Below are 51,453 nucleotides of genomic sequence, written 5' to 3'. Positions count from 1 at the left end.
ACTGGGATCACGGGGCGTCGAGGCGGAACCATTGCACGAACCGGCCCCCTGGGACCGCGTCGTCTGTCGGCAGCACCAGCCGGGTGCGGTCCCCGTCCAGGACGTAGGGGGCGTGGCAGTTGAGCCGCAGGTCCGGGTCGTCCTTGGCCACGATCGCCGAGCCCTCGATGACGAAGCGGCCGGTGACCGGGCGGAGCGAGTCGGGAAGCTCTAGGAGTTTGCCCGGGAGCCTTTCGGTGAGCCACTTGGTGGCCGAGGCGTCGATGGTGCTGCTCTGGGTGGGGCGCCATTGGATGGTCTGGTCCGAGACGCCGGTGGCGAAGGGGGCGGGCGGCAGGACGACGGTGCTGAGCTGGACGTACTTCATGGTGGGGTTGCCGGGGAGCACCGTCCACGGGAACTCGTTGAGCAGCGGGCCCGGCAGGTCGAGGGCGACATGGCACACCGGCTTGGGGCGCCGGTCGGTGGCGGAGTTCATGATGCTGCGCAGGTCGATGGACCGGTCCAGCACGGCCGAGATCCCGCCGGCCAGCGTGGCGGTGGTGACGGTGTCGTCGTTGTGGAACTCCTGCCCGACTCCTGGCCCGGGCGACAGCCACTTGACCGCCGTGATGTGGACGCCCGGCCGCGGCGCCAGGGTGACGGTGACCACGGCGCCGTCGCCGTCCTTCAGCCGGAGCCCGAGGGTGTCCCCGGCCGCGCCGGGCACCGGCTGCCACCAGAACGCCACTGTCCCGTCCTGACCCGTCGTGCTCTCTCCCGTGCCGGCCCAGGCCGAGGAGGCGGGGGCCGGCGGCGTACCGCCGGTCGCCTTGGCGACCAGGCCCCCGGAATTGGCCCTGGCGACCACCGTGGCGCCCCGGACCGGTCCGCAGGCGCTGTCCACGAGGACCCGCACCGGCTGCGGCAGCACCCGGTCGCTCACCCGCGGATACTGGCCGTCGCCACTCACCAGGCGCAATTCGCGCCGTTCGGCGAGCCATACCAGGGCCGCCTGGACGGTCCTCTCCGATGGAGGGCTCGGGCACTGGTCGGGGGGCGTCCAGGTGACGTCCTCCGCCAGGGCGAGCTCCCGGAACTTCTGCGCCGTGACGGCGAGCGGCGCGTCCGGGCCGTCGGGCCGGCGGAGACGAAGAACGTCGGAGGCGACCGTCGGATCGGGCTGCCACCAGAACGCCACCGTGCCGTCCGGGCCCGTCTCGGAATCCTTGGTGACGCCCCACAGCGCGGACCCCGGTGCGGGTGGCTCGGTGTCGGAGGGGCGGACCACGGCGACCAGCCCCTGGTCGCTCGCCGCGGCGGTCACCGTGGCGCCCTGGACCGGTCCGCAGGCGCTGTCCACGACGGCCCGCACCGGCTGCGGCAGCACTTGGTCACGCGGACCGAGATGCTGGCCGTCACCACCGAGCAGCCGCAGTTGACGCAGGGTCGCCAGCCGCTCCAACGCGTTTTGGACGGTCGGGGGCTCCGCGAACGCCGCCGCCTCGGCCGGGCGCTGCCAGGCGATCTGGGCGGCGATCGCGAGGCGGCCGGTCACCGTGAGCGCGGGTGGGATCCCCGACTCCGCCCCGGGGCGTTCCAGCAGCGTGGCCGTCAGCCGCTGGGCCGGTCCGCCCTCAGGGTCGAGGGTCCAGGCGACCGCGGCCACTCCATCGGGCCCGGTCTCCTCGGTGACCCTCTGTCCGGTCCCCCCGCCGCCGAGCCCGGTGAGCAGGCCGCCCTCCACCGTGAAGAGCACCGGGGCGCCGGGAAGCGGCAGTCCGCCGTTGCGGGCCGCCACGCGGACAGGCTGGGGCAGCGGTGATCCCGGCGGCATCTGCTGTCCGTCGCCGCCGACGAGGTCGAGGGTGACCAGCTCGGTCTGGGCCGGGAACAGGCGCCGGCAGTCGCGTTCCACGGTCCAGCCCGTTTCGTCCCGGGTGAGCAGGGCCACAGGCGCGCTGTGGACCACCGGCCCCACGGGAGCCATGGGCTCACCCTGCTCGTCGGCACCGGGGGGCCATTCGATGGTCCCGACCTGCGAGGTCTGGCCGTGGAGCAGCCGGCTGGTGCGGGCGGGGATCAGCCAGTAGTCGCCGCTGCCGGGCGTTCCGCCGGAGGGGAACCGCACACGGATGCCGTTCTCCAGGTCCTGGTGGTCCCCGGTCACCGGCAGCAGCCCCTCCCAGCGCCGCACCAAGGGCGTTCTGCCCAGCTGGGCGAGCGTGGGAACCGGGCCGGACCAGCGGACGGACAGCTGCAGCCCCCGTGCCGAGCTCACGGCGGCCAGGAAGCCCGGCTGCCGGCGGATCTGCAGATCGGTGCTGGTCACCTCGACGAGATCGTCCTTCCGGATGGACAGCTCCTCGTCGCGGCCCTCCCGGTCCAGCGTCAGCTGCGAGACGGGCTCGGTCTCCGAGGCGGGGGCGATGTGGGTGATGCCCGCGACCACACTGCCGTTCTCGCGCGACCACAGGAAGGTCGGTTCGGGGTCGGGGTGGTGGATCTGCACCCGGTACAGCTGGTTCTCCAGGCCCAGGTAGCCCTCGGAGGGGGCCACGGCGCACGGATCGAGCTCCGCACGCGGCGTCCCGAGTGAGGCCGCCATTGATCTGGGCGTCCTGGGCGCCTCCTCCGACGCGACGCGCACCTGCCATACCGTCTGGGCACGACTGCTGGTGTCCGGACCGCCCAGCGCCGTCTCGCGCAGGGCGGGGCGCTCGTCCGCGGTCACAAGGTGGGTCCACACGTCGAGAAAGGCGGTGTAGCGGCCGGGCGGCGGCTCTGGCAGCGCCGGCAAGCCGTCGACCTCCCGCAGATGGGGCTGATCACGCAGGGGCCACCCGGCCCGCTTCCCGTCCGCCGAGGGCGGTGGGGCAGGAGCCTCGACCAGTATCCCGGCCACGTAGTAGCGCCCGGGTGTGACCGCGAGGTCCTCCCACCGGGCCGCCCTGGCGGGCGCGCCGTCCGCCCCCACGATCGCGAAGCCCGCACCGGTGAGCGGGCCGCCGGCCCGCCCGGCCAGGTCGAGGGTGCGCGTCTCGTCGTGGTGGGCGGTGAGCGCGGCCTGCTCGTTCCAGTCGGCGTCCAGCACCACCCGTCCCTGCTGGAGCAGAACCGAGCGGTAGGCCTCCTTCGGCGTGAAGGTCCAGCGGGTGAAGTCTCCGTGCATGGCTCAACTCCAAATGATCCCGGCTTCCAGCTCCGCGGGCACGTACGACGCCAGGTGCCGTCGGACCGCGGCGAGACGCAACGGCCTGCGCAGGTGGTGGTACGCACCCATCTCCGTGCCACCCTCACCGCCTTCGCGGATGGCGTCCGGGCAGGTCCTCGCCAGCGCGAGGTAGAGCGGCGAGCCCGGTTCCTCCGATGCATACACCGGTGCGACCGGCGCGTGCTCCCGACTCGCCGGTGCGCAGCGGAAGCGGCGCGGTGTAAGGGATCCGGGGGAGACGTAGCAGTGACTCAGACCACCCTCCTGCCGGTCCTCGACCAGGAGGAGGCCGTCGAAGACCGTGTCGGCGGCGTCCAGCGTGCGGACTCGCAGCGTGCCGCGCACGGTGCTCGCCCGTACCGTCAGACGCGCGCCCGGCGCCGTGACCGCCGGCCCGCCGGGTCCCGCGTCGACGATGCAGTCGCTGATCGCGATGTCCTGCACGCCCTCGGGCCAGTCCACGGCCCGCACCACGCTGCGGATCAGCTCCAGCCGACGAGTCCCGACGGCCGCCGGTGGCGCGTCCGCCGCCCTCGTGACGCGGCCGGTGACCGTGCACTGGGAGAGCACCAGCCGGGCGAGCGACCCGGCCCGCACCGTCACGTCCCCCTCGACGACGATCCCGTCCAGGACCAGGCTGCTGTCCTGGCCCCCGGTGACCACGACGGAGCCGCGCAGATGGGGACGGAGCCCCGCGGGGACGCACGCGGCGTCCGCGGGCCGCCCACGCGAGCCCGCCTCGGGCTCCCGCCGCGGCGGGGAGGCCGCGACCAGGACCAGACGGACCCCCGCCGGCACGCTGAGGGAGAGGTCCTCCGAGCGGGAGGCGTTGTCCCCGACCGCGACGACCACCGTGGCGCCCGGCGGCAGTCCGGCGAGCGCCTCCCGCGCCCGGACGACGCCCGCGGCCGTCGACGGCGCCCCGCCCGGGCCGACGTCGATCCGCCGCTCGATCCCCTCGCCGCCGTAGCCGTCCGCCTCGAGGGCCTTGTGGAACCCCTCGGACCGGTCGTACGTCCCGGCGCCGACCTCGGCGAGCACGCCGTAGTGGTACCGCACGAACACCTCGGCCGTTCCCAGCGGGGCGCCGCCGCGGAACAGCAGCAGCCGGCCGGTCGCGGGGTCCACACACGCCTGGTCCTCGTCCCCCGGCGCCAAGGGCTCCAGGCCGCACACCCGCAACCGGCCGGGCGGCAGCGGCGGCGCGTCCCGGCCGATCCGGACGGCCAGCGGCAACTCCCTTGCGTCCAGTCCACCGTGACGCGCGGCCTCCAGCAGGGCGTGCAGTCTCCGCGCCCGCAGGGGGACGGGCAGGTCGGGTTCACCGACGGCCTGCTCCCGCGTCGCCTCCGTCCGCGGCACGGCGGCGAACAGGGGCGCGGGCCTGCCCAGCGCGTCGAAGGTCCAGCGGCCCGGTCCGTCGGGCCGGGCCTGGGGCCACAGCCCGGGCGCGTCGGCGTCCCCCATCGGGTGACTGCGCAGGGTGAAGAGGAAGACGCCCAGTCGGGAGATGCCGTAGCGGCCGCGCCCCGAGGCGATCCCGCGTGCCTCGGCGGTCCGCGTCAGGGGATCGAGGGCGCCCCGCTCGAAGTCGTGCGGTGCGACGGGCCGGCCGGTGTACAGGTGGGGACCGCCGGTGTGGTCCAGCCGGTTCGCCCCGCGCAGCGACGCCACCGCCGGCCTGTCCAGGCGTACGTGGTTGATGTGCGCCGTGGTGGCCAGCAGCCTGAAGTACTCGACGGCGCGCGCCTGCCAGCCGGTGACCTCCCTGGCGACCTGCTCGAGCACCGCGACGGTGCCCTTGCGGCGGCGGTAGGACACCGTGTGGGCGACGGCGGTCCGCCAGCCGTGTCCCTCGCCCAGGTCCGGCAGAGCCTCGGTCAACCCGATCAGCTCCGCCAGATGCGACAGCGGTTCCTCGCCGCAGGTCTCCACGAACCAGCCGTCATAGAGACCGGCGAGCTCCCTCTCCAGGACGTCCAGCTCCCCGGCGACCACGGACAGCAGGGCGCGCAGTGCTCCGCCCGACTGCTCGTCCCGGGCGCGCATATGGGCCGGGAGCAGCGACAACAGCCGTTCCGGGTCACCCTGGACGCCCGCCCCGTCCACCGTGCCGCTCACGCCGGCATCACCCCGACCTCCACCGCGCCCGGCGCCAGGCCCACCAGCCGCGCCGGGCGGATGCCCTCGGCGCTCTGGCGGGCGGGGGAGGACGTCAGCACCCGCACCGCCTCCGTGTCCTGCGGCAGCGGAACCCCCGCCTCGGCGTCGGGCAGTTGCAGCAGCCGGGGCAGGTCGCAGGCCGTGACACCCGGCACCGCCCGCACCGCCGTCGTCACGGCCGCCGCGGTCACCGGGGTCCCGAACCGCTGACGGTCGGGGGCGAAGCGCCGCTCGAGCGCCGCGGCGACGGCACGGGTCACCGCGGGCCGCTCCCACGCGGGGTCGACGAGCACCCCCACCCGTACCCCGAACCACAGGATCTCGGCCGACAGTACCCGCACCCAGGCGCCCGGAGGGCAGACGTCCCGGAACGCCGCGGCCAGATCGGTCAGCAGCCCCTCACCGACGCGCTTGTTCAGCTCACCGATCACCGAGACCACGGTGGTCCTCCGGCTGCCGTCCAGGACCAGGTCCGCGCGCACCGTGCTGATGCCTGCGAAACCCAGCGCGAAGTCCTCGTAGTCGCCGACCGAGACCACCCGGTCCAGCGTGCGGGCCCGGCGGGGCGCCGCGCCGCGTGCGTCCTCCAGCGTCTCCGCAGGCGCCCAGTCGTGCGAGGCCGCCGGGTTGTCCACGGCCGCGATGCCCAGGGGGCGGCGCGGAAGCAGGCTCAGCTGACCGGGGCCGACGGCGCCGTCGGCCCCGATGCCCACCCGGTAGGTCGCCGTCACGTTCTCCGTGCCCGTCGGCAGGCGGGCGCCGCGCACACCGTCGCCGAAGACCGCGGTCGCCGTGCCGTCCTCCGTGTTGCGCACCACGTACGCCCGGTCGTTCGGTCCGGCCTCCCGCAACGTCGGCACCTCCGTCCACAGTTCGCCGTTCACCCGCACCTCCAGCGTGCTCCTGGCGCCCGCCAGGGCGGCCGTGCGGACGTAGGTGAGCGGTCCGCGCCAGATCGGCAGCGCGGTGAACCGCTGCTCGCCGTTGCCGCTGCCGAGCACCTGGCTCACCGTCTCCCCGTGGGTGGCCGTCACCACGTTGCCGCGCACGACGAGCGTGTCCGGCGCGTACACGCCCTCCAGGTCCCGGTTCAGGGTGACCGTCATGACGGCGCCCGCGGGGTCGACGGCGCAGTCGACGACCTCGGCCTGTTCGGCGGTCACGGCGCCGGTCCTCACGTCCCGGCCCTGGACGACGACCACGCGTCCCGCCGGCAGCTCGGGATCGGTCACCGCCAGCTCCAGCCGCCGTCCGACGACCGGTTCCGTCCGCGGCATCCGGCTCGTGGGCAACTCCACCGACCGGCAGTGCACGAGCGTGCTCCGCGGATCGAGATCCCGGTCGGCGCCGTCGGTGCGCACCACCGTGGTCCGTGTACCGAAGCCGTGGTGCGCCTTGGCCGAGGGGGAGGCGGAGACCGCCCGGTACAGCCGGCGCTCCCCGCCGGCTCCCCGGGCGGCCGTCGCGTGGCCGTCGGCCGGCCGCACGCACTCCACGACCAGCCAGGAGCCGGGCAGGATCCGCAGATCGTCGCCGTCCAGTTCCAGCACCAGCTTCCCGTCTCCTCGCGGCCCGGGCGCCGCCGGTCCGTCCGCGGCGGTGGGGTCGCCGTCCGGCAGGTTCCAGCCGGACAGGGCGGCTCGCTGGGTGAAGCGGTGGACGCGGTCTCCCTTGACGAGCAGGAGGGTGTCGCTGGACAGGTCGGTGCCGGGCGCCGCGGACACCGACAGCAGGGTCCAGCCGGGATGCCCGGGCGGCTGCGCCGCCACGTCGGTGACCACCACGCAGGCCCAGACCGATGACGGTGCACCGGTGGCGGAGCGGGTGACGACCAGCAGCGTGTCACCCGCCTGGACCCCGGACGCCGCCGCCTCGACCCAGATTCGGGCGGGGCGGGATCCCAGCGCCTGGGGGACGGTGGCGACGGCCGGGACGGCGTTCCACGCGGCCCTGCACTCGAGGTCGGCGCCCGTCTCGAAGATCTGCGGGGTCTGACCGGGGCTCGGGACGCTCTGGACCGGCGTGCCCCGCGGCACGGTGACGGTCTGCGGCGCCCCCGGTGCCTCCTCGACGGTGAACGCCAGCTCGGCCTGGGCCGCCACCCCGGGCCGCAGCTCGTGCCCCAGGCCACGGGTGAGTTCCCGCACCGACTCCCGTTCGGTCGCGGTGCTCAGGAAGCCTTCCTGCGCCACCCGCCCGGTGTAGAAGGCCACGACGTCGGCGACGACCGCCCACGCGTCCAGCAGGGCGATGGCCGGCTCGTCGGGCGGCCTCCGGGCGAGGGCGCGCACCCCCACGGGCTGGCTGGGCGCGGCCAGGGCGGCGCGCATCCTCGCCATGGACCGGCCGTGGGCCGTGACGTGGACGCGGGCGGGCAACTGCTCCGGCTGACCGGTGGCCGCGGGACCGTCGCCGTGCCGGGGGAGCGGGTCGGTCATGCGCCACCTCTGACGATCAGATCGACGAAGCCGGTCTCCGGGCTGTCCGGATCGCTCCGGCAGCACAGGATCTCGCGGTGCGAGGCGTCCAGGCGGCCGCGGGCGAGGGCGGCGCGGTTGGCGGCGTCGTCGGCGCCCGCCCGGCAGAAGCGTTCGGCATGGACCTGGACCACTCCGGGCACGGACATGGCCTGCGCGATCAGGTCGCTGAGGTACAGCGACGAACCGAAACCCAGGTTGTCGGGGTGGAAGAGCCCGCGGCGTCCGTCCGGCAGCACCGACGCGGACAGGGCCTCACGCAGGCGGTGCTCGGCCTCGACGCGCAGGGTCCCCGGGCCCAGGCAGCAGACGACGCCGATCTCCACCGGGACCAGGGCCGCTTTGGCGAACTCGACGTCCACCCCCGCGGTCCGTCTCACGTCCAGCAGGCCGGCCAGCCGGTCGAAGAGCCGCTGGTCCGCCGTCCCGCCTGGGTCCACGACCACCTGCTGGGCGTACCAGGAGCCCGTCCACCGGGAGGAGGCCACGGCCTGCCGCACCGCGCCGTCCGCACCGGCGATCGCGGCGTAGTCGTCGGAGGTGACCGCCTGGAGGCGGGTGCGGAACGCCCGGGGCGCCAGTTCCCGCACCTCCGCCATCGGCTGGGGGTCGAGGCCGCCCGCGGCCGGTAGGGGGTTGGTGACCGAGACGCCCTCGAGCGTGCTGCCGCCCGGACCGCCGAGGAGCTCCGTGAGGGTGTCGACGCCGACGTTGCCCCAGGAGCCGCCGCCGAGCCGGTACCGCAGTGTCATGGTCGTCCCCGGTGTGGGGCGGCGTCCCGTGACACCGTCGCCGAACCGGAGCCTGATGGTCCTGTCGTCCTCCGCCTCGACCACCACATGGGCGGCGGTCCGGTCACTGTCCAGCAGGTCGGGACGCGGCAGCCAGCGGCGCGCGCCGTCGTCGAGCTCCAGCTGGGCGACGGCGCGCCGCGGGTCGGGGCGCAGAGCCGCACTCGCGCTTTCCCAGCCCTGGCCGGGGGGCACCCCGTTCAATGGTCCAGGAACCGCCGGGGCGGCCCAGGCCACTCCCGCCCTGCGGAGGAACGGCCGGTAGGTGCCCTCCCACGGCACCTGGGCGGGGACCGGGGCGTCGTCGTGGACCGAGGCCCCGTGGTCCGCCAGGACGATGTTGGCCAGAGCGACCGCGGAGCCCACGGCCTGGTCGCCGACCGGCCGGGAGACCCGCAGCGGGAAGGGCAGGGCGTCGTCACGGTGCCAGTGGATCTCCAGCACCCGCTGGGGGGCGGCCCCGCCGCCGTGGCAGGCCAGCGCGTCGACGTGCTCGACCGGTTCCCGGTCCAGGCGGACGGCGTACCGGTGGGTCGGGTCGCCGTCGGCGAGGGTGCCCGAGGGGCCCAGCTCGGCCAGCACCAGCACGTCACCGGCGCGCAGCGCGGGATCCTTGTCGGAGGTCACCGCCAGGAACGCGGAGCGGGCGCCGACGGGCAGCACGTGGTCCGCCTGTGCCCAGGCGTGCAGGCGAAGCCTGTTCCTGGCGGGGGTGAGCACCACCGGGGCGCAGGTCTCGAAGACCGCCGCGGCGGCCTGCGCCCCATCGCGCGCGGCGGCCTGCCGCAGGCCGGACGGCCCCGCTCCTTCGCCCACGGCCGTGCCGGCCCGCAGAAGGACCTCGGCACTCGTGGTGAAGGCCAGCCAGGTGCGCGCGGAACAGCCCTCGTGGACGTGGTAGTCGAGCAGCCGCGCGTGCCGGCGCACCGAGACCCTGCGGCGGGCGGTGCTCAGCGCCGCCTCCTGGGCGACCGCGTCCTGCCGGTAGGACAGGCGGTCGCCGAGATAGGCGAAGAGCTCGATCAGCGTGACGCCGATGTCGGCCGGCGACCGGTCGGTCCAGTCGGGCAGCAGGACCGCCATCCGGTCCAGCAGCCTGGTGCGCAGCGCCTCGTAGTCGCGGGCGAGGTAGTCGAGCACCGGCGAGGCGGCGGTGACGGGCGGCACCGGCTCCGGCCGGCTACGGACGGTGTCCGCCGGGCAGTCCACGGCGAAGGTGAACGGCACCTGCGCCAACGGCACGTCGAAGCCCGGTGGAGCGGCCGCTCCGCCCGGCCCGAGCAGGCGCAGGACGTACGTCGACCGGTCACCGGGCGACGACGTCCTGACGATCAGCACCCTCGCCCGCACCTCCTCGGGCACGCACGCCGCCACCAGCGCACGGTCGGCCTCCGTGACCGGCGCCGGCACCCCGGCCGCGGAGGTCAGATCGGTGGCGGGGAGCGCCCATTCGACCCCGACCGGGTTGAGACGGGAATCGGCGCGGATCCCGCCGAGCACGATGACGGCGCCACCGTCCGGGCCGGTCACCAGGTCCGCGGGCACGGGACCGCGCAGCAGATGCACGGCGAGGGTGCGCTGCCGCGGGGCCCCCGGCACGTACGACGGGCTGTCGGGCCGGTTGGAGAGGACCTCGACGTGGTCGATCCCGTCGAGTGCGGGGTCCTCAGTGGCCGCGACCAGCGCGCGCCTGCGGTCCCGGTCGATGCCGAACACAGTCGCCTCGGTGGCGGCCACCATGCCCGGGCCGGTCACGGCGTCCCCCGGCCGGTGAGCCGCAGGACCCGCGGTTCGGCGGCCTCCTGGCCAAGAGGCGTGTAGCGGATCGTCACGTCCAGCACCGCGTCGCGGGCCTCGACCCGGACCTCGTGCACGCGCAGCAGGTCGCTGAGCCACTGCTGCACCGCCGCCTGCACCAGCGACTGCGTCGCCCCCGCCAACTCGTCGCCGCTGGGCGCGAAGACCAGCCGGTCCACCCCGCTGCCGAAGTCCGGGCGGTTGACCCGCTCTCCCGGCCGGGTGAAGAGCACCGCCTCGACGAGGCCGCGCAGGTACTCCTCGTCGTCCACGGTGGCGAGCCGGCCGCGGGCGTCCAGGCGCAGGGGGAAGCCGAAACGCATCAGATCCCCCGCACCCGCGGCTGGACGGCGACCACCGCCAGCGGCCCGCCGGACGGCGCGCACACGGCGGCCCCTCCCTGGATCACCAGCGGCACACCGGCCGACCTGACCCTCGTCGTACCGGTGACCCACTGGGCGGTCACACAGGGCGGAGGGCTGAGCGGCGCGCAGGTGACCAGCCACGGGACGGTGAGCAGCGCGGTCGGCCGACCCCCGACCTTGACCCTGGGGTTCGCGACGGCCGGGCGGGCCTGCCCCGCGTGCGCGCACAGCGTGACGGCCCCGTCGTGGGCGAGAAGTCCAGACATTACGTGACCTCCAGGGCACCCTTGTTCACCGACACCGTGGTGGGGCTCAGCGTGACGCTTGAGGCACCCAGGGACAGCTCGATGCCGTCGGACGTGCACGCGATCCTCATCGGCAGGACGGAGACCGGCGGACCGACGGCGATGGTGAGGCCGCCGTCTCCGGGAAGGTCGCTGCACGTGATCGACACGGCGTCCGTCTTCCACACCTTGACCTGGGGCACGGCCGGAGACGCGGGAGCCTCGCCGGTGCCCCAGAAACAACCCCCCACAATGGGGTAGTCGGGATTGCCCGCCTCGAACTCGACCCAGACGTCGGCTCCCTCGGGCGGCACGGCGAAGAACCCCACACCGCGGCCCGCGTACGGCACACAGGGCTCGGCCCAGGACAGCCGTCCCTTGCCGAGCACGGCAGGAACACTGACCTGCACCCTCCCCCGCATCAGCGGATCGACGTTGCAGGTGACCTTGCCGCGGTACTTGCCGTAGAACCTCTTCACTCCACGCTCTCCTGACCTTGTGGCTTCGGCGCCGAGGAGTCACGGTCGCACGACGGGAACGGTCGGGCCGTGACCGTCGCGCGTCAGGGTGAACCGCTGGACGTAGGAGCCCGGCGCCAGTTCGTGCTCGACGCGGCGCACGTACCAGTGGCCGTCGTGCGACCAGCCGGCACCTCGCACGCCGACCAGCGCCCGGGGACGCAGGACGTCGCCGTAGCGCCCTCCGTCGGCCTCGCCCTCCGCGACCACGGCGTCGACGCCGGAGTCCACCAGGGACTGGGCCCGGGCGAAGGTGCCGATCGCGCCCGTCCCGCTGTCCCGCACCAGGCGCCGCCTGCGGACGTCCCCCGCGTGCGCGGCCCACAGGGGCCGCGACGACAGCGGTGGGCGGAGACTGCCCCTCGTGTCCACCGTCATCTGCGTCCCGGTGCGCGGATCCTGCAGTTCACCCTCGACGAGCACCGGCGTGAGAGCGTCGGTGCGGAACCGCACGGAACGGACGTTGGTCTCGGGCCCGAGATCCACCGAGAGAGCCGGCTGCGGCACTCCGGACCGCACCGGCGGCCCCCAGTAGAAGGTGCTGGCGCCGGTCTGCGGGCCCGGGATCACGTAGCAGACGTACCCGTGACGGCCGGCCAGTTCGCGCAGGTGCGCCAGATCGGTGCCGTGCTGGGTGGGGATCCGCTCGATCGGAAGAGGAGGGTCCGCGACCCGCGGGGGGATCACCATGGGTAGGATGCGATGCGCCGCGTAGCGCGTGAGGATCTGGTTGACCTGCACGAAGTCGTCCATGGCGGGATGCTCGGCGTCCACCTCCCGGCGGTCGAGCAAGTAGGACACGTCCTCCCCGGTGGCCGTCAGGGTCGCCCCGCCCGGCCCGTCACCGGGGGTCAGTTCGAGATGGGTGATGATGCCGTCGAACAGGACCCGGGGCAGCGCCGCGAAGGTGAGGACGAGGGTGACCCGGGCGAACGGCACGAGCGGCGGACGCAGGACCGGCGTGTCCAGCGCGGCGATCGGCCCGGACCGCCCGGCGTCGAAGGTGAGGGTGAACACCGAGCGGGCGCCGTCGTCCTCCTGGACGCGCACCGACAGGAGGCGCGCGGTCAGGTCAGGAGGGAGCGGCGTGGGAATGGTCGCGCCGGCGAGCACGGTGAGCCGCAGGCCGGAGGACAGCATCTGCCTCATCGTCATCCCCCCGGCGCGGGGATCACCAGGACGGCGCCCACGGTGCGGAAGTCGGTCAGGTCGTCGGGATCCAGGGCGGCGTTGGCGTCGGCGACGAGCCAGTAGGCCAGCGGGTCGCCCAGGTAGCGCTGGGCGACGAGGTCCAGACGGTCTCCCTCGGCCACCGTGTGCAGCGCCAGCGGCCGTCCGGCCGTGAGGCCGGGCACGTGCCGCCGCACCCGCAGGTGACGTACCTGCCGCAGGCCCTCGACCGGGTCCTCGACGGTGGTGGTCGCCGTACCGACTCCGTCGTACCGGCTGGCTCCGAGCGCTCTGTCAGACACCGGCCGCACCTCCCGCCACCGCGGTCGCGGCCGTGGCGCCGGCCACGAGGGCCATCGTCTCCTTCATCACGTGGTGCACCAGGAAGAGCGCGTGGCCGGCGTCGTTCACGGACAGGTCGTTGTAGGAGAGGACCTGGGCCGACATCTGCACGGAGGCCCGGGTGGGGAACAGCTCGGGCGAGAAGGACTCCTCGGTGATCGTGAGACTCTCGATGCGGACCGGAACCACCCGCCCCGGACCCCAGATCAGCAGGGTGAGCGGGCTCTCCATGGGGAGGATCTCAATGGTGCCGGCCAGCAGCATCGCCGTGTTCTCCACCACCGTGGCGATGCCCGGATAGAGCAGCATCTCCAGCACGGCGAGCTGGGGCGCGACGCCGGTCAGCGCGGCCACCGGATCGCCGCGTTCCAACTGGTCGGTGGCGTCGACGCTGACCGTGAGGGAGACCGTCTCCACGGGTGCCCCCCACAGCCGGTGGGCGTCCGCGGCGCCGGAGGGCTGCGAGGAGGCGGGACCGCGCGGACGCAGCGTGCGGACGACCTGGTCGGGGTTGTACTGGAAGACCACCAGCCGTGACAGCGGCCCGCTGCTGTCGACCGCCACCACGGCGCCCCGCAGGGTACGGGGACTGCCCGGAAAACCGCTCATGGACGAGTCCTGCCCCGGTCGACGTCACTGTGGCGTCACCAGAACGTAGCGAGCGGTACTGCGATCACTCGCACGAGTGATCGCAGGCGGAGCGGGTTCCCGCCGGGCCGTCGGAGCACATACATCAGCTGTTCAGTTCGTCATCTGTTCACTTCGTAACGACCGGATACAGCAGTGGGACCGGGCGGGCAGACCGGACACCCGTGGGAGGGATCATGCCGGGAAGTGTTTTCGTCCCCAGCAGCACCGCTGATCCCGAAAGCGGAACAGGTGTCTCGCGCGGTTGCCCAGCCTCTGCGGCGCCGCAGACCCGGTTGTTCCTCAGCTTGCTCGGGCCGTTCCGGCTGGAAGCCGGCGGCCGGGAAATCCGGCTCCCCATTGGAGCCCAGCGCGTTCTGGCACTGCTGGCGCTGCAGGGAAGGATGAGCCGCAGCCGGCTGGCAGGCACGCTCTGGCCGGACTCCACGGAGGACCGGGCCCGGGCCTGCCTGCGCACGTCTCTATGGCGTGCAAACCAGGCTGTGCCCGGGGTCGTGGCCGTCACCGCGGCCACGGCGGACCTCTCCGCCCTGCTGGCGGTGGACGTGCAGCGCCTAGTGCGGGAGGCCCGGGACGCCTGGCAGCACGGTCCGACTCCCTCCGTCCAACTGCGGTGCCTGCCCGGTGAGGTCAGGGAACTGCTGCCGGACTGGGACGACGAATGGCTCAACGCCGACCGGGAACGCGTGCGCCAGCTCCAGATGCACCTCCAGGAGGCTCTCGCCGAGCAACTGACGTCCGAGGGCCGCTACGGGCTCGCGCTCGAAGTCGCTCTGGCCACGCTTCGTTTGGACGTGACCCGGGAGAGTGCCCACCGCGCGGTGATCCGCATCCACCTCGCGGAGGGAAACATCAGCGAAGCGCGACGTGCCTATGCAACCTGCAAGCGTGTACTGCGGGACGAACTCGGCGTCGCTCCGACCCGGCTGACGGCGCAGATGCTCGAGTGATGCCCATGGGCGGGATGACGGCACCTTCGACCATGGGCCGCCGCGTCGAACCGTCAAAGGCACAGGTCGCTGGGCGCGTGCAGGACGGTCACCCCGAAGCCCCAGCGGTCCCGCAGCAGAGCCGCCAGCTCCTTGTCCGACACCATGTACCGGTACTGGAGCCCGCACTCCCGGGCCACCCGCTGATGCCGCAGCATCTGCTCGTCCACCTTGTCCCGCTGCCAACGAGCCCACCAGGCGGCACTGCCGTAGTTGCGTACGTAGGAGGCATACCCGCACTTGCACTCGTAGGCGGTGTTCCCTGCCAGCGCGTCGAAGACCACGCCCTCCGGGTCACCAGGCGGCATTACCCGAACCTCGTGGTCGGTGCGGGTGACTTCCTGGCAGTAGAACGTGGCCACCGGGTCGCGGCCCCATGCCCCGCTCATCGCCCGAAAGGTGCACCCGTTCCGCTCGTATTCTGCGCCGATCACCCTTCTGGGCGCGGACACGCCCTTCCTCCTTACCGCTTCGTGGAAGGTCTTGCGCCGCTTCTCGCCGCCCGGGTCGAGGGTCGGCGCGATCCTGATGCGCCGTACGTCCAGACGGCCCTTGGGCTGCGCGAGCGGCCGGGGCGCCTTGCCGATCAGCTGGCGCACCGTCGGGATGTAGGTGGCCGCGACGGACTCCAGGTCCTCCTCGGTGGTGGCCTGCGCCACGTCGTGCTCGATCGCGTCGAGGATGTGGAAGAAATACACAGCATGCCGGACCGTCCCGGACTCCGTGGCGATCGCTCCGCGGCCGGCGATGGTGAGGAAATCCGGTGGTCGGCCGCCCCGGTCGAGGGTCGCCTGAGGAACCTCCGCCCCCGCGACCGCTGCTTCCGACTCTCCTTGTGCCTCCAGCATGTCAAGGAGTTCCCCCAGCGCAGGGTCACGGAGCGCGTAGCGCTGACCGGTCCGTGGCTCGACGTCCGGCCGCCGCACCGTACCCGGGGCCGGACGCCCCGGCAGGGGGATGTGCCCGGTGAACGGGGCCTGGTACTGCTGCGGCGGTGCCGTTCTGGGCAACGTCATCGTCTGGCGCTGGACGAGCACCGGCGATTCGTCCTCCTCACAAGGGCAACCGGGGTGGGTGGTGCCGCCACAGCGCGCCAGTTTCGGTGGGGTGGCGGAGTGTGTCACCCGGAACGTGCGGCCCGACGCCACTGCCCGGCCGGCGGCGCGCGCCTCCTGTTCTGCCGCGTCCGTGGGCTCGCTGAGCACGAGTGCCCGGTGCGGTCCGCCGACCGGGCGGGCCGCACCTGTGCCGTTCTGGGCGACGTGCGCCAATTCGTGGGCGAGAAGTTCCTGGCCTGCAGCGTCCCCGGGAGCGAAGGCCCCGCGGGCAAAGGCCACGTCCTTACCCACGGTGTATGCAGTGGCGTGCAGCGACTCCGCCGCCTCCTGCGCTCTCTGCCCGGTGTGGATGCGAACTGTGGAGAAATCTGCTCCGAGGCGGGCCTCCATCACTGCGCGCACACGAGGCTCCAGAGGAGCGCCCTCTTGGCGGGACAGCAGTCGCGTGACGCGCGTGCGCGGCCGTCGCCGCACGGACTGCTTCCCACGGTCCACTCGTCGGTCCTGGGGATGTTCGAGCACCATCGCTGCCTCCAGGCTTTCGCCTTGGGCACAATCAGTGCAATTCTTCCACCTGGACCCGCCCCGAACAATTGCCCTGTGGTTTGATCGCTGCAAATATTGAACCCGGAACCGGATAGCCTCCTCCAGTTCTCCTTTCGGCTGTTTACTCTTTGCACGCGGTACCCTGCGGTCGGTCTCTTGTGCTCCTCAGCCGGCGTCTCTACTTCGATAGCGGGTGCAGTCATGGGCGAGGTACGAGTCACTCTCCTGCGGACTTCCGGGATCCACGTATCGGCGGGCGACGAGGTCGTGGTGCAGCTTCCCGAGAACGCCACCACGGGCTATCTCTGGTCGATCCAGCGCGTCGACGGCGTTCTCGACGTGATTGGTGACGACCATCAGTTCTTCGGGCAGCCGTTGCCCGGATCCGGTGGGCAGCGGATCGTGCGGGTCCGAGCCCCTGCGGCCGGCGAAGGCATGCTGCAGCTCGTGTTGAAACGGCCCTGGGAGAGCGCAGTGCAAGACCGGCGCGAGGTCCGGATTCTGGTCAGCGGTTAGGTGGCAAGGGCCGGGCAGCGGCTGGAACGAACGGTCAGGGCCGCCCCCGACCGGGGGCGGCCCTGGCGAAGGCGGCGCGCCTGCTCACCACAGATAGATCTCGTGGACCATCCCGTCCGGCTCCTCCCGGAAGGTGATCGGCCGCCCCGTCTGACGGGCCTGGGCCGCCAGCGTGGTGAGAACCGTGAACGCGGCGTCCGAGCCGTTGTAGACCTTCTTCCACGTGCCGCCCTTGACGTGCAGGTACGCGTTGCGGGTCTGGCCCATCGACCACATCCCGTCCACCAGGACGTTCTGGACCCAGCCCCCGTGGCGGATCCGCCGGCCTCGATCGTCTGGAGGGCCAACTCCGTTGTCCTGCTGTCCGGGTGCACCACCGGTCGGGCCTCACCGACCGCCTCCTCGAACCGGACCGCCCTGGCGTCGGGCCTCGGCCGTCCGGACTCGGTGAGCGGGATGGCCGACAGACCCACGTCCACGCCCGGTGGCAGCGTGACCGGTCTGCCCGCACCGCCGTCCGGGGCATGTGCGGCGCTGTATCCGGTGGGCGCCTTCGTGGGCGCCTCCAGCGTGCTCGTCATCTGCGGGCTCATCCTCTACTACTCCTGATCTCGGGTGCCATGTCGTTGCTCACGGGTCTCACCAGGCGTAGACCTGCTGGACCCTGCCACTGTCCTCGAACAGCCCCACCTTCGCGCCGGCCGACTTCGAGGCGGCGAGTGCGGTCAGCATCGCCGCGTCGGTCGAAGAGACGTTGCTGCCGAGGCTCAGCCAGCCGCGGAGTTCTCCGTAGGCCCACACGTTGGCGTCGACCTCGTTGCTCCACAGCCCGAGGATGCGCTGGTCGGCGAGCCAGGCCCGCAGACTGACACCCTGGACGCCACAGGTGTGCCAGCTCTCGATGCCGCACTCGCCGTAGCCGATGCGGAAGAAGCCGTGCTCGCCCCAGTCGGTTCCCCAACTGTTCTTGGCGATCCAGCAGGACGGTGCGTCGTCGTAGCCGACCAGGCTGACGCAGTGACCGCCGGCGAGGGTGTCGGTCTGCCGACGGTAGACCCCGCCCCCGTAGCTGAAGAAGTTCTGGTAGACGTAGAAGCAGGCGACGACGGACCCGTAGGTGGCGATGTCACGCTTGATCGCGGCCGGATCGTTGGTGTTGTTCGTCCAGTTGACGACCTTGGCGTGGCGGTTGGGCCAGTCCGGGTTCAGCCTGCTGCTGTCCTGGTCCCGGTCCGTGTAGGGGAAGTAGTCCTCGAAGGTGATGCCCGAGTCCCGGGCCTTCTCGAGCAGCGGTTCCGGGAGCCAGCCGGTTGAGCACGTGGCACCCGCCTCCCGGCCGTAGCCGTAGAAGGCGTGCGCCTCGGAGAAGTCGGCAGGGAGGAACGGCGCCCGGTCGATGTACCGGACCACGTGCTCCATGGTCGCCACGGTGCCGAACGCGACGCATGACCCGCAGCTCTTCTGGTCCTTCACGGGTGTCGTGTAGTCCAGGCCTCCGATGTCGCGGAGGTCGAACGACGAGGGGAACTCCGCCCCGGCCGTGGCTTCCCGTGCGACCGCGGTCTGTTGCTCCTGCGCGGACATGATCTCGGCGTGCTCGGCTTCGTCGACCGGCACGCCCAGCCGGGTGACGCGCTGTTCCTCGGTCAGCCGTGTCATCGAGTTGCTGACCGCTCGCCAGGGATTGCCGGCGCGCTCCAGGGTCGCCCGGAGTTCTACGAGGTCGATGGGGTCGTTCACAGGCATGGCAACGCCTCCCACATGTATTTCGGGGGAAGGCCGAGCCGAACCACTTGAGGAGCCAGGGCAAGGCTCGCCTGCCCGGTGGGGGCGGCCCTCGACGATGTGCCTGGTGGCAATTCAGTGCACACCGGCGCGGCGCGGTTCGCCACTCGAAGCACACGGGCCCGCACCCTGCGTCATGCCCCGGGCCGATGTGACTGTCTGGCTGTTGCGGGTGTCCGTGGTTCCGGTGAGGGCCAACTCCGTGGTGTGAGGCCCCGCTTATCCTCGGCGCGGGCGGTGGTCCACCGGGCCCGACCGGGTGACCGCGGGTCGCCTGAGACCACGGCCGGCTGCCCGAGCCGGAAGGACGGAGTGCTTGCCTCCCCGAGAACCGCGGCCAGGTGAGGTTGCGGCCACGGGGCCAGGTCAGACACTGAAAGCAGAGGCATGTCGATGAAGGTGGACGTTCGGCGTCCGCACGGAAGAGGAATGCGACGTGACCACCGGAGCGGACAAGGACCACCCGCACGCGGTACGGCTGATCTTCGAGTACGAGGGGACGGACATCCGCCTCGTATCCCGGCAGCGGGTGGAGATGATTCCGCCGCCCAGCGACCGGTTGGCCGACCAGCGGTCGGCCCAGGGCATCTGGGCCGAGGTCCGGGACGCCGGGCACAACGCGCTCTACCGATGCGTCCTGCACGATCCGGTGCGGCACGACGTCGAGGTCTTCTCCGAGGATTCCGATCGGTCCATCGCCAGGGTCCCGGTGGAGACCCCCCGGGGAACCTTCGCGATCCTTGTCCCCGACATCGAGGCCGCGGACCATGTCGCGCTCGTCGGCAGCCCGATCGGCCGCACACCGGGGCTCGCCCCTCCGGCCGAGCTCGCCCGCTTCGACTTGCGTCCGGGCCCGGACGATGCCCCGGACGCCGGAGACGGGGGCCGGTGACATGACCACCGCCGACGGAACCGTGCTCGGTACCACCAAGATCGCCGACAGCGGGCCCGCTGCCCGGCGCTGGAACCTGGTGATCACGGGTGACGGCTACACCGGCGCGCAGATGGGCCGGTTCGCCGACGACGCCCGGTCGTTCGCGGACACGCTGCTCGCGACCCCGCCCTTCGACTCCCTGCGCGACGCCGTCAACGTGTACCGCGTGGACGTCCGCTCGACCGACAGCGGCGCCGCCGACCCCGCGGAGTGCGGTGGCTCCGCGGCGGCGCCCCGGACGTACTTCGACGCGTCCTTCTGCACCAACGGAGCCCGTCGGCTGCTGGCCGTCGACGACACCACCGTGCTCACGCTCGCAGGCGATCAGGTGCCCCAGTGGAACATGGTGATCGTCGCCGTGAACTCCACGGTGTACGGCGGTTCCGGCGGCTCGGTGGCGGTCTACTCCCTCGCACCGGGCGCCAACGAGATCGCCCTGCACGAGATCGGCCACACCGCCTTCCGCCTGGCGGACGAGTACGACTACTACCGCGGCTGCGGCGTGGACACCGACCGCGACCGCCATCCCTTCTTCGAACCCGCACAGCCCAACGTCACCGTCGACGCCGACCGGGCGACGAACAAGTGGCGGGACCTCGTCCTGCCGGCCACCCCGATGCCGACGACGTCCAACCCCGACTGCTCGCAGTGCGACACCCGGCCCAGCCCGGTGCCGGCGGCCACGGTCGGCGCCTTCGAGGGCGCCCACTACCACCACTGCGGCGCCTACCGCCCCCAGTTCGACTGCCGCATGCGGGCACTGGGCCACCCCTTCTGCGCGGTGTGCACGGAGCAGATCCGCCGGACCCTCCAGCCCTACCTCGCGGCGCGGGAGGACTGAGCACCGCGCCCACGGGGGCGTCCGCCGACGGCACCCCCGGGCGGCCGGCTGCCGCAGTGACCGGGAGGAGGCGGCCGGGCGGGCTCACCGCGCGAGCGAGGACCTGCCGGACTTGGCGAGTTCCCACTGCAGCGCCGTCCGGACGTGTTCCCCGGTGACCGGCGTCCGCTCGGCCGCGGCGAGGTACGCGGCCGACAGGGCCACCGAGGCGATGCCGCCGCCGGCCAGGTCCTCGGCGGCCAGGGCGGCCGCGTCGAGGCCGTCGACCGGGGCGCGGGCGGGGAACGCCCCACGCCACAGGGTCTCGCGCGTCGAGACGTCCGGGTAGGGAAAGGTGACGACGGTGTGCAGCCGGCGGGTGAACGCCGGGTCCAGGGCCGACCGCGCGTTCGTGGTGAGGATCGCCAGACCGCGGAACGACTCCAGCCGCTGGAGCAGGTAGCCGGTCTGGAGGTTGGCGTAGCGGTCGTGGCTGTCGCGGACCTCGGTGCGCCTGCCGAAGAGCGCGTCGGCCTCGTCGAAGAGCAGGACCGCAGCGCTGTCCTCGGCCGCCGCGAAGACCTCGCGCAGGTGCCGCTCCGTCTCACCCACCCACTTGCTCACCACCTGGCTGAGGTCGACCCGCACCAGGTCGAGGCCCAGATCGGCCGCCAGCACCTCGGCCGCCAGCGTCTTGCCGGTGCCGCTGGGACCGGCGAACAGCGCGATGCGGCCGAGGCCCTGTGCGGGGCGGCCCGCGAACCCCCAGTCGTCCAGGACGGTGGCACGGTGCCGCACCGAGGAGACCAGCGCGCGCAACTGGGCCCGCTGGCTTTCTGGCAGCACCAGGTCGTCCCAGTCGGCCCGGGGACGCAGTACCTGGGCCAGCTCCGTGACGGACGGCCTGGCCCGCTCCCGGCACGCCTGCCACAGGGGAGTTCCCGAGGCGGCGTCCCGCGCGGCGGCCTCGGCGGCGTCGAGGGTCAGGTCGAACACGCCCGCCGCCTGATCCGCCTGAGCGGTGGGCGCGCCGGCCCGGTGGAGAGCGGACCGCAGCAGCTCGCGGCGTTCGTCCAGTTCCAGCCGGTGGATTTCGACACCGGTCAGGGCATGGCTGCCCAGCGGAGCCTGGTCCCCCGACAACAGGGCGAGGGGGGCGCCGAGGTCCTCTGCCAAGCGGGCGACGCGGTCGCGCTCCACAGGGTCTGCGTAATCCAGGGCGATGCCCCAGGCGCAGTCCGCCAGGACGGTCTCGCGCTTCATCGTCCAGAGCGTCCGGCACAGCTCGCCGGCGTCGGAGGGCAGGTCGGCGACCTGCGCCACCAGCAGCGTCCGATCCCCTCGGGCGGCCGCCGCAGCGGCCACCGCGCGCAGATTCGCCGCCTGCGGACCGTACAGGTGGACGGCCCGCCGGTGGGCCCAGGACTCGGCCACCGAAACCGCAGCCAGCCGCAGCGACCCGGGCAGGTACGGCGGGGCGGGTACGGGGCGCGCCACCGCCGCCAGTTCGGGGTCCAGGTATCCGGCACCCGCCAGATGGTGCAGGACCCGCTCGTCGACCGCCAGCGGGCTGAACGTCGGTGCGGAGGGGTCGAGGAGGCGTACCAGGTTCCAGCGGCGCAGTGGCGCCGAGGGAGTCAGCGCGCTCCAGTGCGCCTCCGGAAGGACGGAGAGCGCGGCGCCGAAGGAAGGCCGAGCGGAGCCGCAGGCCGCCATCAGCTCCTCGCCCACCGCCGCGACGAGGTCGGGGCCGGCCACCAGCAGGAGGAGTGACCGTTCGAAGGCGGAGAGGCCGAAGCCCCGTGCCACCCGGTCCAGGGCGCTCTCCCCGGGCAGTAGGCGGCGGGCCGAGGCAAGGGCCTCCTCCGCCTTTCGGCGGTCGGTGTCGGTAGCGTCAAGACGCAGCAGCAGTCTGAGGATGCCCAGCTCGGCGACGAGATGGTCGCGGTTGGCGTTCTCCCACACGTCGGCGGGCGTGGGTCCGCTCATGACGGCCGGAGCGGGACGGCGGGGGAACCGTGCGGTTGGTCCACCGGCTCCGGAAGGCTGTCGACCCCGTCCACCTGTACCCGGACCAGCCACGCGCCGGAGGGCACCTCGCCGTGGGACACCCGCAGCATGGGCTGGGGCGGGGTGCCCGGGGCCTTGGGCGGCAGGACGACGGTCACTGTGCCGGGGCCGATCCCGCCGGAACCGGGAGGTCTGGAGAACAGGAGGGTCGCCTGCTGGCAGGCGAACAGCGGGGGCGTCAGGTCGAGCAGGACGCCGGTCTTACCGGACACCGCCCGCGTCACCGTCGGCCGCACGGTGACGGGCAGCGCGTTGGACGCGCCGGCCACCCGCGGCGGACCGTCGCCGGGTTCCTCCGCGGTGAGGTGGAGCACTTGGACGGGATGCAGCCCCGCGGGCACGACGTCGCCGGTCGCGACGCTCAGCAGCGACGACGTGCCGCCGGGCAGCGGGTCGAGTTCCACGGGACCGATCCGCACCCGGGTGACGGGGCCGAGCAGCCGCTCGCCCCGGAGCACGAGCGGATCCCCGGACACGGCCGGCGAATTCGCCCCGGCCCCGCCGACGGACGTCAGCCGCGGCGCGGGCGCCGCGTGAACGGTGACGGCCCGCTCCCGGACCGGCAACGCCCTGTGGGTGGTGACCGGCTCCTCCACCAGGACAACGGTGGCGGTGTAGGTCACCGAGAGCTGGTAGGGCGTTTGCGGAAAGACGGACCAGAGCTTCGACAGCTCGTCGGACGACAGGGTGGTGGGGGTGATCCTGACGGGTTCCCGCTGGGCGGCGAGGTCGGACTCCCTGAGGAACGCGGTGTCGTCCACGCCGGCGTAGGCGTCCACGGCTGCGGCCACCAGCCGCGGGCCGAGCACCGGGTTCACGGCGAGAGCGGTGACGGCGCGGCCGAGCAGCCGCTGCGCCTCCAGGGCCGAGTCCTTCCCGTGGCAGGTGATGAGGTAGTGGAGGTCCAGCGCCTGCAGCGGGCGGCTGAGGAACGCCGCCTCGTGGTCGCGCCCCGGCAGGTCGGCCGAACGCAGGGCGGCGTTGGGCGTCACCCGGTAGAGGAAGACGTTGACGCCGGCCGAGTGGACGAGGTCGGCGGACCCGAGGCGGTCGGGCCGCAGCGTCGTCACCTGGGCGTCCGCCACCGCGCCCGGGTGCTGCTCGTGCAGCGCCCGGGCGAGTACGTAGCGCAGTGCCGACGTCGCCGTGGCGATCGCCAGGTGGTTGCTCAACGGTTCTCCTTGTCCCTCCGGGCCAGGTAGGCGTCCAGGTCGACGCGCGGCGCGGGACGGACCGGTGCAGGCGCGGCCGGGGCCGGCGGCGGCGCGGGCGGGAGGACTTCGATCCGGGCGATGTGCAGATGGACGGCCGGAGTGCCGGAGGCGTCGTCGTACGCGGAGGGAGTCCGACGGGCCGCCGTGGTACGGACGGTGGCCGTACCCGCACGCGGAGCCGGCGCGGGCTCCCCGGCCTCGGCCGTCCTGACCTCGACCGGGGCGGAGGGGGGCAGCACCCCCCGCCCGGTGAGCACCGGCACCACATGGTCACGGACCAGCTCCACCGTGTCGGGCGTCTGGGGCCCGGGGTGCCGCTTCCGAGGGCCCGAGGGCGCCGGCTCCGGCCGCTGCGGGGTCCCGGCACCGGCCGGAGCCGGGCTGTCGGGGAACGCGGGAGGGCTCGCGCCGGGGCGGGTCGGCTGCGGTGACCGCGCGTCGGCGCCGGCCCGCCCTTGGTGCTGCGGGCGGTGTTCCCGGAACGGATCCGTTCGCGTGTCCGCGGACGGCGCGGCGCCTGTCCTCCCGGCTTCCGCCCGGTGGGGCGCCCGGCCGGGCGACGGGTGGCCGGCCTGCACGTGCTTCCGGGACCGCTCGTGGCCGGGCAAGGACGCGGGACGGCCCGGGGAGCCGGCCGGGCCGGTGTCCTCGCCCCTTGGCGGAGCGGTGGCGGACACCGGTTCCGGCCGTGGCGCCTGCGGCACGGGAGAGGGCCGAGCCGGTCGCCGGACGGGGCGGCTTCGGGGGGAAGGCCCGTCGGGCGGTGGCGCCACAGGCGCCGCCGTTCCGGGGGACCGGTCGGTCCGCGCGGCGGGCTGCTCCCGACCGTGGTCGTCCGCCGCGGCGGGCGGCGCGGCGGGTGGCGGTGCGGCCTCAGGGCCGACGGCGTTCAGGAGTGCGGTGTCCTCGGTGCCGGTGGCCGACCCGGGGGAACGGCTGCGGGAGGGACGTCGCGCGGAAGACCCGGCGTCAACGCCGGGCCCGGTCCTCCCGGCCTGCCCGCGGCCCTCCTGGGGCGCCGGCGACCCGCTCGCGGCGGGCGGCCGGTCGGCGTCGCGCGGGACGCCGTGCGTGCCGGGGGCGTCAGGTGACGTCGGCGGTGTCGTACCGGGCGCCTGGCCGAGGTCCGGCTCGCGCACGCCGTGGGCGCCCGCTCCCACCGTTCCGGAGCGGCCGGCGACCGGGGCACCAGGCGCGGCCGTCGACGACGGCGGCGGCCAACCGGCGCGGGAGGGGCGGGTGTCCGCGTGCGGTGACCGGGCGTGCTCCGGCTCCTCGCCCCTGACTCCTGCGTGACGAGAAGGGCTCCCGGATTCGCCCGGGGACGGAGCGGCAACCGCGGTCTCCGACGCATGGTCGCCCGGCGACGCGGTCTCCTCGTCTCCGCCGGGCGCCGTGACGCCCTCCGCCGGGGTGACGGCGGGGACCGGTGGAACCGGTCCAGGGTGAAAGGCCGCCGATCGACCGACGGAAGGGACGCCCGTCGGCCCCGGCGGCGGTTGCGGTACGGCGTCCGCCGCCCCCGCCGGGGCGGTCACCTCGCCGGTGGGCACCGGGGCCGTCGCAACGGCCGCAGAGGACACCCCCTCGGCACGCTTTCCGACGGCCGCATCGGGCACGTCGTCCACCGCCGGCGCGGGAGGGGTCCAGGGCGACGTGTCCTCGGACATGTCCTCGAGCGTGCGCCGTTCGCCGGGCCGGGCCGGGGGCTCGTAGCGGGAGCCGCGGCGCAGGACCAGCCGCGATTCCGTCCCGAGTGCGCGCCGGGCCATCCGTTCGAAGAATCCCGTCACGTCTCCACCCGTTCGAGATAGGCGGCCCTGCGGGCCGCCGGCATCGCCAGGAGGTCCGCCTCGCTCCACCCGAAGGCCCGGGCGAGGACGGCGACCTCCTCCATCAGCGCGGGAGCGGCGATGTCGACGCGGTCCCAGAGCACGGCCGCGGTGTCCAGCGCGGCGCGTACCTGTTCGCCGCAGGCCGGGCACCGCACGCACAGGGTCGTCATCGTGGCGGCGGTGATCGCCTCCGCCGCCTCGTCCAGGAGCGATGCCTCCTCTTGGGTGAGCTGCGCGGGGTCGACGGGGCTTCCGTCACCGCGGCGCACGCAGCGGGACAGCAGGACGGCGCACGCACGGTCAGGCGTCGCCGCCGCCGCGAGCAGGTCCCTCGTGGTCGGTGCGCGCACGGTGAACTCCCCGACGGCCGCTTGCCGGGGACCGGCCGTCGCGGCCGTCAGGAGTTCCTCCGTGTTGGGCAGCGAGACCTGCGCGGAGAGCAGCTCCCCGCACGACGAGCAGGTGATCACCCCCGCCACCTCACGGCCGAACGCCGTCGCGTGGGCGAGTGCCGCGAGTGCGGCGCACTCACCCACCCCCAGATCGAGCACCGAGTCGAGATCCGGGCACAGGCCCGCGAGCTGGACCAGGACCGCTCCGCGCCCCGCGACGGGCGCCACCGACGCCTGGTCCCAGGCCTCCAGCAGCAGTTCCGGCTCGGCGAGGTCGCGCACGCCGTACTGCTGCTCCGCCGCCCGACCGGGCGGACGGACGCGGCTCACGGCTCGACGAACGAGGGTTCCACCGGCTCCGTCACCGTGGTGTCGCGTTCCCATCCCTCGTTCTCCAGCTTGATCGACTGAATCGCCACGGCGTTGGCGTTGGCGTCGAGATCGGGCAGGGCGTGGAACTCCGACACCCAGCACCGGTACACCTTGTACGCGAGGGCCAGCTGTCCCGCCTCGTTGTAGACCTCGATGATCACGTCCTTGCGGAAATCCTTGAGGGACGTCTCGGCACCGAGCCCGGCCCCCCAGTTCCACACCTTCCCGGCCCACTGTTCGAACTCCGGGTCGTGTGTGACTCCGCGTTCGAGCGTGATGGCGTCGTACTCGGTGCGCCCCGGCGACTTCCGGCTGCTGCTCGGATCACCGCCGTGGCGGTGCCTGACGACTTCCGTGGTCCGCTTCAGGGCGCTCACCTTGCTCACCCCGGCCACGTACCGGCCGTCCCACCGGACCCGGAACTTGAAATTCTTGTAGGGGTCGAAGCGCGTCGCGTTGACGGTGAAGTCGGCCATGTCGCACCTTCCGGGATCATCCTGCCGCTTCGGCAGTCTTCTGCTGGATTCCGATGACGACGAACTCGGCCGGCTTGAGGGGGGCGAAGCCGACACTGATGTTCACGATGCCGCGGTCGATGTCGTACTGCGTGGTCGTCTCGGCGTCGCAGGCCACGAAGTAGGCGTCGCGCGGGGTCTTTCCCTGGAAGGCGCCCTGCCGGAAGAGATCCTGCATGAAGGCCCCCAGCGAGGTGCGGATCTGACTCCACAGCCGCTCGTCGTTGGGTTCGAACACCACCCACTGGGTGCCGCGTCTCAGGCTCTCCTCCAGGAAGAGGGCGAGGCGGCGCACCGGCACGTACTTGTACTCGTCGGCCAGGGCGTCGGCGCCGCGCAGGGTGCGGGCCCCCCACACCACCGACCCGGCCTGGGGGAACGAGCGCAGGCAGTTGATCCCCAGCGGGTTGAGCTCGTCGCTGTCGCCGTCCGTCATCGGGTGGGACAGTCCGGCCGCACCGAGGATTCCGGCGTCCATGCCCGCCGGGGCCTTCCACACACCCCTGGTCGCATCGGTACGCGTCATCACCCCGGCGATCGCGCCACTGGGCACGAACTCGCCGATCGCGCCGTCGCGCAACGGGTCGGCCGCGCGGACACGGGGGAGGTAGAAAACGCCGTTGCGGGTCGCCAGGCCCGACAGGGACAGCTTCTCCAGCCAGGCCGGGGCGTCGCGTGGCACGATCGTGGGCGGCGGGTCCACCAGCAGGACCGCTCTGCGCCGGTGGCAGAAGTCCAGGGCGTCCGACCACACCTGTGCGGGCAGTTCACCACCCGGGTCGGACGGCGGAAGGCACAGCAGGTTGAAGTCCCCCGTCGCCAGGGCGCCGAGCCCCTTCCCGCCGGTGTAGTCGGCCGCGGTGAGCGCCCCGCCGTCGGTCGCCGTGCCCGCCTGGAGAACCCGGTAGACGCCCTTGGACGGGCGGGCCGGAGGCTCGGGAGGACGGTCGACCCGTACCAGCTGTGACGCCTGGAGCACGATGTCCACGCGTCGAGGGCCGTCGGCCACGGTCAGGTTCAGGAACTCCTCGCGGGGTGAGCCGTCGTCGCCTTCCCCGATGCGCAGGTGGAAGACCTCGTCATCTTCCGTCCCGCCGTCGGCCCGCGCCAGCTCCCGGGTGTGACCCTGTCCCGGGTGGACGACCTCGACCCACAGGTGATTGCCCCACGAGCCCGGGCCGGACGCCTTGAGCTGGAGGCCGCCGGCGTCCAGCCGGGCGAGGCCGGCGCCGCCGGCGGCACGGACCACCAGCGCGGTGCTACCGCCGTTGAGGTAGAAGTCGCGCACCGCGTAGGACAGCCCGCTCTCACGCCACAACCCTCCGAACACCTGGGTGAACTCGGCCATGGAGCGGACCGTCACCGGCTCACCCACCGGGCCGCGGGCGGTCCGGCCGACGAAGGCGGTGACGGAGGTGGAGACCCCGGTGACGGCCCTGCTGCCGCTCGGACGCTCCGTGACGTAGACGCCCGGACCAGCGAGGCGAGGTTGTGGCATGGTGGCTCCCTCCACGACGGTCTGTCGTACGGGACCCTGCCTCGCGCCCGTCACCGGGGCGTGACGACGACGTCACGCACGGCCCGGACGCGAGGGTGACGCACGGGTGACACCGCCGTGCGAATACTCGACCCAGGTGTGCCGAGCGGAGCGAGTTGGAGGCTAGCCGTGGTGAAACTGTCCGTGACCTCGTCCGTCCTGATCGAAGAGGGCCCCGCCCTCTCCCTGACGTCGGAGCTCGAGGTCGAGTCGTACGCCGTGGCCACGGTGACCCTGGACCAGGGCGCCTCGCGCGACGTCTCCCTGCTGCCTCAGGACGGAACGCCCGTCCTGCTCGCGGTGCGGGCGAGCACGGAGTCCGGCGAGTCCGCCACGGTACGCGTCCGCCCCAACCCGTCGGAGACCGGCGACGGCGAGGAGAACTGGATCAGTGTCGCGGGGACACTGCTGATCAGTGGAGCCGACGTGCTGAAGGAGATCGGCACGCCGCGGGCGTTGGGCATCGAGAACACCGGCGCCGAACCGGCGACGGTCGACGTCCTCAGCTGCCTGGATCTGTCCTGACGGGGCCGGCGCCCCGCGGCGCGTCGCCGGGGCCGCCCTCCGCCTTCGGCTCCCCGTCCGGGCCGGTCAGCTCCTCGAGCACCTGGACCGCTCCGCTGATGCGCAGCAGGGTCTCCCGGAGCTCGGCCTCGTGCCGCACCAGCCGGCCGAGCTGCTCCTCCCCGGCTCGGTACTCCTGCCGGAGCTCGGCCAGACGCGCCTGAGGATCCTGTGGCATGACTAACGTCCCCTCGTGTCGGGAGTGGTGGCGTGCATGGGGGCGGCGGCGGGGGGCATCGCGAACTCTCCCGTCCTCTGCTCTTCTCCCGGCTTGTCGGCTTCGGCCACAAGGCGGTTCTCCTTCGCCCACGCGTCGTGCCGCTTGCCGCTCACCTGCCAGCAGACCTTGGTGGCGGGCGCGTCGGTACGGAGGGTGAAGCTGCTTTCCTCGAGCTCTCGGACCAGGGTTGCCATCACGGGCCGGTCGGCGATCGGGGTGAGCTGGTAACGGAAATCGTGGCTGAACGCCTCTACGTACGCCGGCAGGTACACCGTGGCCTCACCTTGCTCGTCGGTGACGACGGTGCCGTCGTACAGGGTCGTCATGTCCGGTGCCTGCACCGCCGAGTGCGAAAGGGTCTTGTTCACGGGGTCCAGAGGGTGGTCGACCGTCACCATGTGGTCGCGGCTGACCAGTGCCTGGTTCGAGTAGACGGCCTGTGCTGCCCAGATGGAGTAGGAGCTGCCCTGGGTCCTGCGGACGACGATCGGTCCGCCGTTCACGTCGAGTGCCAGGTGCCCGGGCGTCTGCTGGGTGAGGTGCATGACCGTGTACTTGCTGCCCGCGTGGTTCTTCAGATCCGCCGTTCCCAGCAGGGAGAGGGTGGTGTAGCCCGCGTGGCCCTGGGCGCTCAGCGTTCCCAGCAGGGAGAGGGCGGTGTAGCCCGTGTGGCCCTGGACACTCAGCGCCCCCTCAACAGTCGCCGCCAGGTAACCGGGGGAGGTGACCGTGTTGACGTATCCCGTGTCCACACGCCGTGCGTTGAGAGGTCCGGTCTCCAGGGAGTTGGTGCGGACCTTGCCGCTGGTGGTGTCCATCACGAGACCCCAGCCGGCGGTCGGGCCGTAGAGGCCGATGTGTCCGGTGTCCCGCATGCCGACGAAGCCGTTGTCGGTGCCGGAGGACTGCTGCCGGAACCAGATGCCGGCCGAGGAGTCGCTCCCCTGGCGTACCCGCATGCGGCGCGGGACGTCGAGGGCGTCACCGTCGTCGCCCGTGCCGATCGCGATCTGGTCCGTGCCCGACCACAGGCGGGCGTGCCCGCCCTGCGCGTACCAGCGCCAGCGCTGGCCCGCGCTCGGGTTCTCGACGAACGCGCCGGAGGACGCGGTGCGGTCGGCGAAGGAGAAGCCGCCCGCCGAGCCGCCGCTGTGCACCTCCGTCCCCTCGACGTGGAGACTTCGCTTGGGCTGGGTGGAGCCGATCGCCACATTGCCGGCCTGGTCGATCAGGAGCCGGTCGCGGGAAGCGGCGTCCTTGTCGGCGAGGTGCCAGCCGCCGTCGGCGCCCGCGTACATCCCGTAGGTTCTGCTCCCGGAGGCCGTGTTCCGCAACTGGAGCCCGGTGTCGAAGCCGGACGCGGTGGAGCTGACGCGGATCCCTCCGGCGCAGTCGACCGGCCCCGAGTCGACCTCCACACCCGCAGGCATCCGCACCTTCCTGCTGGCCCCGTCGACGGACAGAGCCAGTTGCCCGGAGCCGTCGGCCGACACCACCTTCAGCTCGACACCACCGCCGGGACTGGCCGCGAGGCCGGCGGCGGTCACATGGCCGACGCTCGACACGGCTCCGCCCTCCAGCAGCGGACGGCGCAGTTCCAGGCTCTCGGCAGTGACTCCAGCGGCGCGTCGGGACCCCACCACGACGCCTTTCACCACGCCGCCGGTCCCCAGCGTCACCTGCGCCAGCACCACCTGCTGCCCCGTACTCTCGGCCGCCGGTACGAGACGGAGCCAAGGAGCCTGCAGCAGCCCTGACTGTTGCGTTCCCATCACCTCGAAGGAGCCCTCGATCTCGCGCCAGCTCACCGTCAGCCGGTAGTCGCCCGGCGCGCGGCCGGTGGTTGGCAGAGCCGCCCCCTCCGCCCGCACCGGAAGCGTGTGCAGCTCCTCGGCAGTACCGCCCGGGGTGTCGGTCACCACCACGCCCCCTTCGGCCACTACGACGACGCGGCCCTGGGAATCGAGCGCTGTTCCTGGGGAGATCTTGACCTCGGCAGCGTCCCTCGCCGCGCTCACCCACAGGCCGTCAGCCACTCCTGAGATGTGCAGGGCAGAATTTGCCGCCATCCCCAATGGTGTCAGGTAGTTCTCGACATCAGTGCAATTCTGCGCCTCCGACGAGTAATTGTTCGCTTGCGTGTAGTGGCTGCGAGCCAAAGTCATGAGGATTCACCGCTTCTCGCTGTTCATCTCCATGCTCACCGACCTGTCAGAAAGCCTGGCTGGAGCGCGACTTGTACACCAGGTTACGTCGGACCCGGCATGATCGCCCCTGGATCGGTGTTCTCCGGTCGCATGCCGAAAATCAGCGATTCGAGTAAAAATGTCATTACCCGGGATTTCGCCGGCTTCGCCTCCGGCGTTCTGTCGGCCGGACAGGACGGGGAAAGGCTCTGAAACTAGCATGAAAAGCCAAGGATTTTCATCGGTCAGCCGCCGAGGCACGTCGTCGTCTGCTGCGGACGGCGACGTGCCTCGATTTCCTCTCTCACTTCCGCCCACCATGCTCCTTGAGCCACCGCAGCAACGCCGCGAACTCTGGAGACATGTCCGAGTCGGACTGTACGAGAACGGACGAGTGGCCGCCCTCCTCGACCGTGATCGAGTAGCTCATGGCATCCGGTGCGCGCCTGTGGGACTCCCGGTCTCCCGCGGCCGTCGCAGTCGCCGGGACGGCCGCGGCCACCAGTCGGGACAACTCGGCCGCGGCGCTCTCGGGCAGCGCGTCGGTGTCCACCACGTCCGGCGGGAGGCCGGCGATGACCGGCGCCGCCAGCCCGCCGTGCGTTGCCAAAGTAACCCTCATGACACCTCTCAGCCGTCCACCACTTCCGCTGTTCCCGCAGAGGCACCCGACGTCGGCCGCCGGGTGCCGCGACGTCAACGGCCGGTTGTCACGCGTCCCTTGAGCGCGGCCACGTCCCGGCTCAACTCCTGCACCTGGGCCGTCAGCGCCCTGACCGTCGCGAGGGCGTCCCCGTTCTGGCCGGCTGCGCGATTGCGTGCCCTTGCGAGCCCGGCCGAGACCCCGGTGATCGAGATGCCGACCTCCTGCCACGCCCCCAGCACGGCCATCTGTTCGGCGCTGCCGGTCTCGTACAGCTCTCCGGCCTTCCGGTACGTGGTGTCCGCGAACTCCTGGAAGCGTGTCTCGCTGTTGGACGCCTTGAGGGCCTCGTACCAGATGAGTCCGGGGGCCTCCCACGAGTACCCGCCGATGGTCGCCGCCGTCAGGTAGAACGCCTTGTTCGGGATGCCGGAGTTGTAGTGCACCCCACCCCAGTCCCCCTCGTAGGTGTCCGGCATGTTGAGGTACTTGGACATGTGGTCCGGCTGGGGGTCCTTGCCGAACTTCTCGGTGTTCCACGCATGACCGGGAGCCTTCATCGACCGCAGCGCGTCGGCCTCGATCTGAGGGGTGAAGACCTCACGGCCGATCAGCCAGTCCGCCTGCTCGGCGGTCTGACCCAGCGTCCACTGCTCGACCATCGCCCCGAACACGTCCGACATGGACTCGTTCAGGGCTCCGGACTGGTTGTGGTACTCGAGCCCCGCGGTGTGCTCGGTCACCCCGTGCCCCAGTTCATGGGCGATCACGGAGATCGAGCCGGTGAGGTCGGAGAAGATGCGACCGTCGCCGTCACCGAACACCATTTGGCGTCCGTCCCAGAATGCGTTGGCGAACTCGTAGCCGTAGTGGACGTATCCGTCCAGGCGCATCCCGTGACCGTCGATCGAGTTCCGGGCGTACACCCGCTGGAAGAAATCCCGAGTCTTGCCGAGCATGTCGAATGCCCGGTTGACGGAGACGTCGGCCGATTCCGGCCCGTCCTCGGACCGCGCGACAACCGCGAAGGGCAGAGACGTGGTGTTCCGGCAGTCGTAAACCGTCCTACGCGCGTTGCCGGGAGTGGCGACACCGGGGAAGGCTGCTCGCACCGCTCGCTCGCCGCGCAGGTGGGCCGTGGTGAGCAAGGTGTTCAGCGCGGCTTGACGGACCTCGCCGTCATCGCTTCTCAGCAGTTTTTCGAGCAGATACGGGGGGGTTATGCAGTGGCGTCGATGTTCGCTGGTCATCGCGGTACTCCGTGATCCAGGGGGTCTGTTCCTCGCTGCGAGGGCGCCCCGGGCCCCCGCACGCGGCCCGTCCGCGCTGGACGGGCGCATTCGTTCGGGACCGGCCGAGACGAATGTTCCGCCCGGCTGGTAACCGTTTCATGCACAAAAACATTATTTGGTGTGAGCTGTCTCACATGTCCATCATTGCACGTTCCGGGCTCGACGCCACATTGCTTTCCTGGTGCGGAGCCAGGGACTTTGCGTGTAGTCGATCTGTCCGTTGATCATGTGATTCCGAGGGCTGTGAGGGACCGTTGCGGGTGGTGGGCGGTATAGCGGCAGGCGGCGGCGATGTTTGTGTGGCCGTCCTGGCGGAACATGCTGATCGCGAGGTTGCGCAGGGTGGCCGTGCTGCGGGGCAGGCCACCCTGCGCATCCGGGAGGCGTCCTCGGCGAACGTGGTGTCGCGGACATGGTGCAGCTGGTTCTCGATCTTCCAGTGACCGCGAGTCCATCCCGCCAGCTCGGTCCCCGAGGCGGTGCCGGCGGAAAGGCCGGTGACGAAGTGCAGACGTTGGACGGACAGTTTTCCGCTGGTCAGGTCCTTGCACCAGCGCACGACCTGGAGGGTCTGGCGGGCACCGGGGTAGTTCAGGTGCCGGAAGGCCGCGGCCGTCAGCCGCCGGATCTCGATGCGGTGATGGCGGGTGGCTTTGTCGTAGTCGTCGAGACCGGTGTCCCTCCAGGACGGTCGCTTCAACTGCCGTAGCAGCCTGGGTTGGTTGGCCTTTACCACGGCGACGTAGTGCGCGTTGCGCGCTCGCAGCCACGCACCGTTCGCCAACCGGGTGCGGGCAGCGTCCGCCGTGACCACCGGCTCTCCAAGTCGACGCCTTGCAGTAGGGGATGAGGGCGGGCGTCTCGTTGCTCTTGTCCTCGATCTGCCGTTGCCCGAGTACGGTGCCGGCGTGGTCCATCGCGGCCAGCAGCCATACCGGCTTGCCGCCTGCCCGGCGCGATCCGCGCAGTACCTTGCCGACGACCGCCACCGCCCTCCGGCGTCCCGCTTCTTCAAGAGGGTCGCCTCTGGCCTGCAGAAATGCACAGATCGCGGCGTCGGAAGCGTCGCCGTCGAGCCGGTTGAGCAGCCGCATCACCGTGGTGAAGTGCGGCACCACGGCTGCTCTGCTGAAAGGATCGACGGCGAAGCCGAGGGTCAGGAGGAGCCCACGGGACGCGTCCGCGATCCACTCGGTGATCGCGGTCATAGATCTCGCGCCCGCCAGTACGCTCGCCGCGGCCGCCGGCACGATCGCCACCAGTGGGAAGTGCCGGCCACGGCGACTGCGTGGTTCGGGCAGAGCGGCAAGGAACCGGGCCAGACGGACAGCGTCGGGCAGCGGCTGTGGCGATGCAGTACGGGCCAGTTGCTCCAGCCCGCCAGGGGATGGGAGAAGATGGGGATGCAGGCACGGTCTTCGGTTGTGGTCATGCGGATTCGACACCTACATGATCACCGAGGCCGTGCCTGCACCTGCATCCTGGCCCGCGCACGCCGGACACCGGCGGACATCACCACCCGACTCAGCGCAAACCGCGAACACGCAAAGCCCCTGGGTGCGGAGCGGCCTCACATCTGCTCCTTCACATAACGCGCCCAACAGTTGGTTCACGCCTCGGCCGACCCGCCCTGCGAGCTGGGGGTGGGGTGGTCCTCGTTGTCCGGGATTCAGAGATCAGGCAGAAGAAAGGGCTCCAGCCGGCACAACTGTTGATCGCTCACATACCGTTCCAGTTCAGGCGGTCGATAAACCGATTCCCTGTCCCGCCGTTCCTTGGCGGGCACCACCAGGAATTCGTTCCCGTCGGGCACCCCGTCGCGGTTCTCGGCCCTTCCGATCGGGCGATGGAGCGGCCTGGACAGCCGGTACGCTCCCGTCCGCGACGCGTGCAGCCGGGCGAAGCCGTCCGGCCGCACCCTGAATTCGGTGCTCGCCTCCGCGCCCGCCGTCCTGGGCCCGCACTCACCGAGGACGCCGGGGTCGAAACGCAGCCCGTGTCTGTGGGCCTGGGCGGCCATCCACAGCAGGGGAATGTCGGACAGCCCGGTCTCCTGGTAGCCGCCGCCGACATCGCAGTGCACCCCGGCGAACCGGACCTGCTTCAGCGCTTGCCCCTGCTCAGCGGCACCGGCCTGCTGATGCCGCGGATGGGGTCTCCCGGGCGTAGGTCCTGCGGAACAGGGTGGCGGCGGCGTCGGTGGGCCGCTCGACCCGGTCGCGATACAGCGCCCAGGCCTCCCGCGTCCGGCCGACGTGGTCCCTGCGCAGGATGCCGCTGTTGCGCACGAGCCCCGCCAGACTGCGGACGGTGAACGCGCCACGGCTGAAGCCGAAGAGGTACAGGTCGTCGTCAGGCTCGTAGCTCTCCACGAGGAACCGGTAGGCGTCCAGGACGTTCCGGGACAGCCCCATGCCGAACGCGCCACCGCGCAGACGTTCCTGCCGGAGGATGCCGACGCCACTGTGGTAACACACGCGCTGCTCCCTGTCGGCGGCAGATCCCGGCCGGACGGACAGAGCGATCTTGGCGACGTTGGTCTTGCTCGGCTGGTCGGCGAAGTTCCACGTGCCGTCGCAGCACACCACCAGACGCTTCCCCATGACCACCCCTCCTCGCCAGGGCGCGGAGCAGCATGCGGCACCATCTCCAGTTTCCCACCGCACGTTGGCCTCACCAGAAGACGGCGGCCCACGCAGCGGCCCCGGTGGGCGTGCACGGCCCGCCGGTGATGACTGCCGAGCCGGTTGCCGGCCCGCGGGACCTCGGCCGACGGGACGCGTCGGCCGAGGGGAACACCCGGAACACACGCGTGCGGTCTCAGTGGCACCTGTCCGGCGGAATGCTCACACGACGTTCCAGCTGTCTTCGCCGAGCCAGCCTTCGGAGTCGGTGAGTTCATCGGGGACGTCGAGGGTCGGTGTCACGATGGATTCACGGCTGGACCGCGCCACGACAGCGTAGAGCTTGAAGGTGTGCACGGCGAAGGCGTCGAGCTTCGATTTCAGTCGTGGCCCGACGGCCACGACGAAGGAATCAGGGCTCTCGCCTCCTTGAAGGGGCCACTCGATGATCCACAAGTAGGTTCGCTCTTCGGTGTGGTCCTTGACGAGCACATGGCGGTCGTCATGCAACCCGGCCCTACGGTCCGTGAACGTCCGCGCGGCAGGGAGAAGTTCTTCGGCGACGAAGCGGTTGAACGCGTTCTCGTCCGCCTCAGGGCGCAGCGTGATGTGATGAATGCAAACCGCCATGCCTCTTCCTTCCGGTGCTGGTCCGAAGACGTCCGGATGCGGTCCGGGCGTCGTGGATCCGGCCCAAACGACCAGGTCCCTCCTGTGTCCGGACAGGAGTTCCCGGCGCCACGCCAGAGCTTCGGCTCCCGCTCCTCGGGGAGACGTCACAAGCCCTGGTTACCGTGCGGAGCGTTTCCTTCGCGTCCGGCTGGCTCTGCCGGCGATGCGATTCCGCCCCGACGGGCTGCACCTTCGGCTGCGACCGGACTCCTATGACATTTTCCTGTCCGTTTTCGAAGCGGGATCACGCGGGTGGTCGACCGCCCTCACACATGCGGTGATGCCTGGCCGGGCCGCTTCCGCTCCCTGTGAGGCTGTGTGCGCCCTTTCAGGCGGTGTGAAAGAATTGAGGTAGTCCCTGAGAAGCCCGAGTTGCCCTGACCGAAAGCGGGCTTCGACCGGAGGTGAGAAACATGGCGGTCGCCGATCCGAAAGCCACCCACGGAATGCTGGTGGTGGGGGAGGAGACGGCGTATCTCTCTCACCTGCCCATGTTCATGCGCCCTCACGACTTCCAGGTTCTGCTCGAGGCCGCCTTCACCAACGATGCGGGCGACGCTCAGCAGGTGTACGCCGACGACCGGCGGACGACCGGGACGGCCGTCTACACGCTGAAACCCGAACGCTTCGTCCTGACCGAGCTCGTCGGCGAGGACGGGCAACCCGCACGCACATCGTTCACCGGCACCCTGTTCCGCGGCCACTTCGAACGCGGCGGAACCGAACTCCTGGACCCGGTGACGGTCGAAGTGCGGCACGTCGTTCACTTCCGGCGGTTCGACCCCCACGCCGTCCGCCCCACGGAGCTGACCTACCTGGCCTTCGGCAAGGGTGACGAGCGGTTCCTCGCGCACCTCGTCACCATGCCCCCGGACTTCGACCACGTCGTTGCGATGCGGCAGGCCCCCGGTGCGTCGGGTGCCGAGCTCACCGACGACGTGCTGCGGAATGGGCCGGCCCTCGCGATCACCGGGAGGCCCGACGGCCCGGGCGACAGGCTGCGGGAGGGCGACCAGGTCGTCGCGGGCCTCGTCGGCGACGGGCCGGCCGGAACCGACCTGCGGCTCGTCACGGGGCGGGAGTTCTACCTCGAGGAAGGCGAGCTGGCGGCAGGGGAGCACTCACACTGAATCCGGCGTCACGACTCGTCCCCGGCGGAGCGGACTTCCGGCCCGCAGGTGTGCCCACTCCCTCGGGCAGCGACGCGGTGCCGCGTACACAGCCGGAGGCCCACACCGCCCCCGCCCAGGGAGCGGAGATACCCTCAGAAGTGAGGATTGCGGCCCCGGAAACCCGTGCAGGAGCGATGTCATGGGCCTGCTTCCGGTCGAGATCAAGGTCAACGTCGAGGGCGACGTGCCCGGTGCGCTGTCGGCTCTCGGGAGCTCGCGCGGCGTGCTGACCTCACGCCGGATCTGGTTCGCCGAGGACCAGCAAGGCGCCGCCGAGGGGCGGGTCCCATTGCTGGACAACGGCGTGATCGTGCGCTTCAGACTGGGCGGCGGATCGGAGGACCTGACGGTCAAGCTGCGTCCGTGCGACCGCGATCAGCTGGTCGGCCGGTTCTCCGACCCCTTCCAGGCGGGACCCTTCACCTACCGCATCGAGGAGGACTGGTCGAGCAACCGCCGTGTGCTGGCAGCCTCTCTGGTACGCGACTGCCCGCCCGGCACGCTGGGCGGGGCGGTGGAGCCGGGAGCCGATGCCGCTGCGGCGATGGACGCGGTGCAGGACCAGTTCCTGCACGCCTGTGCGCCCTCCGTCCCGCTCGACGGGTTGGCCGCGCTGGGGCCGGTCATGTCGACGGAGATCGACGACGTCCCGCTCGACGACCTGGAGGTCGATCTGGAGGTGTGGTCGGTGACCGGCCTGGAGTTCCTGGAAGCCTCGATCCGGGTGAAGCCCAAGGACGAGGACGACCGGGAGACGTTCACGGAACGGGCCGAGCGCAAGCAGCGGAAGCTCGAGGAGGCGGTTCGGGAGCGCGGGGTGGCGCTCTCCGAGCACCCCGAGAACAAGACCCGCCGTGTACTCACCGCCTTGGTGGAGGCCGGTGGCAGGCCCACCTGACCGGCCCCCTCCACCCGACGTCTCGTCGTACCGGGCGGCCGCGGCGGCCGCCCGGCGTACCCGCTCGTCACGGAAACCGCCTGTGAGTCCCATGGTTCCCACCGTCCCGTTGTCCGAGGACGCGGCACCGGACGAGGTGGGTGGTCGGTCCGTCGGAGTGGGAGGCACCTGGCACCGGATGTGAGACGGGACCGGTGAGACCGTGCCTGTTCCACGCGGCTTCGCCGGGGCGGCCACCGCCCGTCCGCCCGCCGTGAAGTACCGGCCCGTGGCTGGCCGAGGGCGGCACCGACGGGCAGGTGCCGGACGACACCGCGTCCGCTGCGTCACGCACCCTCATTTCCATAATGCGCCTCATACCGCAGCGTGACGAGCGCCGAGGTGTCCCACAGGCGGTGCGGAAGTGCGGGGCATCGGACCGTGCGCGACCGGCGAACTGGCGCCGTCCGGCTCCCTCCGGGGCCTACGGCAGATCCGCACGCGGGCCCGCACAGCCGACGAATTCCCCGTACTGCTCCACCGGTCGCCTCCCTGTTTGAAGAGACGATATTTGAATCGAATATCGAAATGCGAGGAAGATTTTCTCGTGACCGATGTGCACAATGGAAAGGAGGAACCGGCACGGAAGAAATCGGTCATGACCACCGCGGAACACGTGTCTCGGGTGGAGACGGATTACCTGGCCCAGTTGGAGAAGGCGGCGAGGCGGTTCGATGAACGGACGGCGGAGAGGGAAGAGGCGCGGCGGACCCTCGACCGCCGGGGCGTGCTGTACGCCGACGATCCCGAGCGGGGCACCAAGCGGCTGGCGCGGCTGAACGCCGACTGGTCGCTCGCCAGGTCGGTCGAACGCATGGAAACGGTGCCGCGGACGGCCACGGGCAGCACACTGCCGCTGAGGCCGGATGCCTTCGGCACCGATGTCCTCGGTCTGGAACGGCTGATGGGCCGCAACGACCTCACCAGCGTGACCTTCCTCGAGGGAGGGTATCTGGCCGCCCGGTCGATCGGCCGGATCGCACTGAGGGTCCCCGGTGGAGTGCGCCACGACACCGGATTCATGGTGGCGCCCTCGCTGCTGATGACCAACAATCACGTCCTGCGCACAGCGGACGAGGCCTCGCGTGCCATGATCGAATTCAACTGCCAGGCGGGTCCCGACGAACGCCCGCTGACGCCTGTGGTCTTCGCGCTGGAGCCGTAGAAATTCTTCGCGACCGACCGGGAACTCGATTTCAGCGTCGTCGCCGTCGCCGAACGGAACGAGCCGAACGAACAACTCGCCGACTTCCACCGGCTGCCGTTGGACGGGACGGAAGGAAAGGCCGTACTCGGGGAATTCGTCAATATCATCCAGCACCCCAACGGGGAGCCGAAGCAGCTCGCGCTGCGGGAGAACCAGATCGTCGACATCCTGGAGCAGTTCGTCCACTACGTCACCGACACCGTTCCCGGCTCGTCGGGCTGCCCGGTCTTCAACGACCAGTGGGAGGTCGTGGCGCTGCACCACTCGGCCGTTCCGAAGGAGGAGTTCACCCGGGACCGGCTGCCCATTCTCCTGGACTGGCACCAGCGGGAGCCGGCCACCGAGTACGAACTGCACCACAACGCGGCCATCACGGAGATTACAGGGCAACCGCAACCCGTTCACAGACCACCCCGAGTGGGCGCCGGACATCGACTTCTCGGAGGTCTGGGCCTGAGCGGACGGCCGGGCCGCGGACCTGTGCCCGCGTCTGGAGATACCTGCCGGGCATCGAAACATACGCTGTGCGACACGGAACGCGGGAGGAACGACATGGCAGAGGCGGCTTTCGCCAAGCTCCTTTTTCTCGAAGCCAAGAGGACTCAGGACCCGGACGGCGCGGACGAGATCACCGTGAGCAGAGGGGACGGCGGCGTCTTCGAACGGGTACGCATGCGGGCAGGGGACGTGTTCGAGTTCGACGAGCGGTTCGTGCCGTTCGCCGACCAGGCACCGGTCGACATCGTCCTGAGGGAAATGAATGAGGCAACCGGTCAGTCCCGCTTCATCGGCGGGGCGACGATCGTCCCCTCCGAGCTGGGCCTCGGGGAACGCACCCAGGCCATCGGTGCGCTGTCCTCCTCCCTGTACGAGCTGACGTACAAGGTCCTGTGACGACCCGCCACCGGGTTGCCGCGCCTGTGCTGTGCTCCGTCCGTCTCGGGACGCGCGCCGCGGCGCCGTCGACGACATCCCCGCACGGCTGAAGACCCCACGGGTTCGTCCGGTGCGAGACAGCCAACGGCCGCGCACCGGACGGCGTGGGTGCCCTGGGGGTGAGGCCCCTCGCTCCTGCCCCTCGGTGGCTACAGTCCGGCGAGGGTCAGCGCTGTCGCGATCACCGAGCCGGCGACCGTGGCGGCGAAGTCGGTGTCGTGGTCCTGGTCGAGGAGTGTGTCCGCCGGCGTGTGGTACTGGCGGGTGCCGGTGCCGGGAGCGCCGTCGGAGGTGGAGAAGAGGTCCTCGGAAACGGCGATGGCCGCCCATCCCCGCTCGTGGAAACTCGCGTGGTCGCTGCGTCCCCTGGCGGGGTCGTCGGGGCCCGTGAGGTGCTGGACAGTCACCGCGGGGCCGAAGGCGGGTACTGTGCGGGCAACGAGTTCGCCGAGTGCGTCGGAGGCCTCCACGACCGGGCCCGGTACGAAGGATCCCGCGTGGATCTCGATGATGGGTGTGCTGCCCGGCTGCAGTCCCGCGATCATGTCCATCTGGAAGACCCCGGCGATGTTGTCGCCCTGTGCGGCGGCGGCCCGGGCGTAGAACTTGCTGCCGACGAGACCCTGCTCCTCGGCGTTGAAGAGGACGAAACGCACGTTGCGGGTCGGCCGGCCGCCGTCCGCGAGCAGGGCAGCCAGACATTCGGCCGCTGCCAGAACCGCCGCCGTTCCGCTTGCGTCGTCGTCGGCACCCGGCGCGGGGTCCACCGCCGGGTCGTAGTCGCGGGGATTGCCGTTCGGGTCCACGAAGTCCCCGTTGGCGGCGGTCGAGTCCATGTGGGCGGTGATGAGGACGGTGGACTCCGCCCCGGCGACCCTGTGCTCGGCCTCAACGTTGAACAGCTGTCGTCCCCACCACCGGAAGGGATGCTGCCGGACGACCAGTCCGAGTTCCCGGAACCGGTCGGCGAGTGCTTCGACGACCTGGGCGTTGTCATCGGCCGCCGCGTCCCTGCTGCGGACGGTCTGCGACTGTCCCCCGGCCAGTGGCTGCGCGCCGGACAGGCGTGCCACATGACCCCGCAAGGCCTCGGAGGTCACCGTCGCCCGCACCGCGGCGATCGTCGCGGGGGAGGGGAGACCGTTGCCGGATTCCGGGTGCCGTTCCCGGACCGGGGTGTCGGTGAGCGGGTGCGTCCGGGTCTCGCCGGGCCACGGGAGTAGCATCGGGTCCGGCAGCAGGCGTTCGGTGTGTCCGGGTTTGGCACCCGGAAGATGGATCTGTTCGACCGGCGCGCCGGCGGGCACGGCGAGGTAGACCCCACTTGGCGCGGGCCCGAGCGTGGTGGGCGGCGGGGCGCCTTGTGCGGCCAGGGCGTCGGTGACGAAGCCGTGCAGGGCGGTGGCGCGCCGCGCCTCCGCGTCCGCCGGTCCGGGGGTGCCGGCGGACCCCACGAGCGCCTCGGCCTGTGCGACAGGACGGTTGTCGCGGATCAGGAAGGCGGCGCTGTCCTCCACCGGTTCGCGCAGGTCCACGGTGAACCCAGCGCGTTCGAGCGCTTCGGCGCCGAGTGCGCTGGCCATGGCGAGCACGAGCCGGTCGGAGGCGACGTGCAGGGGAACGACCTCGGCCGTGCTCGCCGCTGCGGCCAGCTCGGGCAGGCCGCGGCCGTCCGGCACGCCGATCCGTGCGAAGTGGACGGGCCGGTTCTCCACCGCCGCGAGAGTGAGCACCGGGTGGGCGGCCGTGCGCATGCCCGCCTCTTGGGCGAACGCCCTTTCCCGGGGGTCCTCGCCCACGAACACGCAGTCGCCGGCCGGGACGCCCGGGGCGCTCGCGACCGCCGTGTCGAAGAGTGCGCGGCTGTCCTTCGCACCCCAGTGGAGGAGACCGGCGTCCGGGAAGCGGCCGGGGAACGCCTGCTCGAGGGCCGCCGCCGCCCGGTGGGCCGCTTCGTCACCGGTGCCCGGGTTGGAGACGATGCCCTTCGGTGTGTCCGGGAAGGCGTCGAGGACCGCGGTCACCCGGGGCCGGGGTCTGAGTGTCAGTGAGCCGTCGGGTTCCACGCGGGCATCCGCCAGAGTGGCCCCGATGTCGAAGAAGAGGACGGACATGTGTGGTGCCTCCGATGGTGTGAATTCCCCCGCTTCGTCCTGTGCCCCGTGGCGGGTTCGTCCGCTGCCTACGCGCCTGCATCTGTATCCGATCGGCGTACGTGCGGGGCGCCGCTGCACCACGATCCGTGCCCGGCATCCGGTTTCACAGCCCGGGGAACAAATAACGGCAAGAAGACACTGAGGGTTTTCCATCCTCAGTCTGAGCTGGCCAGATGCAGGCAGAGGACGGCTTGATCGAGGCCGGTGATGCGGGTGGTCGAGCAGCGCAGCTTGCGGAGGAGCCGCCAGGACTTGAGGGGGGCGACAACCTGCTCGACGAGGGCCCGGATCTTCGCGTGAGACCGATTCACGGCCTTCTGACCGACGGAAAGAGTCTCCCACCGCCCCCAGTAGGGAACCTGGACTGCGCTTCGTCCGGCTACGCAGACGCCGGCCGCCTGGCCGCCCACGCCGGACTGGCTCCGGTGTCGCGCGACTCCGGCCGCCGGACCGGTAACCACCACCGACCCAAGCGCTACCACCGCCGCCTACGACATGTCTTCTACATGGCTGCCCAAACTGCCACGATGCGCCCCGGCCCCTCCCGGGATTACTACCTCAAGAAACGCGTCGAAGGGCTGATCCATGTCCAGGCCCTGCTCGCCCTCGCACGCCGCCGAGTTGACGTCTTATGGGCCATGCTCCGTGACAAGAGGCACTTCACCCCCACCCCACCGGCCCCCCGATCGGCTTGACACCATCATTGAGACTCACTCAACCAGGGCGTGAGGCAGGTCGAGTGCGGCAGGATAGGGAACCAACGAGGCTCCTGGGCTGATGAGTTGAGAGGTCGAACACCTCTCTCAACGGCACAGGAGCCTCGTGCGTTGCGGGACACCGACCCGTCACCCGATCAGTGGCCACTCTGAAAGAGCTCACTGAACCCGGCGGCAGAATCCTGCAAGCAGGGCCCGGCCCACTTGCCCAGACGCCCTCGCCGACAGGGCCGGTGGCGTCCAGGACAAACAGCAGTCAGGGGAAGAGCGGGTAGCGACGCCGCCATTCCTCCTGCGGCGGCTCCAGCAGCCCCACCGGCCGCCGCGCGCCGGCGCGGGCACGTACTGGTGGAGGCGGGCGTAGGCGGCGAGTTTGGCGCCCAGGCGCTCTGGTCCCATGGTGGCCCGGTCGATTTCCACGAACACCCGCAGCATCGAACCGCGCCCGCCGCGCCCCTTGCGGTAGTAGAACAGCGCATCGGGGATGACGGCTTCGCCGCTGCCAAGGGGGTGGTGAACTTCGGGGATCCAGTCCAGAGGCTGGCGCGCTTCACCGCGGCGGCGGAGGTCCTGCAGGAACGCCAGCGCGGTCTTGGTCACCGTCAGTCCATGCCCGCTTTCAACCGCACCGCCATCCGGTCGGTCACGCCCCTTGGTGGCCGCCGGCCGCGCAGCTCGGGTCACTCGCAGGCGATCTGTGCCCCGTACTGGGTGGGGCGCCGTACCCGGGTGCGTCCGGCCTGGGGCAGGGTGATGCGGTCGACGAGCCCTTCCCTGCGGAGCTTCATCAGCCGGCGCCTCGTCTGCTCGATCCGTACCTCAGGCGAGATGATCAGGTGGGTCTGCTCGGTGGTGGCCGTCCGGTACTGGGCGAGCACCGACAGCGCCAGCCGGTCCGGACCGTCTGTGTCGACGTCCGTCATGTCGGCTCCCTCGTGTGGCACAGGTCAGCAGGCGGCTCTGATAGGGCTGTCGACCACGAAGGTCCGACCGCGGCCACGATGCGACTGCGAACCCGTGGCCGGGGCCTGGTCGCTGGCTACTGAGCGAAAGAGGGAAGCCATGAGCATGCCCCAGGTCGGCAGGCTGCAGCTGAGTTCCACCAACGCCGCGGTGGGGACGGGCGGGGGCACCTCGACCTTCATCCAGGCCACCTTCCTCCTAGCCTTGTCGCCTGTTACGCCTTGTGTTTTGAAGGCGTGGCAGCGCGGTGGTGTATTTAATTTGAAGGTATTCTTCTTATGAAACGTTAGCTTCGTAAGTGCGGGTTGGTTGCTTGCGGTGCTTCGGAGTGTGTGGACGGGGTTTTGGGGCAGGTCGGTGACCGAGGTGGGGAACCGGTTTGAGGCGGGTGCGGGCGATGACCAGGGTCGTGGCCGCGGTGTCCTGCGCCGCCATCCCGGCCGGTTTGTAGAGGGTGATCTGGGCCGGCGTGGTGCGCTCTGGATGGCGTGCGGTGCTCCGACCGGCCGTGCTCGGGCTCATGCTTCCGGGAGCGGCCCCGGCGCAGGGAAAAACACCAGCTCTCGTTCACTCGTTCGGTCCCATGGGTTGGCTGCGGTGGCTCCCGCCGACCTATCGTCGCCATGTGTGTTCCAACCGTGACGCTAAGCGGTTGGCCGGTGCCCGATGCGACGGTTGAACAACACTCGCCGTAATTCCGGGCTGCCAGGCACCAGCGGGCAGGCACCCTCCCGACATGGCCCCCGCCACGGACCTGGTCCTCAACTACGAGGAGGACGTTCATGTCACGCTCCGTTCCCTCCAAGCTAAGCCGCATCAGCTCACGTTTCCGCTGGTGGTCGCTTAGCTCAGCACTGCTGCTCTCGATCGGCGCAGTGGTGCTGTTGCTGCTCCCGGCCGGCGAGCAGGCGAAAGCCGAACGACCCAGGGCGACCGCTGCCTCCAGCAAGGACGTCGCCGCCTCCGCACTCACCGGGGGTGGAACATCCGAGCTGACGAAGTGGGAGTACGCGACCGTACCGCTACTGACCCACGCGACGAAGCAGATCCTCGACACCTGGGGCGCAGACGGCTGGGAACTCGTCCAAGTCGTGCCCAGCCATTCCGACACCGAAGGCGAAAAACTCGTGGCCTATCTGAAGCGTCCAGACTTCCAGTGACGAGTTGGCGCGTAGCCGACGCCACCGCAGCGTTCCGTGCAATCATCGCGCAGCCCGGCGTTGTCGAGGCCTTCAACCGCGACTTCGTTGGCTTGCCCTCGGACGTCGGCAGGGTGCGCCGGGTGGTCTGATCTCGGATCTGCATATCGATGTTCGATGGCTCCTGGACCGGCAAAAGGAGCTGTTCGGCAAAGGAACCCACAGTGCGGGACTGCTCGTCGCTGCCGTCGCCCGGCACCGCGTGAACGCTTCGAACATCGAGGTTGACTCGCCCGGCGCATTCTGGCAGACCGGGAACACCCCGACGCCCCGGACGTTGGTCCGGGGCGTCGGGGCCTTGTCACCTGTCGGCTGGGCCGCAGCAGCGGGGTCGTCACAGGCCAGTCCAGGGGCGGGGCGTGCCGCCGGACAGAGGCGTCCACACGGCGCTGTCACGTTGGCTGATCAGGTGGGATGATCTTCGGGTGGGTCGGGTCGGGAGGGGGCGTCCGTGGACAGCGCGCCGCCCTCTTGCAAAGGGCACCGGTACCCGGTCGAGGTGATCTCCCGCTGCGTGTGGCTGCACCTTCCGCTTCCCGCTCGGCTTCCGCGAAGTCGAGGGACTCGTGCTCGAGCGCGGAGTGATCCTCTCCTGTGAGAGGATCGACGTCACCCCGGATGCACGGTAGCGGTCTTACCTGAGTGCCGGCTCGCGGGCCCCCTGCTGATCGGTCTCACGCCTGTGGTCGAGGCCGCTCGTTCGCGACGCTAGTCGGCGACTATGCCGCGGGCGCTGAGGACGTTCCGCAACTCCGGGCCCAGGAACTCGGAGCCGAGGACGCGCCGGAGGTTCGGAAGTAGCACGAGGTCGTCGAGGGAAGCGACGTCGAACAGGTCGTCCTCGCCGTCCCAGACCGGGGCGCACTCTTGGTACACCTGGTTACCGCCGTCCATGCACAGCTCCTCGACGCCGGCCAGGAGTTCGTCGCTGATCTCCAGTGACGCGAAGTAGCTGCGCGCCTCGGGCACAACCTGGTACGCCAGGCCGTGCTGCTGCGCGTACTCCCAGGGGGCGTCGCTGAGCCCCTTCTCCTTAAGGAGGTCGGCGAGGCGGAACTGAGGCGTGAGCGTCTCATCGATGTACATCAGCTGCTCGACGACGATGAGCTTGAAGTTAAAGTCTTTAAACGTGGCCATGTGCACAACCTAGACGGCACCACTGACACCAAGACCACCGCAGTCTGGCAACGGAGCACACCTGCTCCGGAAGCGTTCGGCAGCCGACGAGGCAAAACCATCCCGTTGGCTATTGGTCCGAAGCGGTAGGTGTTCTGGGTCGTTGATCCCTGCGTGAATGAACTGGTGGGAGACGCACGGCAGTTGTCGCCGTCGGCACAGAGGCTCTTCGGCTGCGGGCGGTGGCCGCGTTGGTGGCGGGCCGGACTCGCGAGGATGTCGCAGCAGTGTTCCAGGTCCCGCTGAAGGCGGTGGACAACTGGTGGGCGAAGTGGCTGGCAGGCGGGTGCAAAGCGCTCGCGGCCCAGCCGCGTGGACGGCGCCCCGGCGAGCACCAGACCCTCGATGCGGTCGAGCAGCAGGCGATCCGGCAGGCCGTACTGGATCACCGGCCCTGCGATCCGGGGCTGGCCGGGCAGCTGTGGACGCGCGCCGGGGTGGGGATCTGATCGCGAAGCTGTACCGGGTGCGGCTGACCGAGCAGGGTGTGGGCAAGTACCTGCGCCGCTGGGGCCTGTCGTTCCAGCGCCCGGACAAGCGAGCCGTCGAGCAGGACCAGGAGGCGGTCCGCGTCTGGCGGGAGGAGACCTGGCCGGCGATCCGCGCGAAAGCGAAGGCCGAAGGCGGGGAGGAGCGTTGTCACGTTGTTGAGTTTGCAGGCTCCTGACGGTGTCGGGGCATGGTGGGCGTGCGGTTGGGTTCTGTGTTCAGGCCGGGGCGGGCCGGCCGGCGGCGCCAGTGATCTGGTTCCAGATGGCGAACCGGATGGCCGTCTCGGCTCGGTAACCGGGAGCGGTCATCAGGTGGCGGTGAGGCCGGAAGTGAGGTGAGATGCCGCTGAACGCGGCCAGGAACCGCTGCGCGGCGCCGACCGGTCGGAAGCCCTTCATCGCGCGTTCCCGCCGCCGCGTGGGCCGGTTGCTGTTCTCCGCCCGGTTGTTCAATCCCTTGTGACAGCGGTGCTCCACCGAGGGCGTGACCTCGCGGTGGGCCGCACCGCAGGAGCGCAGCTTGTCCGTGACGACCACCCGCGGCACCGTACGGGTCTTCTTCAGCAGCCGGCGGAAGAACCGCCGGGCCGCGGCGGTCTCCCGCCGGTCCTGCACGAGGATGTCCAGCACCATCCCATCCTGGTCGACGGCCCGCCACAGGTACTTCAACGCGCCGTTGATCTTGGTGATGACCTCGTCCAGGCGCCACTTGTCTCCCGGCCGGGGCCGCCGGCGGCGCAGCGCGTCGGCGTAGGCCGGCCCGAACTTGGCGCGCCACCGCCGGACCGTCTCGTAGGAGACGATCACTCCGCGCTCGAGCACGAGTCCCTCGACTTCGCGGAAGCCGAGCGGGAAGCGGAAGGTGCAGCCACACGCAGCGGGAGATCACCTCGACCGGGTACCGGTGCCCTTTGCAAGAGGGCGGCGCGCTGTCCACGGACGCCCCCTCCCGGCCTGACCCACCCGAAGATCATCCCATCCGATCAGCCAACGTGACAGCACCCTGCCGAGTCCTTCCAGTGAGGAGGACTCAACCCATCGTCTTGGTGCTCTGCGCCCTCCGCCGTTGCGTCGGCGTTACGGCGCTGAGAAGTCCTTCCTGCTCGTCCGGGCGCAGGCACTCGATCAGGTAGTCACCGGTGTCAGGGGCACGGGTCACCCCGTGCGTCTCGCTGCCGAAGCCAGGGAATTGGCGGTCGAAGGACTCCAGGGCGCTGAGGTAGCGCAGCAGAGGGCCGTCTTCCTCCCCGATGCTTTCACCCGGCATGAGGACCGGGATGCCGGGCGGCGTCACCGTGACCATCGCCGCGGCGACCCGGCCCGGTGCGTCCGCCAGACGGATCCGTTCTGTGCCGCCGCGGATCAGGCGCTGGTAGCACAGCTGGGGCGGGGCGACCGGCTCCGGGAGCTGTTGGAAAGCCATGTCGAGTAGTTCGACCAGGCGGGCATCACGCAAGTGGTCGTGCATCTCCTGGCACAGGGCGCGCAAACTCCGCCCTGCGTAGCGCTGCGGGTGCTCGGCTACCAGGACGGGCAGTACACGGTCCAGCGGGGCATCACCGTCGTAGAGATCCTTGAAGTCCATCAGGGCGTCCAGAAGCGTGCCCCACTTGCCCTTGGTGATGCCCATGGAGAACAGCACCAGCGTGGTGTAGCTGTCGGTCTTCTCCACGACGATGCCGCGCGTGCTCAGATAGGCGGTAAGGATCCGTGCCGGGATGCCCCAGTCGGACATCACACCAGTCGCGTCGAGCCCCGGGCAGGTCAGGGTGACCTTGATCGGGTCGAGCATGCAGTAGCCGTCGGCCAGACCGAGGAAGCCGTGCCAGTCCGCGTCGGGTGCAAGGTGCCAGCAGGACGCCTCGGTCCGCAGCAAGTCCGCCGGAGCCTCGTCGAACGGCAGCCGCGTTCCGTTCGCAGGATCAGTTACCTCGCCCGGCTGCCACACTCCGAAGAACCAAGGCGGCCGGTCCTCGGCGGCCTCGATCCGCCGTCCGATCCGCACCATCTCCTGGCGGAACCGGATCGCCTCCGAGATCGCCTCGCCGATCAGCCACTGACCTTGCGGACCATCCATCATCGCCGTGGCCACGTCCAACGAGGCGATCATCGGATACAGCGGCGACGTAGTGCCGTGCATCATCAGCGCCTCGTTGAACCGGTCGTGCTCCACCGGTGCCCGCGGGGCGGGCCGGACGTGCACCATGGCGCCCTGCGACAACGCCGCCAGCAGCTTGTGGGTGGACTGGGACGCGAAGACCGTCGGCCGGTCGGGACCGGGGAAGGCCTCCTCGTCCACCGACATGCCGTACCGCCCCGCGTAGAGCGGATGGAAGCGGGCGTACGCGAACCACGCCTCGTCGAAGTGCAGCCGGGGTGTGCTGGCCGCGAAGGTCCGGGCCACCGCCACCGCGTCGTAACACAGCCCGTCGTAGGTGGAGTTGGTGAACACCGTGTATTGGACACGCGACGACACCGCGTCTCCCGTGAGAGGGCTCTTCGCGATCCGCGCCGCCACCGAGTCCGCCGTGATCTCGGCCGGAGGTAGCGGTCCGGCAAGCCCGTAGCCGTTGCGGGTCGGGACCAGGTACACCGGTCGGGCTCCGGAGACGACCAGGCCATGCAGGACCGACTTGTGACAGTTACGGTCCACCAGGGCGATTTCGTCACGCGTCACACTGAAGTGGCCGATCAGACGGTTGCAGGTGGAGTCGCCGTGCAGGACGAAGTACGTGCGGTCGGAACCGAAGACCCGCGCGGCGTTGCGTTCCGCCTCGCCGATCGGGCCGGTGTGCTCGAACAGCGAGCCGAGTTCCTCCACCGAGATCGACAGGTCACTGCGCAGCAGCCGCTCTCCGAAGTAGTCGTGGAACGCCCGGCCCACGGGCGACTTGAGAAAGGCGACGCCGCCGGAGTGCGCCGGGGTATGCCATGAGTACTCGTGCGCGTCGTCGAAGCGCCGCAGCGCTTTGAAGAACGGTGGGAGCAGGGCGTCCTGGTAAGCACGCGCGGCAGTGGTGATCCGCCCCGCGATGAACGCCGGTGTGTCCTCCAACGGCCACACGTAGCCCACCACCGACTGCGACACCCACAGCGGCAGCTCACGCAGCCCCTCGTCCGCCATGACCAGGAACACCGGCAGATTCTGGAACCGGCGCCCGATCCGACGCAGAACGGTCGCTCCACCCGGCCCGTCCTCGGTTCTGGGCAGGAGATCCCAGGCCACCACTGCGGCGGCCAAACCGGCCTCCGTCCTGAGCATCGCCTCGGCGTCGGAGGCGCTCACCACCCACCGGACCTGTAGGCCACTCGCCCGGATTCTCTCGGCGATGCGCGTCCACTGCCCAGCAGTGGCACACCCGTCTTCCGGATGCTCCGTCACCGCCACCAAAACCGTGCCCTCGGCCATGCCGCCCCCTTCCCCGGTGGCCCGCGCCACCCCCGACCAGTGTTCGCGGCCTGCGCGCGCATGATTGTCCAATGGCCGGTCAAACCACCCCAAGGGATGGCAGCACGGACCACTCCTTGACATGTCAATGTGGCACGTCCGACAACCCGGCGGAGAGCGTTGTCACGTTGTTGGTGTGCGCGGGCCTGGTGGCGTGTCAGGGCGTGGTCGGCTGGGGTGTCGGTCCGGGGCAGGCCGTTGCGGCCGTGCCGACGACTCCGGTGACGTGGTCCCGGATGGCGAAGCGGGTGGTCGTGTCGGCTCGGTGGTCGGGGGCGGTGAACAGGTGGCGGTGGGGCCGGCAGTGGGGTGGGTGCCGCTGAACGCGAACGGGAACCGCTGGGCTTTGCCCACGCCGCGGAAAAGTCCTCCATCGTCCGTTCGCGCTACCGAGTGGGCTGGTGGCTGTTCCGTCCGGTTGTTGAGGTACTTCGGCTGACGGTGCTCGGCGCAGGGCATGGCCTCGCGGTGGGCGGCGCCGTGGGAGCGGAGCTCGTCCGTGACGGTCCTCCGCGGCACC

General features: G+C 71.1%; 45 protein-coding genes and 7 pseudogenes. 16 read left to right on the top strand and 36 right to left on the bottom strand.

What is annotated here, in order from left to right:
* Nucleotides 1–7: 7 nt before the first annotated feature.
* The 10 genes from RIM90_RS09195 to RIM90_RS09150 are packed head-to-tail and all read right to left on the bottom strand — an operon-like array spanning nucleotide 8 to nucleotide 13,709.
* Nucleotides 8–3,151: a DUF6519 domain-containing protein gene (locus RIM90_RS09195; RefSeq protein WP_309060101.1), complete on the bottom strand. Its 3,144-nt coding sequence runs from the start codon at nucleotides 3,149–3,151 to the stop codon at nucleotides 8–10.
* A gap of 3 nt (nucleotides 3,152–3,154) precedes the next feature.
* Entirely contained in the window at nucleotides 3,155–5,314 is a 2,160-nt protein-coding gene (locus RIM90_RS09190; protein WP_309060100.1) for a hypothetical protein, read from the bottom strand.
* Entirely contained in the window at nucleotides 5,311–7,794 is a 2,484-nt protein-coding gene (locus RIM90_RS09185) for a hypothetical protein (RefSeq protein WP_309060099.1), read from the bottom strand. Before RIM90_RS09185 ends, RIM90_RS09190 begins: the two co-directional genes overlap by 4 nt.
* A complete protein-coding gene (locus RIM90_RS09180) occupies nucleotides 7,791–10,379 on the bottom strand; it encodes a hypothetical protein (RefSeq protein ID WP_309060098.1) in 2,589 nt (862 codons plus the stop codon). Before RIM90_RS09180 ends, RIM90_RS09185 begins: the two co-directional genes overlap by 4 nt.
* Nucleotides 10,376–10,744 carry a GPW/gp25 family protein gene (locus tag RIM90_RS09175; RefSeq protein ID WP_309060097.1) on the bottom strand — a complete coding sequence of 123 codons (369 nt, stop codon included), beginning with the start codon at nucleotides 10,742–10,744 and terminating at the stop codon, nucleotides 10,376–10,378. The genes RIM90_RS09180 and RIM90_RS09175 overlap by 4 nt, the downstream gene beginning before the upstream one ends.
* On the bottom strand, nucleotides 10,744–11,052 hold the full coding sequence (locus RIM90_RS09170; RefSeq protein ID WP_309060096.1) for a hypothetical protein: 309 nt from the start codon (nucleotides 11,050–11,052) through the stop codon (nucleotides 10,744–10,746). The genes RIM90_RS09175 and RIM90_RS09170 overlap by 1 nt, the downstream gene beginning before the upstream one ends.
* Nucleotides 11,052–11,549, bottom strand: a complete 498-nt coding sequence (locus tag RIM90_RS09165) for a phage baseplate assembly protein V (RefSeq protein ID WP_309060095.1) — start codon at nucleotides 11,547–11,549, stop codon at nucleotides 11,052–11,054. Before RIM90_RS09165 ends, RIM90_RS09170 begins: the two co-directional genes overlap by 1 nt.
* A gap of 39 nt (nucleotides 11,550–11,588) precedes the next feature.
* Nucleotides 11,589–12,737, bottom strand: coding sequence for a hypothetical protein (locus RIM90_RS09160; RefSeq protein WP_309060094.1), 1,149 nt, complete (start codon nucleotides 12,735–12,737; stop codon nucleotides 11,589–11,591).
* Between the two features lie 2 nt (nucleotides 12,738–12,739).
* Complete coding sequence (locus RIM90_RS09155; protein ID WP_309060093.1) at nucleotides 12,740–13,060, bottom strand: hypothetical protein; 321 nt, start codon at nucleotides 13,058–13,060, stop codon at nucleotides 12,740–12,742.
* Nucleotides 13,053–13,709 carry a hypothetical protein gene (locus RIM90_RS09150; protein WP_309060092.1) on the bottom strand — a complete coding sequence of 219 codons (657 nt, stop codon included), beginning with the start codon at nucleotides 13,707–13,709 and terminating at the stop codon, nucleotides 13,053–13,055. The genes RIM90_RS09155 and RIM90_RS09150 overlap by 8 nt, the downstream gene beginning before the upstream one ends.
* A 521-nt stretch (nucleotides 13,710–14,230) precedes the next feature.
* On the opposite strand from RIM90_RS09150, the gene RIM90_RS09145 reads away from it, so the two are divergent.
* The gene (locus tag RIM90_RS09145) at nucleotides 14,231–14,698 is read left to right on the top strand and encodes a bacterial transcriptional activator domain-containing protein (protein WP_309060091.1); all 468 of its coding nucleotides are present in this window, start codon (nucleotides 14,231–14,233) and stop codon (nucleotides 14,696–14,698) included.
* Nucleotides 14,699–14,751: 53 nt separating this feature from the next.
* On the opposite strand, the gene RIM90_RS09140 is transcribed toward RIM90_RS09145, so the two are convergent.
* Both RIM90_RS09140 and RIM90_RS31540 read right to left on the bottom strand, forming a co-directional pair.
* Nucleotides 14,752–15,753, bottom strand: a complete 1,002-nt coding sequence (locus RIM90_RS09140; RefSeq protein ID WP_309060090.1) for a hypothetical protein — start codon at nucleotides 15,751–15,753, stop codon at nucleotides 14,752–14,754.
* A gap of 237 nt (nucleotides 15,754–15,990) precedes the next feature.
* Nucleotides 15,991–16,320 (bottom strand): annotated as a pseudogene (locus RIM90_RS31540) (DUF4157 domain-containing protein); the annotation flags it as partial.
* A gap of 222 nt (nucleotides 16,321–16,542) precedes the next feature.
* Between RIM90_RS31540 and RIM90_RS09135 the strand changes: the two are divergent.
* On the top strand, nucleotides 16,543–16,857 hold the full coding sequence (locus RIM90_RS09135; protein WP_309060089.1) for a protease inhibitor I42 family protein: 315 nt from the start codon (nucleotides 16,543–16,545) through the stop codon (nucleotides 16,855–16,857).
* Nucleotides 16,858–16,941: 84 nt separating this feature from the next.
* Here the strand turns inward: RIM90_RS09135 and RIM90_RS09130 are convergent, their stop codons facing one another.
* Nucleotides 16,942–17,124: a hypothetical protein gene (locus RIM90_RS09130; RefSeq protein WP_309060088.1), complete on the bottom strand. Its 183-nt coding sequence runs from the start codon at nucleotides 17,122–17,124 to the stop codon at nucleotides 16,942–16,944.
* A gap of 189 nt (nucleotides 17,125–17,313) precedes the next feature.
* Here RIM90_RS09130 and RIM90_RS09125 point away from each other — a divergent pair, with 189 nt between their 5' ends.
* Nucleotides 17,314–17,466 carry a hypothetical protein gene (locus tag RIM90_RS09125; RefSeq protein WP_309060087.1) on the top strand — a complete coding sequence of 51 codons (153 nt, stop codon included), beginning with the start codon at nucleotides 17,314–17,316 and terminating at the stop codon, nucleotides 17,464–17,466.
* Between the two features lie 30 nt (nucleotides 17,467–17,496).
* Here the strand turns inward: RIM90_RS09125 and RIM90_RS09120 are convergent, their stop codons facing one another.
* The gene (locus RIM90_RS09120) at nucleotides 17,497–18,603 is read right to left on the bottom strand and encodes a C1 family peptidase (protein WP_309060086.1); all 1,107 of its coding nucleotides are present in this window, start codon (nucleotides 18,601–18,603) and stop codon (nucleotides 17,497–17,499) included.
* A gap of 475 nt (nucleotides 18,604–19,078) precedes the next feature.
* Here RIM90_RS09120 and RIM90_RS09115 point away from each other — a divergent pair, with 475 nt between their 5' ends.
* Together RIM90_RS09115 and RIM90_RS09110 are read left to right on the top strand one after the other, a co-directional pair.
* Nucleotides 19,079–19,534: a hypothetical protein gene (locus tag RIM90_RS09115; RefSeq protein WP_309060085.1), complete on the top strand. Its 456-nt coding sequence runs from the start codon at nucleotides 19,079–19,081 to the stop codon at nucleotides 19,532–19,534.
* A gap of 1 nt (nucleotide 19,535) precedes the next feature.
* The gene (locus RIM90_RS09110) at nucleotides 19,536–20,417 is read left to right on the top strand and encodes a M64 family metallopeptidase (protein ID WP_309060084.1); all 882 of its coding nucleotides are present in this window, start codon (nucleotides 19,536–19,538) and stop codon (nucleotides 20,415–20,417) included.
* A gap of 84 nt (nucleotides 20,418–20,501) precedes the next feature.
* Here the strand turns inward: RIM90_RS09110 and RIM90_RS09105 are convergent, their stop codons facing one another.
* From RIM90_RS09105 to RIM90_RS09080, 6 genes are all read right to left on the bottom strand, one after another.
* A complete protein-coding gene (locus RIM90_RS09105; protein ID WP_309060083.1) occupies nucleotides 20,502–22,385 on the bottom strand; it encodes an ATP-binding protein in 1,884 nt (627 codons plus the stop codon).
* Nucleotides 22,382–23,638 carry a DUF4255 domain-containing protein gene (locus tag RIM90_RS09100; RefSeq protein ID WP_309060082.1) on the bottom strand — a complete coding sequence of 419 codons (1,257 nt, stop codon included), beginning with the start codon at nucleotides 23,636–23,638 and terminating at the stop codon, nucleotides 22,382–22,384. The genes RIM90_RS09105 and RIM90_RS09100 overlap by 4 nt, the downstream gene beginning before the upstream one ends.
* Nucleotides 23,635–23,967: a hypothetical protein gene (locus RIM90_RS09095; protein ID WP_309060081.1), complete on the bottom strand. Its 333-nt coding sequence runs from the start codon at nucleotides 23,965–23,967 to the stop codon at nucleotides 23,635–23,637. The genes RIM90_RS09100 and RIM90_RS09095 overlap by 4 nt, the downstream gene beginning before the upstream one ends.
* A gap of 1,502 nt (nucleotides 23,968–25,469) precedes the next feature.
* Nucleotides 25,470–26,237 carry a hypothetical protein gene (locus RIM90_RS09090; RefSeq protein ID WP_309060080.1) on the bottom strand — a complete coding sequence of 256 codons (768 nt, stop codon included), beginning with the start codon at nucleotides 26,235–26,237 and terminating at the stop codon, nucleotides 25,470–25,472.
* Complete coding sequence (locus RIM90_RS09085; RefSeq protein WP_077800223.1) at nucleotides 26,234–26,755, bottom strand: phage tail protein; 522 nt, start codon at nucleotides 26,753–26,755, stop codon at nucleotides 26,234–26,236. The genes RIM90_RS09090 and RIM90_RS09085 overlap by 4 nt, the downstream gene beginning before the upstream one ends.
* Before the next feature lie 16 nt (nucleotides 26,756–26,771).
* The gene (locus tag RIM90_RS09080) at nucleotides 26,772–28,292 is read right to left on the bottom strand and encodes a phage tail sheath subtilisin-like domain-containing protein (protein WP_309060079.1); all 1,521 of its coding nucleotides are present in this window, start codon (nucleotides 28,290–28,292) and stop codon (nucleotides 26,772–26,774) included.
* 168 nt (nucleotides 28,293–28,460) lie between these two features.
* Here RIM90_RS09080 and RIM90_RS09075 point away from each other — a divergent pair, with 168 nt between their 5' ends.
* Entirely contained in the window at nucleotides 28,461–28,856 is a 396-nt protein-coding gene (locus RIM90_RS09075; RefSeq protein WP_309060078.1) for a hypothetical protein, read from the top strand.
* On the opposite strand, the gene RIM90_RS09070 is transcribed toward RIM90_RS09075, so the two are convergent.
* From RIM90_RS09070 to RIM90_RS09030, 9 genes and pseudogenes are all read right to left on the bottom strand, one after another.
* Nucleotides 28,834–29,073, bottom strand: coding sequence for a hypothetical protein (locus RIM90_RS09070; RefSeq protein WP_309060077.1), 240 nt, complete (start codon nucleotides 29,071–29,073; stop codon nucleotides 28,834–28,836). The two genes, RIM90_RS09075 and RIM90_RS09070, sit on opposite strands and share 23 nt — an antisense overlap.
* Before the next feature lie 2 nt (nucleotides 29,074–29,075).
* On the bottom strand, nucleotides 29,076–31,151 hold the full coding sequence (locus tag RIM90_RS09065) for a hypothetical protein (protein WP_309060076.1): 2,076 nt from the start codon (nucleotides 31,149–31,151) through the stop codon (nucleotides 29,076–29,078).
* 454 nt (nucleotides 31,152–31,605) lie between these two features.
* The gene (locus tag RIM90_RS09060; protein ID WP_309060075.1) at nucleotides 31,606–31,911 is read right to left on the bottom strand and encodes a protealysin inhibitor emfourin; all 306 of its coding nucleotides are present in this window, start codon (nucleotides 31,909–31,911) and stop codon (nucleotides 31,606–31,608) included.
* A gap of 86 nt (nucleotides 31,912–31,997) precedes the next feature.
* Nucleotides 31,998–32,903 (bottom strand): M4 family metallopeptidase, encoded by a 906-nt coding sequence (locus tag RIM90_RS09055; protein ID WP_375165413.1) that lies wholly within the window; start codon nucleotides 32,901–32,903, stop codon nucleotides 31,998–32,000.
* A 463-nt stretch (nucleotides 32,904–33,366) separates the two neighbouring features.
* Nucleotides 33,367–34,050: an ISAs1 family transposase gene (locus tag RIM90_RS09050; RefSeq protein WP_309060074.1), complete on the bottom strand. Its 684-nt coding sequence runs from the start codon at nucleotides 34,048–34,050 to the stop codon at nucleotides 33,367–33,369.
* 283 nt (nucleotides 34,051–34,333) lie between these two features.
* Nucleotides 34,334–34,495, bottom strand: a pseudogene (locus RIM90_RS09045) (ISAs1 family transposase); the annotation flags it as partial.
* Between the two features lie 410 nt (nucleotides 34,496–34,905).
* Nucleotides 34,906–35,319: a hypothetical protein gene (locus tag RIM90_RS09040; protein WP_309060073.1), complete on the bottom strand. Its 414-nt coding sequence runs from the start codon at nucleotides 35,317–35,319 to the stop codon at nucleotides 34,906–34,908.
* 37 nt (nucleotides 35,320–35,356) lie between these two features.
* Nucleotides 35,357–35,839 (bottom strand): DUF2235 domain-containing protein, encoded by a 483-nt coding sequence (locus tag RIM90_RS09035; RefSeq protein WP_309060072.1) that lies wholly within the window; start codon nucleotides 35,837–35,839, stop codon nucleotides 35,357–35,359.
* 243 nt (nucleotides 35,840–36,082) lie between these two features.
* A complete protein-coding gene (locus RIM90_RS09030; RefSeq protein WP_309060071.1) occupies nucleotides 36,083–36,490 on the bottom strand; it encodes a hypothetical protein in 408 nt (135 codons plus the stop codon).
* A 455-nt stretch (nucleotides 36,491–36,945) separates the two neighbouring features.
* Here RIM90_RS09030 and RIM90_RS09025 point away from each other — a divergent pair, with 455 nt between their 5' ends.
* The 4 genes and pseudogenes from RIM90_RS09025 to RIM90_RS09010 all read left to right on the top strand — a co-directional run.
* A complete protein-coding gene (locus RIM90_RS09025) occupies nucleotides 36,946–37,662 on the top strand; it encodes a hypothetical protein (protein WP_309060070.1) in 717 nt (238 codons plus the stop codon).
* Between the two features lie 181 nt (nucleotides 37,663–37,843).
* Complete coding sequence (locus RIM90_RS09020) at nucleotides 37,844–38,602, top strand: hypothetical protein (RefSeq protein WP_309060069.1); 759 nt, start codon at nucleotides 37,844–37,846, stop codon at nucleotides 38,600–38,602.
* A gap of 637 nt (nucleotides 38,603–39,239) precedes the next feature.
* Nucleotides 39,240–39,806, top strand: a complete 567-nt coding sequence (locus RIM90_RS09015; RefSeq protein ID WP_309060068.1) for a hypothetical protein — start codon at nucleotides 39,240–39,242, stop codon at nucleotides 39,804–39,806.
* An 18-nt stretch (nucleotides 39,807–39,824) separates the two neighbouring features.
* Nucleotides 39,825–40,742 (top strand): annotated as a pseudogene (locus RIM90_RS09010) (trypsin-like serine peptidase); the annotation flags it as partial.
* Nucleotides 40,743–40,933: 191 nt separating this feature from the next.
* On the opposite strand, the gene RIM90_RS09005 reads toward RIM90_RS09010, so the two are convergent.
* A complete protein-coding gene (locus tag RIM90_RS09005) occupies nucleotides 40,934–42,898 on the bottom strand; it encodes a M20/M25/M40 family metallo-hydrolase (RefSeq protein ID WP_309060067.1) in 1,965 nt (654 codons plus the stop codon).
* A gap of 197 nt (nucleotides 42,899–43,095) precedes the next feature.
* Nucleotides 43,096–43,305, bottom strand: a pseudogene (locus tag RIM90_RS09000) (transposase family protein); the annotation flags it as partial.
* A 9-nt stretch (nucleotides 43,306–43,314) separates the two neighbouring features.
* Between RIM90_RS09000 and RIM90_RS08995 the strand changes: the two are divergent.
* A pseudogene (locus tag RIM90_RS08995) lies at nucleotides 43,315–43,635 on the top strand (transposase); the annotation flags it as partial.
* 180 nt (nucleotides 43,636–43,815) lie between these two features.
* Here the strand turns inward: RIM90_RS08995 and RIM90_RS08990 are convergent.
* Complete coding sequence (locus RIM90_RS08990; protein WP_309060066.1) at nucleotides 43,816–44,340, bottom strand: replication-relaxation family protein; 525 nt, start codon at nucleotides 44,338–44,340, stop codon at nucleotides 43,816–43,818.
* Nucleotides 44,337–44,579 carry a replication-relaxation family protein gene (locus tag RIM90_RS08985; RefSeq protein ID WP_309060065.1) on the bottom strand — a complete coding sequence of 81 codons (243 nt, stop codon included), beginning with the start codon at nucleotides 44,577–44,579 and terminating at the stop codon, nucleotides 44,337–44,339. Before RIM90_RS08985 ends, RIM90_RS08990 begins: the two co-directional genes overlap by 4 nt.
* 139 nt (nucleotides 44,580–44,718) lie before the next feature.
* On the opposite strand from RIM90_RS08985, the gene RIM90_RS08980 reads away from it, so the two are divergent.
* The 3 genes and pseudogenes from RIM90_RS08980 to RIM90_RS08970 all read left to right on the top strand — a co-directional run.
* The gene (locus tag RIM90_RS08980) at nucleotides 44,719–44,901 is read left to right on the top strand and encodes a hypothetical protein (protein ID WP_309060064.1); all 183 of its coding nucleotides are present in this window, start codon (nucleotides 44,719–44,721) and stop codon (nucleotides 44,899–44,901) included.
* Between the two features lie 710 nt (nucleotides 44,902–45,611).
* The gene (locus tag RIM90_RS08975) at nucleotides 45,612–45,779 is read left to right on the top strand and encodes a DUF4177 domain-containing protein (protein WP_309060102.1); all 168 of its coding nucleotides are present in this window, start codon (nucleotides 45,612–45,614) and stop codon (nucleotides 45,777–45,779) included.
* Nucleotides 45,780–46,269: 490 nt separating this feature from the next.
* Nucleotides 46,270–46,423: pseudogene (locus tag RIM90_RS08970) on the top strand (IS6 family transposase); the annotation flags it as partial.
* Between the two features lie 103 nt (nucleotides 46,424–46,526).
* On the opposite strand, the gene RIM90_RS08965 reads toward RIM90_RS08970, so the two are convergent.
* On the bottom strand, nucleotides 46,527–46,955 hold the full coding sequence (locus RIM90_RS08965) for a DUF6892 domain-containing protein (protein ID WP_309060063.1): 429 nt from the start codon (nucleotides 46,953–46,955) through the stop codon (nucleotides 46,527–46,529).
* Nucleotides 46,956–47,176: 221 nt separating this feature from the next.
* Here RIM90_RS08965 and RIM90_RS08960 point away from each other — a divergent pair, with 221 nt between their 5' ends.
* Nucleotides 47,177–47,443, top strand: a complete 267-nt coding sequence (locus tag RIM90_RS08960; RefSeq protein WP_309060062.1) for a helix-turn-helix domain-containing protein — start codon at nucleotides 47,177–47,179, stop codon at nucleotides 47,441–47,443.
* 17 nt (nucleotides 47,444–47,460) lie between these two features.
* Entirely contained in the window at nucleotides 47,461–47,661 is a 201-nt protein-coding gene (locus RIM90_RS08955) for a winged helix-turn-helix domain-containing protein (protein ID WP_309060061.1), read from the top strand.
* Between the two features lie 40 nt (nucleotides 47,662–47,701).
* On the opposite strand, the pseudogene RIM90_RS08950 reads toward RIM90_RS08955, so the two are convergent.
* Nucleotides 47,702–48,422: pseudogene (locus tag RIM90_RS08950) on the bottom strand (IS6 family transposase).
* A 93-nt stretch (nucleotides 48,423–48,515) separates the two neighbouring features.
* On the bottom strand, nucleotides 48,516–50,894 hold the full coding sequence (locus tag RIM90_RS08945) for an Orn/Lys/Arg decarboxylase N-terminal domain-containing protein (RefSeq protein ID WP_309060060.1): 2,379 nt from the start codon (nucleotides 50,892–50,894) through the stop codon (nucleotides 48,516–48,518).
* Between the last annotated feature and the right edge of the window lie 559 nt (nucleotides 50,895–51,453).

The sequence above is a fragment of the Streptomyces sp. genome, from assembly GCF_031181555.1.
GTDB lineage: Bacteria > Actinomycetota > Actinomycetes > Streptomycetales > Streptomycetaceae > Streptomyces > Streptomyces fimbriatus.
Note: the sequence above shows the minus strand (reverse complement) of the source record. Positions and strands in the feature narration are given on the sequence as shown.

Coding starts and splice junctions, on each gene's coding strand:
- RIM90_RS09135 (WP_309060089.1), top strand. CDS start 16,543: ATGGGCGAGGTACGAGTCACTCTCCTGCGGACTTCCGGGATCCACGTA.
- RIM90_RS09195 (WP_309060101.1), bottom strand. CDS start 3,151: ATGCACGGAGACTTCACCCGCTGGACCTTCACGCCGAAGGAGGCCTAC.
- RIM90_RS09020 (WP_309060069.1), top strand. CDS start 37,844: ATGGGCCTGCTTCCGGTCGAGATCAAGGTCAACGTCGAGGGCGACGTG.
- RIM90_RS09005 (WP_309060067.1), bottom strand. CDS start 42,898: ATGTCCGTCCTCTTCTTCGACATCGGGGCCACTCTGGCGGATGCCCGC.
- RIM90_RS09030 (WP_309060071.1), bottom strand. CDS start 36,490: ATGGCGGTTTGCATTCATCACATCACGCTGCGCCCTGAGGCGGACGAG.
- RIM90_RS09175 (WP_309060097.1), bottom strand. CDS start 10,744: ATGCGTTTCGGCTTCCCCCTGCGCCTGGACGCCCGCGGCCGGCTCGCC.
- RIM90_RS09025 (WP_309060070.1), top strand. CDS start 36,946: ATGGCGGTCGCCGATCCGAAAGCCACCCACGGAATGCTGGTGGTGGGG.
- RIM90_RS09120 (WP_309060086.1), bottom strand. CDS start 18,603: ATGCCTGTGAACGACCCCATCGACCTCGTAGAACTCCGGGCGACCCTG.
- RIM90_RS09015 (WP_309060068.1), top strand. CDS start 39,240: ATGACCACCGCGGAACACGTGTCTCGGGTGGAGACGGATTACCTGGCC.
- RIM90_RS08980 (WP_309060064.1), top strand. CDS start 44,719: ATGAGCATGCCCCAGGTCGGCAGGCTGCAGCTGAGTTCCACCAACGCC.
- RIM90_RS09035 (WP_309060072.1), bottom strand. CDS start 35,839: ATGGGGAAGCGTCTGGTGGTGTGCTGCGACGGCACGTGGAACTTCGCC.
- RIM90_RS08985 (WP_309060065.1), bottom strand. CDS start 44,579: ATGACGGACGTCGACACAGACGGTCCGGACCGGCTGGCGCTGTCGGTG.
- RIM90_RS09085 (WP_077800223.1), bottom strand. CDS start 26,755: ATGGCCGACTTCACCGTCAACGCGACGCGCTTCGACCCCTACAAGAAT.
- RIM90_RS09055 (WP_375165413.1), bottom strand. CDS start 32,903: ATGCTCGGCAAGACTCGGGATTTCTTCCAGCGGGTGTACGCCCGGAAC.
- RIM90_RS09110 (WP_309060084.1), top strand. CDS start 19,536: ATGACCACCGCCGACGGAACCGTGCTCGGTACCACCAAGATCGCCGAC.
- RIM90_RS09140 (WP_309060090.1), bottom strand. CDS start 15,753: ATGACGTTGCCCAGAACGGCACCGCCGCAGCAGTACCAGGCCCCGTTC.
- RIM90_RS09150 (WP_309060092.1), bottom strand. CDS start 13,709: ATGAGCGGTTTTCCGGGCAGTCCCCGTACCCTGCGGGGCGCCGTGGTG.
- RIM90_RS09160 (WP_309060094.1), bottom strand. CDS start 12,737: ATGAGGCAGATGCTGTCCTCCGGCCTGCGGCTCACCGTGCTCGCCGGC.
- RIM90_RS09170 (WP_309060096.1), bottom strand. CDS start 11,052: ATGTCTGGACTTCTCGCCCACGACGGGGCCGTCACGCTGTGCGCGCAC.
- RIM90_RS09105 (WP_309060083.1), bottom strand. CDS start 22,385: ATGAGCGGACCCACGCCCGCCGACGTGTGGGAGAACGCCAACCGCGAC.
- RIM90_RS09130 (WP_309060088.1), bottom strand. CDS start 17,124: ATGGGCCAGACCCGCAACGCGTACCTGCACGTCAAGGGCGGCACGTGG.
- RIM90_RS09080 (WP_309060079.1), bottom strand. CDS start 28,292: ATGCCACAACCTCGCCTCGCTGGTCCGGGCGTCTACGTCACGGAGCGT.
- RIM90_RS08965 (WP_309060063.1), bottom strand. CDS start 46,955: ATGGCCACGTTTAAAGACTTTAACTTCAAGCTCATCGTCGTCGAGCAG.
- RIM90_RS08945 (WP_309060060.1), bottom strand. CDS start 50,894: ATGGCCGAGGGCACGGTTTTGGTGGCGGTGACGGAGCATCCGGAAGAC.
- RIM90_RS09070 (WP_309060077.1), bottom strand. CDS start 29,073: ATGCCACAGGATCCTCAGGCGCGTCTGGCCGAGCTCCGGCAGGAGTAC.
- RIM90_RS09125 (WP_309060087.1), top strand. CDS start 17,314: ATGGCCGACAGACCCACGTCCACGCCCGGTGGCAGCGTGACCGGTCTG.
- RIM90_RS09185 (WP_309060099.1), bottom strand. CDS start 7,794: ATGACCGACCCGCTCCCCCGGCACGGCGACGGTCCCGCGGCCACCGGT.